The sequence below is a fragment of the Bacillus sp. NMCC4 genome (assembly GCF_002998555.1).
Classification (GTDB): domain Bacteria; phylum Bacillota; class Bacilli; order Bacillales; family Bacillaceae; genus Bacillus.
In genome coordinates this window covers 1-57,671 of the sequence record NZ_PVRA01000010.1, presented here as the reverse complement: position 1 = coordinate 57,671, position 57,671 = coordinate 1, and the positions used below count along the sequence as shown (strand labels likewise).

The 57,671-nt window shown below is 41.9% G+C and carries 51 protein-coding genes and 1 rRNA gene (1 of these 52 running past the window's edge); 24 read left to right on the top strand and 28 right to left on the bottom strand.

What is annotated here, in order from left to right:
* The 11 genes from C6Y02_RS16535 to C6Y02_RS16485 all read left to right on the top strand — a co-directional run.
* Positions 1-340: the final stretch of a 2,3-dihydro-2,3-dihydroxybenzoate dehydrogenase gene (locus C6Y02_RS16535; RefSeq protein ID WP_106031726.1), read on the top strand. Its footprint begins 446 nt before the window's first position; 340 of the gene's 786 nt are visible here — the last part of the coding sequence; its start codon lies beyond the left edge, outside the window; it ends in the stop codon at positions 338-340.
* A 26-nt stretch (positions 341-366) separates the two neighbouring features.
* On the top strand, positions 367-1,548 hold the full coding sequence (gene dhbC / locus C6Y02_RS16530) for an isochorismate synthase DhbC (protein WP_106031725.1): 1,182 nt from the start codon (positions 367-369) through the stop codon (positions 1,546-1,548).
* 23 nt (positions 1,549-1,571) lie between these two features.
* Positions 1,572-3,191 carry a (2,3-dihydroxybenzoyl)adenylate synthase gene (locus tag C6Y02_RS16525; protein ID WP_106031724.1) on the top strand — a complete coding sequence of 540 codons (1,620 nt, stop codon included), beginning with the start codon at positions 1,572-1,574 and terminating at the stop codon, positions 3,189-3,191.
* 19 nt (positions 3,192-3,210) lie between these two features.
* Positions 3,211-4,116, top strand: coding sequence for an isochorismatase family protein (locus C6Y02_RS16520; RefSeq protein WP_106031723.1), 906 nt, complete (start codon positions 3,211-3,213; stop codon positions 4,114-4,116).
* 15 nt (positions 4,117-4,131) lie between these two features.
* Entirely contained in the window at positions 4,132-11,280 is a 7,149-nt protein-coding gene (locus tag C6Y02_RS16515) for an amino acid adenylation domain-containing protein (protein WP_106031722.1), read from the top strand.
* A 20-nt stretch (positions 11,281-11,300) separates the two neighbouring features.
* Complete coding sequence (locus C6Y02_RS16510) at positions 11,301-11,528, top strand: MbtH family protein (RefSeq protein ID WP_025093680.1); 228 nt, start codon at positions 11,301-11,303, stop codon at positions 11,526-11,528.
* A 124-nt stretch (positions 11,529-11,652) separates the two neighbouring features.
* Complete coding sequence (locus C6Y02_RS16505) at positions 11,653-13,278, top strand: AraC family transcriptional regulator (RefSeq protein ID WP_106031721.1); 1,626 nt, start codon at positions 11,653-11,655, stop codon at positions 13,276-13,278.
* 98 nt (positions 13,279-13,376) lie between these two features.
* Positions 13,377-14,342, top strand: a complete 966-nt coding sequence (locus C6Y02_RS16500) for an ABC transporter substrate-binding protein (protein ID WP_034660636.1) — start codon at positions 13,377-13,379, stop codon at positions 14,340-14,342.
* A 115-nt stretch (positions 14,343-14,457) separates the two neighbouring features.
* On the top strand, positions 14,458-15,192 hold the full coding sequence (locus C6Y02_RS16495; protein ID WP_060597691.1) for an alpha/beta hydrolase: 735 nt from the start codon (positions 14,458-14,460) through the stop codon (positions 15,190-15,192).
* A gap of 72 nt (positions 15,193-15,264) precedes the next feature.
* Entirely contained in the window at positions 15,265-15,411 is a 147-nt protein-coding gene (locus C6Y02_RS16490; protein WP_003214589.1) for a YycC family protein, read from the top strand.
* A 22-nt stretch (positions 15,412-15,433) separates the two neighbouring features.
* Positions 15,434-16,648 carry a CynX/NimT family MFS transporter gene (locus tag C6Y02_RS16485; RefSeq protein ID WP_106031720.1) on the top strand — a complete coding sequence of 405 codons (1,215 nt, stop codon included), beginning with the start codon at positions 15,434-15,436 and terminating at the stop codon, positions 16,646-16,648.
* 41 nt (positions 16,649-16,689) lie between these two features.
* On the opposite strand, the gene rplI is transcribed toward C6Y02_RS16485, so the two are convergent.
* From rplI to C6Y02_RS16470, 3 genes are read right to left on the bottom strand one after another with little or no spacing between them, the layout of a single operon-like run.
* Positions 16,690-17,139, bottom strand: coding sequence for a 50S ribosomal protein L9 (gene rplI, locus C6Y02_RS16480; protein WP_034323903.1), 450 nt, complete (start codon positions 17,137-17,139; stop codon positions 16,690-16,692).
* Positions 17,136-19,115, bottom strand: a complete 1,980-nt coding sequence (locus C6Y02_RS16475; RefSeq protein WP_060597693.1) for a DHH family phosphoesterase — start codon at positions 19,113-19,115, stop codon at positions 17,136-17,138. The genes rplI and C6Y02_RS16475 overlap by 4 nt, the downstream gene beginning before the upstream one ends.
* 30 nt (positions 19,116-19,145) lie before the next feature.
* Positions 19,146-20,084, bottom strand: a complete 939-nt coding sequence (locus C6Y02_RS16470; protein ID WP_142393579.1) for a YybS family protein — start codon at positions 20,082-20,084, stop codon at positions 19,146-19,148.
* A 302-nt stretch (positions 20,085-20,386) separates the two neighbouring features.
* Here C6Y02_RS16470 and C6Y02_RS16465 point away from each other — a divergent pair, with 302 nt between their 5' ends.
* A complete protein-coding gene (locus C6Y02_RS16465; protein ID WP_106031718.1) occupies positions 20,387-21,313 on the top strand; it encodes a manganese-dependent inorganic pyrophosphatase in 927 nt (308 codons plus the stop codon).
* 47 nt (positions 21,314-21,360) lie between these two features.
* Here the strand turns inward: C6Y02_RS16465 and rsiV are convergent, their stop codons facing one another.
* From rsiV to C6Y02_RS16450, 3 genes are all read right to left on the bottom strand, one after another.
* Positions 21,361-22,215, bottom strand: coding sequence for an anti-sigma-V factor RsiV (gene rsiV, locus C6Y02_RS16460; protein ID WP_106031717.1), 855 nt, complete (start codon positions 22,213-22,215; stop codon positions 21,361-21,363).
* Positions 22,216-22,710: an RNA polymerase sigma factor SigV gene (gene sigV / locus C6Y02_RS16455; protein WP_106031716.1), complete on the bottom strand. Its 495-nt coding sequence runs from the start codon at positions 22,708-22,710 to the stop codon at positions 22,216-22,218.
* Positions 22,711-22,859: 149 nt separating this feature from the next.
* Complete coding sequence (locus C6Y02_RS16450; RefSeq protein ID WP_106031715.1) at positions 22,860-23,516, bottom strand: hypothetical protein; 657 nt, start codon at positions 23,514-23,516, stop codon at positions 22,860-22,862.
* A gap of 194 nt (positions 23,517-23,710) precedes the next feature.
* On the opposite strand from C6Y02_RS16450, the gene katX reads away from it, so the two are divergent.
* Positions 23,711-25,210, top strand: coding sequence for a catalase KatX (gene katX / locus C6Y02_RS16445; RefSeq protein ID WP_231135476.1), 1,500 nt, complete (start codon positions 23,711-23,713; stop codon positions 25,208-25,210).
* A gap of 48 nt (positions 25,211-25,258) precedes the next feature.
* Here the strand turns inward: katX and wrbA are convergent, their stop codons facing one another.
* The 10 genes from wrbA to C6Y02_RS16395 all read right to left on the bottom strand — a co-directional run bounded on the left by wrbA (position 25,259) and on the right by C6Y02_RS16395 (position 33,183).
* On the bottom strand, positions 25,259-25,873 hold the full coding sequence (gene wrbA / locus C6Y02_RS16440) for an NAD(P)H:quinone oxidoreductase (protein WP_189318274.1): 615 nt from the start codon (positions 25,871-25,873) through the stop codon (positions 25,259-25,261).
* Between the two features lie 72 nt (positions 25,874-25,945).
* Positions 25,946-26,554, bottom strand: a complete 609-nt coding sequence (locus C6Y02_RS16435) for an alpha/beta hydrolase (RefSeq protein WP_060597699.1) — start codon at positions 26,552-26,554, stop codon at positions 25,946-25,948.
* The gene (locus tag C6Y02_RS16430; RefSeq protein ID WP_189318273.1) at positions 26,551-27,522 is read right to left on the bottom strand and encodes a ring-cleaving dioxygenase; all 972 of its coding nucleotides are present in this window, start codon (positions 27,520-27,522) and stop codon (positions 26,551-26,553) included. The genes C6Y02_RS16435 and C6Y02_RS16430 overlap by 4 nt, the downstream gene beginning before the upstream one ends.
* Before the next feature lie 191 nt (positions 27,523-27,713).
* Complete coding sequence (locus tag C6Y02_RS16425; protein ID WP_106031711.1) at positions 27,714-29,231, bottom strand: ABC transporter permease/substrate-binding protein; 1,518 nt, start codon at positions 29,229-29,231, stop codon at positions 27,714-27,716.
* Positions 29,224-30,189, bottom strand: coding sequence for an ABC transporter ATP-binding protein (locus C6Y02_RS16420; protein WP_106031710.1), 966 nt, complete (start codon positions 30,187-30,189; stop codon positions 29,224-29,226). Before C6Y02_RS16420 ends, C6Y02_RS16425 begins: the two co-directional genes overlap by 8 nt.
* A gap of 212 nt (positions 30,190-30,401) precedes the next feature.
* Positions 30,402-30,641 (bottom strand): 30S ribosomal protein S18, encoded by a 240-nt coding sequence (rpsR, locus tag C6Y02_RS16415; RefSeq protein WP_008347556.1) that lies wholly within the window; start codon positions 30,639-30,641, stop codon positions 30,402-30,404.
* Between the two features lie 40 nt (positions 30,642-30,681).
* Positions 30,682-31,227, bottom strand: a complete 546-nt coding sequence (gene ssbA, locus C6Y02_RS16410; RefSeq protein WP_034660649.1) for a single-stranded DNA-binding protein SsbA — start codon at positions 31,225-31,227, stop codon at positions 30,682-30,684.
* Positions 31,228-31,263: 36 nt separating this feature from the next.
* Positions 31,264-31,551, bottom strand: coding sequence for a 30S ribosomal protein S6 (gene rpsF, locus C6Y02_RS16405; protein ID WP_003215073.1), 288 nt, complete (start codon positions 31,549-31,551; stop codon positions 31,264-31,266).
* Positions 31,552-31,659: 108 nt separating this feature from the next.
* Positions 31,660-32,760 (bottom strand): redox-regulated ATPase YchF, encoded by a 1,101-nt coding sequence (gene ychF, locus C6Y02_RS16400; RefSeq protein ID WP_034660650.1) that lies wholly within the window; start codon positions 32,758-32,760, stop codon positions 31,660-31,662.
* 216 nt (positions 32,761-32,976) lie between these two features.
* Entirely contained in the window at positions 32,977-33,183 is a 207-nt protein-coding gene (locus tag C6Y02_RS16395; protein ID WP_012011910.1) for a DUF951 domain-containing protein, read from the bottom strand.
* 294 nt (positions 33,184-33,477) lie between these two features.
* On the opposite strand from C6Y02_RS16395, the gene C6Y02_RS16390 reads away from it, so the two are divergent.
* Positions 33,478-34,797 carry a hydrolase gene (locus tag C6Y02_RS16390; protein WP_106031709.1) on the top strand — a complete coding sequence of 440 codons (1,320 nt, stop codon included), beginning with the start codon at positions 33,478-33,480 and terminating at the stop codon, positions 34,795-34,797.
* A gap of 15 nt (positions 34,798-34,812) precedes the next feature.
* Positions 34,813-35,223 carry a hypothetical protein gene (locus tag C6Y02_RS16385; RefSeq protein WP_060597704.1) on the top strand — a complete coding sequence of 137 codons (411 nt, stop codon included), beginning with the start codon at positions 34,813-34,815 and terminating at the stop codon, positions 35,221-35,223.
* Between the two features lie 25 nt (positions 35,224-35,248).
* Here C6Y02_RS16385 and C6Y02_RS16380 read toward each other — a convergent pair whose 3' ends face one another.
* Positions 35,249-36,304, bottom strand: a complete 1,056-nt coding sequence (locus tag C6Y02_RS16380; protein WP_106031708.1) for a YkvI family membrane protein — start codon at positions 36,302-36,304, stop codon at positions 35,249-35,251.
* A 72-nt stretch (positions 36,305-36,376) separates the two neighbouring features.
* Between C6Y02_RS16380 and yyaC the strand changes: the two genes are divergently transcribed.
* A complete protein-coding gene (gene yyaC / locus C6Y02_RS16375) occupies positions 36,377-37,003 on the top strand; it encodes a spore protease YyaC (RefSeq protein WP_034660655.1) in 627 nt (208 codons plus the stop codon).
* A gap of 25 nt (positions 37,004-37,028) precedes the next feature.
* On the opposite strand, the gene C6Y02_RS16370 is transcribed toward yyaC, so the two are convergent.
* The 11 genes from C6Y02_RS16370 to rpmH all read right to left on the bottom strand — a co-directional run bounded on the left by C6Y02_RS16370 (position 37,029) and on the right by rpmH (position 47,351).
* Positions 37,029-37,883, bottom strand: a complete 855-nt coding sequence (locus C6Y02_RS16370; RefSeq protein WP_060597705.1) for a ParB/RepB/Spo0J family partition protein — start codon at positions 37,881-37,883, stop codon at positions 37,029-37,031.
* Positions 37,876-38,637 carry a sporulation initiation inhibitor protein Soj gene (gene soj, locus C6Y02_RS16365; protein ID WP_034620351.1) on the bottom strand — a complete coding sequence of 254 codons (762 nt, stop codon included), beginning with the start codon at positions 38,635-38,637 and terminating at the stop codon, positions 37,876-37,878. Before soj ends, C6Y02_RS16370 begins: the two co-directional genes overlap by 8 nt.
* Positions 38,638-38,874: 237 nt before the next feature.
* Positions 38,875-39,699, bottom strand: coding sequence for an orthopoxovirus pf05708 family protein (locus C6Y02_RS16360; protein WP_106031707.1), 825 nt, complete (start codon positions 39,697-39,699; stop codon positions 38,875-38,877).
* A gap of 118 nt (positions 39,700-39,817) precedes the next feature.
* The gene (gene noc, locus C6Y02_RS16355; RefSeq protein WP_034660661.1) at positions 39,818-40,693 is read right to left on the bottom strand and encodes a nucleoid occlusion protein; all 876 of its coding nucleotides are present in this window, start codon (positions 40,691-40,693) and stop codon (positions 39,818-39,820) included.
* Positions 40,694-40,798: 105 nt separating this feature from the next.
* A complete protein-coding gene (rsmG, locus tag C6Y02_RS16350; protein WP_034660662.1) occupies positions 40,799-41,518 on the bottom strand; it encodes a 16S rRNA (guanine(527)-N(7))-methyltransferase RsmG in 720 nt (239 codons plus the stop codon).
* Positions 41,519-41,531: 13 nt separating this feature from the next.
* The gene (gene mnmG / locus C6Y02_RS16345) at positions 41,532-43,418 is read right to left on the bottom strand and encodes a tRNA uridine-5-carboxymethylaminomethyl(34) synthesis enzyme MnmG (protein ID WP_066031461.1); all 1,887 of its coding nucleotides are present in this window, start codon (positions 43,416-43,418) and stop codon (positions 41,532-41,534) included.
* Between the two features lie 17 nt (positions 43,419-43,435).
* The gene (gene mnmE, locus C6Y02_RS16340; RefSeq protein ID WP_034660665.1) at positions 43,436-44,815 is read right to left on the bottom strand and encodes a tRNA uridine-5-carboxymethylaminomethyl(34) synthesis GTPase MnmE; all 1,380 of its coding nucleotides are present in this window, start codon (positions 44,813-44,815) and stop codon (positions 43,436-43,438) included.
* Positions 44,816-45,217: 402 nt separating this feature from the next.
* The gene (gene jag / locus C6Y02_RS16335) at positions 45,218-45,841 is read right to left on the bottom strand and encodes an RNA-binding cell elongation regulator Jag/EloR (protein ID WP_066031460.1); all 624 of its coding nucleotides are present in this window, start codon (positions 45,839-45,841) and stop codon (positions 45,218-45,220) included.
* Positions 45,838-46,620, bottom strand: a complete 783-nt coding sequence (gene spoIIIJ / locus C6Y02_RS16330) for a YidC family membrane integrase SpoIIIJ (RefSeq protein ID WP_095286180.1) — start codon at positions 46,618-46,620, stop codon at positions 45,838-45,840. The genes jag and spoIIIJ overlap by 4 nt, the downstream gene beginning before the upstream one ends.
* A 158-nt stretch (positions 46,621-46,778) precedes the next feature.
* Complete coding sequence (gene rnpA, locus C6Y02_RS16325) at positions 46,779-47,138, bottom strand: ribonuclease P protein component (RefSeq protein WP_034660668.1); 360 nt, start codon at positions 47,136-47,138, stop codon at positions 46,779-46,781.
* Positions 47,139-47,216: 78 nt separating this feature from the next.
* A complete protein-coding gene (gene rpmH, locus C6Y02_RS16320) occupies positions 47,217-47,351 on the bottom strand; it encodes a 50S ribosomal protein L34 (protein WP_008360908.1) in 135 nt (44 codons plus the stop codon).
* A 619-nt stretch (positions 47,352-47,970) separates the two neighbouring features.
* Between rpmH and dnaA the strand changes: the two genes are divergently transcribed.
* From dnaA to C6Y02_RS16280, 8 genes are all read left to right on the top strand, one after another.
* Positions 47,971-49,311 (top strand): chromosomal replication initiator protein DnaA, encoded by a 1,341-nt coding sequence (dnaA, locus tag C6Y02_RS16315; RefSeq protein WP_034660669.1) that lies wholly within the window; start codon positions 47,971-47,973, stop codon positions 49,309-49,311.
* 196 nt (positions 49,312-49,507) lie between these two features.
* Positions 49,508-50,644 (top strand): DNA polymerase III subunit beta, encoded by a 1,137-nt coding sequence (gene dnaN / locus C6Y02_RS16310; protein WP_034660670.1) that lies wholly within the window; start codon positions 49,508-49,510, stop codon positions 50,642-50,644.
* A 150-nt stretch (positions 50,645-50,794) separates the two neighbouring features.
* Entirely contained in the window at positions 50,795-51,010 is a 216-nt protein-coding gene (gene yaaA / locus C6Y02_RS16305; protein ID WP_003215257.1) for a S4 domain-containing protein YaaA, read from the top strand.
* A 16-nt stretch (positions 51,011-51,026) separates the two neighbouring features.
* Complete coding sequence (gene recF / locus C6Y02_RS16300; RefSeq protein ID WP_106031706.1) at positions 51,027-52,139, top strand: DNA replication/repair protein RecF; 1,113 nt, start codon at positions 51,027-51,029, stop codon at positions 52,137-52,139.
* A 17-nt stretch (positions 52,140-52,156) separates the two neighbouring features.
* Positions 52,157-52,402, top strand: coding sequence for an extracellular matrix regulator RemB (gene remB, locus C6Y02_RS16295; RefSeq protein WP_008360920.1), 246 nt, complete (start codon positions 52,157-52,159; stop codon positions 52,400-52,402).
* A gap of 57 nt (positions 52,403-52,459) precedes the next feature.
* Entirely contained in the window at positions 52,460-54,376 is a 1,917-nt protein-coding gene (gene gyrB / locus C6Y02_RS16290) for a DNA topoisomerase (ATP-hydrolyzing) subunit B (RefSeq protein ID WP_095286181.1), read from the top strand.
* A gap of 232 nt (positions 54,377-54,608) precedes the next feature.
* The gene (gyrA, locus tag C6Y02_RS16285; RefSeq protein WP_066031458.1) at positions 54,609-57,113 is read left to right on the top strand and encodes a DNA gyrase subunit A; all 2,505 of its coding nucleotides are present in this window, start codon (positions 54,609-54,611) and stop codon (positions 57,111-57,113) included.
* Between the two features lie 362 nt (positions 57,114-57,475).
* Positions 57,476-57,671: ribosomal RNA gene (locus C6Y02_RS16280) — 16S ribosomal RNA — on the top strand; the annotation flags it as partial.

The window sequence follows — 57,671 nt, the reverse complement described above, 5'->3', positions numbered from 1 at the left end:
CCCTAGAATGAATATGGCTGCCTATGCCGCATCAAAAGCCGCAGCTACTTCCTTTACAAAAACGCTTGGATTAGAGCTAGCAGCCTATGGAATCAGATGCAATGTCGTCTCTCCTGGCTCTACCGCAACACCTATGCAATGGGCTTTATGGTCTGATGAACAAGGAGCAGATCAGGTGATTAAAGGTTCATTAGAGACGTATAAAACCGGTATTCCTTTACAAAAAATCGCTGATCCTCAAAACATCGCTGATGCAGTAATCTTCTTTGCATCTGAGCAATCCAGTCATATTACGATGCAGAATCTCACGATTGATGGTGGCGCAACACTCGGAATCTAGCATTTCATCAAAAAGGAGGCCTTTTCATGAAACATTCATTATTGTCGTCAGAAGAAAAAGTACAGTTGATTCAAGACTATCAGCCAGGCGCTTTTTTCCTTGCTTCCCCTAAACGTACGATACTGGCAGAAGGGATTTTCCAGCATATTGAAACCAATCAGCTAAATGAACTATCCACAAGGGTAGCTCACGTATTTGACGCTGCCAAACAAGCTGGTATTCGAACACCGATTGTTGCTGGTGCTGTTCCGTTTGATCCGGCGCAACCCGTTCGTTTAAGTGTTCCAATCCATGTACAGTTTAGTGATCCACTCGAATTTCATCAAGGTGATGAGGAGTCGGAAATGGCAGCTCCATCCTATGAGGTGACACCTGTCCCCTCTCCAGATGTCTACATGAATGGTGTGAACGAAGGGTTAGCTAAAATTGAGAAAGGAGAGCTTAGCAAAATCGTACTCTCTAGATCTCTCCATCTCAAATCAAATCGAGAAATTAATACGAAAGCAATACTTGAACGACTTGCTCGTCATAATACGACTGGCTATACGTTTGCTACAAATGTAGCTGACCCGGAATCTTCCCAAAAGCGCACACTGCTTGGGGCAAGCCCTGAGCTGCTTCTTTCAAAAACTGGTTCAACTGTTATTTCCAATCCACTTGCTGGTTCTCGGCCACGCAGTTCAGATCCAGTAGAAGACCAGCGTCGTCACGATGAACTCCTTACTTCAGCGAAGGATTTACACGAGCATGCAGTGGTTGTCGATGCTGTCACTAAAGCGCTTGCTCCTTACTGTCATACACTAGATGTGCCTGCATCACCATCCGTCATACAAACAGAAACGATGTGGCATTTATCTACTGTCGTTAAAGGTGAATTAGCAGATGCAGGTGTATCCTCAATTGATTTAGCGCTTAGCCTTCATCCAACACCCGCAGTATGCGGAACACCTACAGCAGATGCTCGTGAAGCAATCCAAGCGATTGAACCCTTCGATCGAGGATTTTTCACAGGAATGATCGGTTGGTCAGATGCAAATGGTGATGGTGATTGGATTGTCACCATTCGTTGTGCAGAAGCTGAGGGGCACTCCCTTCGCCTCTTTGCTGGTGCAGGAGTGGTCAAAGGATCAAAGGCAGAAGAAGAGCTAGCCGAAACATCTGCAAAATTCAACACGATGCTTCATGCGATGGGCATCCATCAGTTATAAAAATACATAGGAGATGACAAAACATGTTTGTTCAACCACCTACATGGCCAGAAGAATTTGCAAAACGCTACCGTGAAAACGGCTGTTGGCGTGGGGAAACCTTTAGCGGCATGCTTCGTGAACGCGCCGCATCGTTAGGGAATAAAACAGCAATTACATATGCTGATACGCACATGAGCTACCAAGAACTTGATGAGCGCGTCAGCAGTCTTGCCGCCGGTTTTCATCAGCTTGGAATTCAAAAGGGAAGTCGAGTTGTCGTTCAGCTTCCTAACATTCCTGCTTTTTTTGAAGTCATTTTCGCTTTATTTCGAATCGGTGCTTTACCCGTCTTCTCGCTACCATCTCATAGAAGCAGTGAAATCACTTATTTCATTGAGTTTGCCGAAGCAGACGCATATGTCATACCAGATATCGATGGCGGCTTTGATTATCGATCACTCGCACGTCAAGTGAAAGAAAAGCTTTCCTCATTACCTCATGTCATTGTCGCAGGGGAAGCTGAGGAATTCCTTTCCTTGGATGATCTGCGCAAAGACCCATCACTCGATCCTCAAATTCATGTAGAGGCAAGCGATATTGCGTTTCTTCAGTTATCTGGAGGCAGCACAGGCCTTTCAAAGCTCATTCCTCGCACACATGATGACTATATGTATAGTCTTTGGAAAAGCAATGAGGTGTGCGAGCTTACACAAGATAGTGTGTATCTAGCTACACTTCCAGTTGCACACAACTATCCATTAAGCTCGCCTGGAGTCCTTGGGACGTTATACGCAGGTGGAAGAGTCGTTCTTGCACCTGGATCAAGCCCTGATGTAGTCTTTCCACTCATTGAAAAAGAACGAGCAACCATTACCGCTGTCGTTCCACCTATCGCATTGATTTGGCTAGAGGCTGCTCCTCATCGATCAGATGACTTATCCAGCCTTGAGGTCTTGCAAGTAGGTGGTGCTAAATTCAGTGCTGAGGCAGCAAAACGAGTGATGCCTGCCCTTGGGTGTAAATTACAGCAAGTTTTTGGCATGGCAGAAGGTCTGGTCAACTATACCAGATTAAATGATCCTGAACATGTCATTATTCATACACAAGGACGCCCGATGTCTGAATATGATGAGGTACTAGTGGTAGATGATGAGGACAAGCCCGTCCCGAATGAAGTGGCTGGACATCTTTTAACAAGAGGACCTTATACGATTCGTGGCTACTATAAAGCTGATGAACAAAACAAAAAAGCATTTACACCCGATGGCTTTTACAGAACAGGTGACATCGTGCGATTAACCAAAGAAGGAAATGTTGTTGTAGAAGGCAGAGACAAGGATCAAATCAATCGTGGTGGCGAAAAGGTTGCCGCTGAAGAAGTTGAGAACCATTTACTTGCGCACCCTGACATTCATGATGCCGCCATGGTGTCCATGCCAGATCCGTTTCTTGGCGAACGCTCATGTGCCTTTGTTATTGCGAAAGGAAACAACAAGCCAGCACCACACGCATTAAAGTCATTTCTAAGAGAACGCGGGCTCGCTGCCTATAAAATTCCCGACCGCATTGAATGGATCGATGCGTTCCCACAAACAGGTGTAGGCAAAGTCAGTAAAAAAGCATTAAGAGAATTAGCTGCAATCCATACTGCCAACGTATAAAAAAAGAGGAGTGAAAACCATGGCAATCCCTACTATTCCTGCGTATCCAATGCCGAGCACACAAGATTTACCCGAAAATAAAGTGAACTGGATACCGGATCCGAAACGTGCTGTTCTGCTGATACATGACATGCAGCAATATTTTTTAAATGCATTTCAACAAGATACATCACCGATCACAGAGTTAGTTCAACATATTGAACAATTACGTAATACATGCAATGAACTTGGCATTCCAGTCGTCTATACAGCTCAACCTGGTGACCAAGACCCGAAGGATCGTGCCTTATTAACAGATTTTTGGGGACCTGGACTTGGTGATGATGAAGCATTGACAAAAATCATTGATCAGCTTGCTCCATCTGAAGCAGATACAATGCTGACAAAATGGCGTTATAGCGCATTCAAAAAATCCAATTTTTTAGATATTCTTCAAGAAGGCGGGCGTGATCAACTGATCATTACTGGCGTATATGCACATATTGGCTGTATGCTGACAGCCGCAGAAGCATTCATGCTCGATATTGAAACCTTTTTTGTCGCCGATGCCGTTGCTGACTTTTCACTTAAGCATCACAAAATGGCAATGACCTATGCAGCTGAACGCTGTGCGGTCACCACAACGACAAACCAAATCATTAGTCGTTTAACAGGACAGGAAGCAGAAGATGACCTATCTTTTGAGGCCATCCTTCACCAAGTAGCTGAGTATCTCGAAATCAAGCCGAATGAAATACCGCTTGACGAGAATCTCGTCTACCTTGGGCTTGATTCTATTAGAATGATGAGCCTAGCGGAAAAGTGGAGACAGCAAGGAATGACAGTCAATTTCGTTGAGCTTGCAGCAAATCCAACGCTCACTCATTGGCGAACTCTTCTTTTCCCAGAAAAACAGCCATCTATCCCAAATATCGATTACATGTAAAGGAGGTATAGACCCTTGTCGATCCAGTCAGTCGATTCATTCCCACTAACCGGTGCCCAATCAGGCATATGGTATGCGCAGCAGCTTGATCCATCTAATCCCATTTTCAATACAGCTGAGTATATAGATATTAAAGGTTATATTGCCCCCATACACTTTGAAGCAGCCATTAGAAAGACTGTCTTAGAAGCAGATTCCTTGTATATGCGCTTCGTTGAGGATACTGACGGTCCAAAGCAATGGTTTACATCTAAGAAAGAGATTCCATTTCAATATATCAATTTACAATATGAAAAACAGCCGCTTGATGCGGCTAAAGCATGGATGAATGCAGATCTTTCAACATCAGTCTCTTTAGAGAAAGATGTATTATTCCGTGAAGTACTTTTTCAACTTGCTGACGACCGATTTATCTGGTATCAGCGCATTCATCACATTGCCATTGATGGATTCGCCTTTTCGCTCATTGCACGCCGTGTTGCTGAGGTCTATTCAGCCCTATCGAAAGGGACACCTGTGCCTCCTCAAACATTTGGAGCCTTACATGACGTAGTCCAAGAGGAGATCACCTATCAACAGTCCAATCGGTATGAAGAGGATCGAGCGTTTTGGAAAAATCGCTTTGCTGATCAACCTGAAATTGTGAGCCTTGCTGAGCTTGCCCCAAGAACTTCAGATGATTTTATCCGAAAAACCGCTAGCTATGATGCTGAAAAGGTAAGCAAAATGAAAAAAATTGCTCAAGCTTTCGGTTGTACTTGGCATGAAATGATTCTTGCCGCATCCGCTCTATATATGCATCGTATGACTGGTGCACACGATATTGTTTTAGGATTGCCTGTTATGATGCGCCTTGGATCTTGCGCCTTGCAAACACCCGGAATGGTCATGAACCTAGTACCGCTTCGTTTAACATGCAAACCAGAAATGACGCTCTCAGCACTTGTTCGCCAAGTATCTGATGAACTGAAAGCCATTCGGCCTCATCAAAGATATCGTCACGAAGACATGCGGAGAGACTTTAAACTCATCGGAAGAAATCAACGATTATTCGGCCCACAGATCAATATCATGCCATTTGATTATGATCTCATGTTCGATCAGAGCATTGGTCAAGCACATAATCTTTCAGCAGGACCCGTAGATGATTTATCGATCAACATATACGACCGCGCGGACGGGAACGGATTTCAAATCGACTTTGATGCAAACCCTGCCGTTTACAAAGAGCAAGCAGTTGACGCTCATCAGCATCGTTTTCTTCAATTGCTGGAGGAAATAACTGGACTAGAACAAGATCAGACAATCAGTCAATTCAACCTTCTTTTGTCTAAAGAAAAAGAGAACATCCTCAAGCACTGGAATGATACAAAACGAGAATTACCAAAAGAATCTTTACGGGAACTATTTGAAAAACAAGTCAGCAAAACACCACAAGCAAAAGCAATACAGTTTGAAGGAACCACTTTGACCTACGAAGAGTTAAATCAACGGGTAAATCAATTAGCTCATTATTTGAAAAGGCATGGCATCGGACCAGAACAATTTGTCGCAATTGCTCTGCCTCGATCCATCGATATGGTCGTAAGTCTGTTGGCCGTCGTCAAAACAGGAGCCGCATATCTGCCATTAGACCCTGATTACCCTAGCGATCGTGTCGCCTATATGCTAAATGATGCCAAACCAGCGTGCTTGCTCACAGTCAAAGAGACCGCAGACCGTTTGGACCATCCACACATCGTTCAACTCGATGATTCAACTGTTTATCAGGAGATCGTAGGGAGTCCGCATCTCAATCCGACCTGGAACGAAGGCTCTCCACATCACCCGGCTTACATCCTCTACACGTCAGGATCGACAGGCAAACCAAAGGGTGTTGTTATAACAAAACGAAATGTGATCAACTTTATATTGTCCATGCAAGATTCATTTTTATTAGATCAAGGAGACCAGCTTTTAGCGGTAACGACCATTGCCTTTGATATTTCCGGGCTAGAAATGTTCCTCCCACTCTTACATGGGGCTGCTCTTTTATTGGCAAAAAAAGAAATCATACAAGAGCCAGCAAAGCTTTCAGACATGATTCGTTCTCATCATGTCACAATCATGCAGGCAACACCAACGTTGTGGCATGTATTGGCAGATGAATACCCTGACGTGATAACAGGTATGCGTGTTCTTGTTGGAGGAGAAGCACTCCCTGCCTCCCTTTTGCACACATTGCAATCTCTTCAATGCGACATTACCAATTTGTACGGACCTACAGAAACGACGATCTGGTCTACGATGGAAAATGTCACAGCACATCAAGAGAATAGCGGGCCGCCAATTGGCAAACCCATTTGGAATACGAGTATTTACATTTTAGATGAAGGGCTAAACCCTGTCCCAGCAGGATCAATCGGTGAACTTTATATTGCAGGTGAAGGAGTATCCAGAGGATATCTTGGACGATATGATTTAACGGCTGAACGTTTTGTGGCTGATCCATTCGGTACAAAAGACACGAGAATGTATCGTACTGGTGATTTAGCCAGATGGCGTGAGGATGGTTCAATTGATTATATCAGCCGTGCCGATCATCAAATTAAAATCCGCGGCTTCCGTATTGAACTAGGTGAAATCGAAACCGTGATTATGCAACACCAATCCATAAAGCATACATCTGTTATCGTTCGTGAGGATCAACCTGGACAACAGCTGCTTTGTGCGTATGTTGTGCTGACAGATGGCACTTCTCTGCACCCTTCAGAGCTCAGGCAGTTTGTGGCTGCATCACTTCCTGATTACATGGTGCCTTCTGCTGTTGTCGTTTTGCCAGACCTTCCACTTACACCAAACGGCAAAATCGATCGCAAAGCATTACCAGCACCAAATATGTCTTTAGTTAGTTCTGACCGTACACCTAGAACGCCCCAAGAAGACATGTTATGTAGTTTATTTGCAGAAACCCTTGGCCTATCTCAAATTGGCATAGATGATAGTTTCTTTGACTTAGGCGGACATTCCTTACTCGCCGCTCGTCTGCTTAGACGTATACGCGATACACTTGGTGCAGACCTAAGCATGAGTACCATTTTTGAATCACCTCGAGTTGCTGAGCTTGCGCAGCACATTGACAAAGCGAAGGACATTCGGCCGCCGCTTCAGGTAGAAAACAAGCCAGATGAGATTCCGTTATCCTTTGCCCAAAAACGGCTCTGGTTCCTTCATTGCCTTGAAGGGCCAAGTCCAACTTACAATATCCCACTTGTCATTCAGCTGACAGGTACACTAGATCAAAAAGCTTTAATTGGTGCATTGGCAGATATCACTGAAAAACATGAAACCCTTAGAACCATTTTTCCAAATAAGAACGGCATGCCAAGACAGGTCATTTTACATCCAAAAAGTGTTCAGCCTGAACTCCATGTCACAGCTTCAAGCGATCAACAAATTGAGAATCAGTTAAACGAAGCCATTCGCTATAGCTTTAAGATTGAAGAAGAACCCGCACTGCGAGCAGATTTATTCATGCTTGATGCAAATCGATCCGTACTGCTTCTATTGCTGCATCACATCGCTGGTGACGGCTGGTCACTTGCACCATTGACACGAGACTTAGCTGCTGCTTACGAAGCACGTATACAAGGGAAATCACTCTCCTTGCCAGCCGAACCTGTTCAATATGCTGACTATGCTATTTGGCAGCAGAAGCTGTTGGGCAGTGAAGAAGAGACGGATAGTCTATTTGCCAAGCAACTAAGCTATTGGACAGGTGCCTTACATGACCTGCCAGAAGAACTGGAGCTTCCCTATGACTTCCCGCGTCCACAAGAAGGAAGCTTCAACGGTGCTACGATAGACTTTACGATTGAGCCCGCTTTACACCAGCTGCTCCTTGAGCTTGCAAAGCAGCATCAAGTGAGTTTGTTCATGGTGCTTCAAGCATCACTTGCAGCATTACTGACACGCCTTGGGGCGGGGACAGATATCCCAATTGGCAGTCCAATTGCTGGACGGAATGACGATGCACTTGACGACATTGTGGGATTGTTTGTGAACACACTAGTATTACGTACAAATACAGCTGGTAATCCAACCTTTAGTGAGCTATTGAAGCGAGTTCGAGACGTTGACTTAGCAGCCTATGAGCATCAGGATCTGCCATTTGAACGGCTAGTCGAAATCCTAAATCCAACCCGATCCAGATCACGCAATCCATTGTTCCAGGTCATGCTTGCCTTCCAAAATACACCGAAGGCGGAAATGAAGCTGACACAACTTGACTCAGATCTCTACGTGAAACCAGTAGGGTCAGCTAAATTTGATCTGACCATCGAATTGACAGAACAAAGAACTGAAACTGGATCAGCAGCAGGATTAACAGGTTTGTTTGAATTCAGTACAGATGTATTTAAACAAAGCACCATTCGAGCAATCGCTGACAGAATGAAGCGCTTTTTAACAGAAGTAGCTGAGCGCCCACACCTGCCGATTGGTCAAGTGAACATTTTGTCGGATAAAGAACGACAAACATTTCTCCCTGACAAAAAGACATTCGCTCAGTTAGACCAAGCACCTAGTCTCCCAGCCTTATTTGAAAAAACGGCGCAGCAATACCCTGATCGAGTGGCTGTAACGGATGGCAATCAACAGCTTACCTATGAAGAGTTAAACAACAAAGCCAATCGTCTTGCTCATTTATTAATAGAAAGAGGCGTTGGACCAGAACAGTTCGTTGCACTTGCCCTGCCTAGATCAATCGATATGCTCGTAAGCTTATTAGCCGTTCATAAAGCAGGCGCAGCCTATGTTCCGCTTGATCCTGACTATCCAGCAGACAGGCTGGCATACATGATACAAGATGCAAAACCCGTTTGCAGCATCACAACAAAAGCAGATGCAGTGCATCTCCCTGCTGATTGCGATTTGATTTTGTTAGACGAAAAAGAAACGAGCGATCAATTGCTGACTACGCCAAATCACAATCCGGCTGATATAGACAGAATTGAGCCACTATCTTCTCTGCATCCGGCCTATATTATTTATACATCCGGTTCTACAGGGAAACCAAAAGGAGTGGTCATCCCACACCAAAATGTCATCCGTCTTCTGACATCTACTGCACATTGGTTCCATTTTGATGAAGAAGATGTTTGGACAATGTTTCATTCGTATGCCTTTGATTTTTCAGTATGGGAAATATGGGGACCACTTTTATATGGAGGTCGACTTGTCATTGTACCTCATACCATCTCTCGCTCTCCAGAAGAGATGCTGCAGCTTCTAGTCGAGGAAGGTGTGACTGTGCTTAATCAAACACCTTCTGCCTTCTATCAGCTCATGCAGATAGACAAGGAACAACAGACACTTGGTCAAGCATTATCACTCCGCTATGTCATCTTTGGCGGTGAAGCATTAGAGCTTAGCAGATTAGAAGATTGGTACAGCCGTCACCCAGACTGTAAGCCAAAGCTAATTAACATGTACGGCATTACAGAAACCACCGTACACGTTACGTACAATATACTCAATCGAGACATGATCGCAAAGAAATCCAGTAGCTTAATAGGCGAACCGATTCCTGATCTACACGTTTACGTACTAGATGAATACCTACAACCTGTTCCCCCTGGGACGACAGGTGAAATGTATGTAGCTGGAGCTGGCTTGGCAAGAGGTTATCTAAGCAGGCCTGACCTGACCTCAGATCGATTCCCTGCCGACCCTTATGGAGCACCTGGCACAAGGATGTATCGTACAGGTGACCTCGCACGCTGGACAGAAGAAGGGGCACTTGATTACATTGGCAGAGCTGATCACCAAATTAAAATACGCGGGTTTAGGATTGAACTTGGAGAAATCGAAGCCGTTCTGGCACGCCACGATGCAGTTGCACAAGTTGCCGTCATTATGCGAGAGGATCAGCCTGGTGACAAACGCTTAGTCGCATATATCGTAACAACTGAAGAAGACTGTTTCGATACAGAGACCCTTCGTCATTTTGCCGCAGCCAGTCTTCCTGATTACATGGTGCCTGCGGCATATGTACAGATTGATACCATGCCACTTACAGCAAACGGGAAGCTTGATCAAAAATCACTGCCGGCACCTCAATTGCATATAAAGCAAACGGATGGCCGCGGCCCAAGAAATCCGAAGGAGGAAATCCTATGTCATCTCTTTGAAGAGGTGCTTGATTTGCCAAAAATCAGCATTGACGATCGCTTTTTTGACATTGGCGGGCATTCCTTACTTGCGGTTCGTTTAATCAGCCGCATTCGTGATGCACTTGGTGTCAAACTAAGCATCGGAACGTTGTTTGAAGCACCAAATGTTGCAAGTTTGGCAGAGAAACTAGAAACAGGAAGCGATGAAAACGCACTAGAAATCTTGCTGCCACTACGAACAAATGGAGAAAGATATCCTCTCTTCTGTGTTCACCCAGCAGGTGGTCTTAGCTGGTGCTATGCAGGTCTCTTGAATACATTAGAGAAAGACATCCCTATTTATGGATTACAGGCACGAGGAATCGCAAGAAAAGATGACTACCCGCGCACACTAGATGATATGGCTGCGGATTATATCAAGCACATCCAAACGATTCAGCCAAAAGGCCCTTATCATCTTCTTGGCTGGTCACTAGGCGGAAACGTTGTACAGGCAATGGCTACACAGCTCCAGCAGCAAGGTGAAGAAATCTCACTCGTTGCGATGCTGGATGCCTATCCGAACCATTTCTTACCGATTAAAGAAGCACCTGATGAAGAAGAAGCACTAATCGCTCTTCTTGCGCTCGGCGGTTATGATCCAGATACCTTAACAGATGAACCGCTCACAATGAAAAGTGCCGTCGACATCTTGAAAAAAGATGGCAGTGCACTAGCAAGCTTAAGTGAAGATGCCATTAGAAATCTAAAAGAAACCTATGTCAATTCAGTTCGATTGCTCGGAGAATATCAGCCAAAAACTTATCATGGAGATATATTATTCTTTAGATCTACCATTATCCCAGATTGGTTTACACCAATTGATCCCGAAGCATGGGCACCTTATATCAACGGAAAAATTGAACAGCACGACATTCATTGCCGGCACAAAGACATGTGCCAGCCTAAACCCCTAGCAGAAATTGGTGTCATCTTAGACAACACACTGCATCGGGTCAAACAAAAGCACTAAGAATAAAGGAGAGATGACAAATGACAAATCCCTTTGATCGTGAAGACGGTGTCTTTCTTGTGCTTGTCAATGAACAAGGACAGCATTCACTTTGGCCATCATTTGCACCAGTGCCAGATGGATGGGAAAAGGTCTTTGGTGAAGACACTAGAAATGCCTGCATCGATTATATCCAGACACACTGGCAGGACTTACGGCCTTTAAGCTTAACAAAAGAACCTGCCCTAGCACATGGAAAAACGGAATAAACCATCGCACCCTGATCTCACTCAGGGTGCTTTTTTGACAGAATAAACATCACCATCTTTCCAGCCCTTTCTGCTACAATTTAATTGAGAATGTTTATCAATCATTATGAGATCAGGTGGTTTTATGGGAAATAACAATCAATTACGTACAATGGCAAATGCCGAACAATTCATCTATCGATTAACATATACTGAAAAAATAAATAATACAGAGCTTCCGCATACGGAGCAACAGCTATCAGATACATTCTGCCTCCTCTTCAGCATAAGCGGCAGCGGTTTACTCACATTGAACGATCAAAAATGGCGATTGAAAAATCTGACACTCTATACGATCATGCCTGGGGAAACATTTATGTTGAAAACAGAGCCTTATCGAAAACACGAGCTCTATCTGTTTCGCTTTCAGCTCTACACACTGCAAGATCAAAACATAGGAGAAGTATCAACTGAACATGCCCGTTCTTTACTGAATGTATGGCAATTTATCGATATTAGCTCGATTGAACAAATTCATTCTTTACTGCCTGAAATGACAGAGGAATGGAAAAGACCTGAATCCATTAGCTTTTTTAGAAGCCAAACTCTTTTTCAACAGCTCATTATGCAGCTTTTCACACTGCATCAAGAAGATATTTGTGACACGGCACATGCCCTTTTCAAAACAAAACAATATATTGATCAACATTCCGAAGAACCCCTCAGCCTTACAAGTCTATCTCATATGGCTGGCATCAGCGCCAATCATTACAGTGAGCTATTTAAAAAGCATTTTGATGTGAGTGTCACTGATTATATCACCAAGAAAAGGATGGCTAGAGCCAAACAGTTAATGGCAAAAAGCAATGCAAAGCTCAAAGACATTGCACTGGAAATCGGCTATCAAGATCCCTATTACTTTAGCCGCATCTTTAAGAAAAAAACTGGCATGACCCCTTCTGCTTATATGAAAAGCCGTCAGCGGAAAATTGCAGCCTATGGTCATTCCATACTCGGTCAGCTCACACCAATTCATATCATCCCATATGCTGCCCCTCTTCATCCTAAATGGACAGCACATGATTTTGAGCATCATGCAGAAGAAATTCCGATTCACCTGAGTGCACATCGTATCAACGAGCACGCTGAAGCCAATTTACAGCAATTAAAGGAAACAAAACCTGAGCTGATCATTGCCAATGATCATGTGACAGAGGAAGAAAAACAAGTGTTGAAAACCATCTGTCCTGTTCACTTTGTTCCATTCACACAATTGAATTGGCGCGCTCAATTCAGACAAACAGCTATGTTCCTGAACGAAGCGAAGGAAGCAGAAGAATGGTTGCTTCATTACGAGGAAATCGTCATTCAAGCGAAAAAGGCATGCCTTGTTGATCATCCACCAAAAACCGTCCTGCCTCTTCGTATCTTTCAAGATCAGCTCTACTTGTCTGTAAATCGCACCATGTCAGAAGTGATTTTTCATGACATTGGTCTTCTGCCAGCTTTTCAGAATGATGGTCAGCTAATAGAAAAAAAAATCAGCATTCGCTCCATACAACAGCTAGACCCAGACGCCATCTTCCTCTTCTTGCATAAGGAGCCAAAAACCATTGCATTTTATCAAAAGTTAAAGCAACAGGAGGCTTGGCAAAATCTCAAGGCTGTGAGTCAACAAGCAGTCTATCCACTCGCTTCTGACCCTTGGCGTGAATACACAGCAGCCAGTCATCAACGAGTCATTCAGGACCTTTTATCTTTTTTTCCGTAAAAAGTCCATCATTTGATAGAGAATTGTCTATGGCTAAAAGGACGAAAGCCTAATACAATCTTTAATTGAGAACAATTATCAGTTAAAGGAGAAAACAAATGAAAAAATGGTTAGCATTGCTTACCCTTTGTATCATGACGATCACCACAGCAGCCTGTGGTGCTACAGAAAATAAACCTGCTTCAAACACAGCCAAAAGCAAGTCAGCTGAAGCAACAGAAACAAAAATCAATTACTTAGATCAAACGTACAAGCTCAAAACACCAGTGAAACGAATCGTCATTGCTGGAAGCCTAGAATCAATGGAAGATGCAAAATTACTTGGTATCCAACCTATTGGTGCTTCTACCGTAGGCGGCACATTCCCTGAATTATTTAAAGACATCACAGCGAAAACAGAAGGCATCGGTGAAAAAACAGAACCAAACCTAGAGAAAATCTTAAAACTAAAACCAGACGTGATACTCGGATCAACAAAGTTCCCGCCTGCAACAATTAAAAAACTGGATAAAGTCCAAACGACGATCCCAGTATCCCATGTCTCTTCTGACTGGGAAAGCAATCTTTTATTGCTCGGTACACTGACTGGAAAGAGTGAAGAAGCCAAAAACATCATTTCTGATTATCAGAAAGATCTCAAACAAGCGAAAGAAACCCTGAAAGACAAAAGCAACAACAAAACAGCTGTCATTTTACGCATTAGACAGGGCGACCTGTACGTGTATCCTGAAGACGTATACTTCAACTCTACCTTATATGGGGACTTAGGATTTTCAGCACCAAGTGATATCAAAAAAGCCAAAGCACAAGCGATGATTTCGATGGAGCGCCTGGGCGAACTAAATCCTGACTATATTTTTGTTCAGTTCTCTAAAGCGGAAAACTCATCGAATCCAAACGCATTGAAGGACTTAGAGCAAAATAAAATTTGGACAAGCCTAAAAGCTGTGAAAAATGGGCACATCAATGCAAATGTCGTTGATCCTATGCTTCAAGGAGGAACAGCACTAAGCAAAACAACCTTCCTTGATAAAGCTGTCAAATGGTTAGAGAAAAACAACTAAAAAAAGAAGCGCCAATTTGCGCGATCAGATTGTTGACAAAGGGCTAAAATGATCTTTATTTTTAGCTCTTTGTCTTCTTTTCAGCGTAGTTGAAAACCTTGAGGAGAGAATACACATGAACGGAACGTTTCTATATGACGAGTTTAATGGGCGTCAGCTTGATATTTACCTTCCACAGGACACCTCTATTGATGTTCCAGCTGTCTTTGTACAAGATGGCTCTTCTTTGTTTAGAACACACCTGCTAGAGATCGAAAGAATGATCGAAGCCAATACCATCTCGCCAATCATCATTGTCGGCATACACCCCTTCAATCGACTTGATGAATATACACCATGGAAGGCGTCATCACTGCGTTCTGAGTTTCCTGACTTTAATGGCGAGGCACAGACGTATATGTCATTTTTAGCAAATGACTTGCTCCCATATATCAAAAGAGAATATCCAGTCAAGCAGACCTGTCATCAACATAGTCACGTAGGTGCTTCATTAGGTGGACTATTTGCTATTTATACCCTATTGATGCACCCTGCCCTTTTTAAAAACATCGCATCTATCTCTGGGTCATTTTGGTATCAAGATTTTCTACCGTTTGCTAAACAACAAAGCATTCAGTGTGTGGAGCACCTTGTCTATTTATCTGTAGGCAGTGAAGAAGGTAAAGGCAAAACATCTGCTCAACAGCACATGCCTTTATTCAACAAACAACTACATGACCTTTTATTACAGAAAGGGATGCAGGATTGGCAGCTGCAATATCACATCGAACAAGGGGAGGGCCATCATCTGAAACAATTTCAAAAAAATTTCTTATCGGCCATAAAGTGGTTTTATAAAAGAGAACTCTAATTTTTTATCAGCATGGCACAAAGCCGATATGTTATATTGGAACGTATAGATTGAAAGAGGAGGGATTTGCTCATGAGACCTTTACAAATCTCAGCCGATACAGCACAAAAACTTGCGGCATCACTCAATGTACCCATTGAACAAATCATGCATATGCCGCAGCATATCTTAATCGCTAAACTAGCAGAACTTGAACAGAAGAAAGATCGTTCTTCTTAAAGAAATAAAGGAGTTTACATTCATGGAACAACATCTAGAACAATCAACATTACATCCTCGCAGTAAAGGACAAACCATCCTGCTGATTGCTGGGATTTTACTCATTGCATTTAATCTGCGGCCTGCCATTACGTCCGTGGGGCCTCTCATCGGCGCCATTCGTTCCGATTTACAGCTTTCAAATGGACTTGCGGGTTTTCTCACAACATTACCACTGCTCTCATTCGCATTGCTTTCTCCAATTGCACCTAAAATCGGAAAACGTCTTGGCAATGAACGAACCCTTTGGCTTGGGCTTGCTGTCCTTTTATTTGGGATTGTGATTCGCTCGTTTGGCACGATCATCTTCTTAATGATGGGAACCGCGCTTGTCGGTGTCGGGATTGCAATATGTAATGTGCTCTTACCGGGGCTCGTGAAGCATAAATTTCCTGCACATGCTGGATTGATGACGAGCGTGTATACGACCTCGATGTCCGTCTTTGCGGCACTTGCATCAGGTGTCAGTGTTCCACTCAGTCATACGATGCCTGGCGGCTGGAATACATCATTCCTCGTATGGGCTGGCCTTGCTCTTCTCGCGATGATGGTCTGGGCGCCACAGCTTCTTCATCAGAACACAGCGGCCGTCAAAAGCATTTCGCTCACAGAGCAGCCAATATGGCGTTCACGTGTCGCATGGCAGGTGACCTTTTTTATGGGGTTGCAGTCATTCCTTTTCTATAGCAGCATCGCCTGGTTTCCCGATATTTTAACATCACATGGAATGAACCTGTCGACAGCCGGCTGGATGCTGTCCATTATGCAGTTTGCTGGGCTGCCATCCACCTTTTTAACGCCTGTTTTTGCAGAAAAATTAAAAACACAAAGACCGCTTGTCTTCGGACTTGTCCTTGTGTATTTACTCGGCATGATCGGACTTCTTCTCGGAGGATCGACGCCTATTCTCGTGATCTCTGTTTTATTGATCGGTATTGGACAAGGTGCCAGCATCAGTCTGGCGCTCACATTTATCGGATTACGGACGACCAATATGGAGCAAGCCGCTGCCCTTTCCGGAATGGCGCAGTCTCTCGGTTATTTATTAGCCGCCGTTGGTCCGTTCATGATCGGTATCCTTTTTGATCTCGCACATACATGGACGCCATCCATTATCATCTTTATCATCATCCTATTTTTCATGTTTTTATCCGGTATGCGAGCCGGACGAAGCGTCTATATTTCAGATCCATCATAAAAAAAGAACCCGCCTCCTCGTGAGACGGGTTCTTTTCTGCTTTATGCTTGTTCTGTCACATGAACCTTTAACGTTGCTTGTACCTCTGGATGAAGCTTCACCGGTACATTTGTGTAACCTAATGCACGGATGGCGTCATTCAGCTCGATTTTGCGCTTATCGAGTTTGATTTGATGATCTTTTTGTAATTTATCAGCGATTTGTTTGCTTGTAATCGATCCAAACAGACGTCCGCCTTCACCTGATTTTGCAGTGAGCTCCACTGTTAACGCCTCAAGTGTCTCTTTTAGTTGCTTCGCTTGTTCAAGCTCTTGGATGGCATTCTTTTTCTCTTTGTTTTTCTGCCCTTCCAATGCGCTTAGGTTCGTTGGATTTGCTTCAACCGCTAACCCTTGTTTGATGAGAAAGTTGTGAGCGTATCCGTCAGCTACATTCTTGACTTCGCCTTTTTTCCCTTTGCCTTTTACGTCTTTTAGAAAGATGACTTTCATCTTTGAACCCCTCCTTCGAAATATTCATCAATGGCAGCTTTTAACTGCTCTACCGCTTCTTCAATGGTTATACCATACATTTGGGTGGCAGCGTTAGTCAAATGACCGCCGCCATCTAACGCTTCCATGATAATTTGGACGTTGATATCTCCTAATGATCTCGCACTAATGCACACGGTGTTGTCATCTCGTCTAGCGACAGCAAATGACGCTTCTACCTCACTCATTGACAACAGAGAATCAGCCGTCTGGGCAATCGTAATTTGATCATAATACTCCGAGCTGTCTGACGGCAATGAAGCAATCGCCACCTGATTTTGATACAAATCTGTATGCTGAATGAGTTTTGCCCGTTTGATGTAATGATCAACTGTCTCTTTTAGGAATTTTTGCACAAGGACAGGATCTGCCCCCTTCGCACGAAGATAGGATGCTGCATCAAACGTTCTTGATCCCGTTCTCAGCGAGAAACTCTTCGTATCCACGATGATCCCTGCGAGAAGCGCAGTAGCTTCAATCATGTTAATACGCAATTTCTTCGGCTGATACTCTAAAAGCTCTGTCACAAGCTCTGCTGTGGATGAAGCATACGGCTCCATATAGACAAGTAATGGATCACGGATAAACTCTTCGCCGCGTCTATGATGGTCAATGACCACGACATTTTCAATCTTATTGAGCAGTCGTTCTTCCATGACGAGAGACGGTTTATGTGTGTCCACGACCACAAGCAATGTATCATCCTCTGCAAGCTCCATGGCTTCCTCTGGGGTGATAAAACGTGACCAAAGATCTTCATAATTCTTAATCTCACTAATCAAGCGTTGAACACTGTCACCAATTTGGTTGGCATCAATGACAATATAGCCTTCTTTCCCATTGGCCTGGGCGACCTTTAAAATTCCAATCGATGCACCGATCGAGTCCATGTCTGGGAACTTATGCCCCATGATCATGACATTTCCGCTTTCAGATACAATTTCTTTTAAAGCATGAGAAATGACTCGTGCGCGTACACGTGTCCGTTTCTCCATTGGATTCGTTTTCCCGCCGTAGAATTTCACTTTTCCATTTGGCTGCTTAATGGCTACCTGATCCCCGCCTCGTCCGAGGGCAAGATCAAGACTCGACTGCGCAAGTGCCCCAAGCTCTTTTAAAGAAGGAACGGACGCTCCAATCCCGATACTCAGAGTAAGCGTCGCACTATGCGCCCCTGTTTTCTCACGGACCTCGTCTAAAATGGAGAACTTCGACGCTTCCAGCTCTGCTAAAATGCTCTCATTTAGAACCGCCATAAATCGTTCAGACGAAATTCGCTTCAGGAAAATGCCATATTCTTGTGCCCAATTGTTTAACAGCGACGTCACTTCACTATTAATGGTGCTGCGCACCTGATCATCAAGACCCTGCGTGACATCATCGTAATTGTCTAAAAAAATATAAGATAACACCGTTCGTTCATTTTCGTACTGTCTTTCAATCTGCACCTGTTCCGTGACATCAAAGAAATATAAAAGGCGCTCTGACCGTTTAATAATGACTTTGAATTTCCGGTCATTCAGCGTCACATTTTCTGTCTCGACCTCTTGTTTAATAAGAGGCACAACGGACTCGAATGTATCATACAAAGATCTGCCGACAAGCGTGCTTTCATGAAAGCACGAAGCGAGAAATGGATTTGTCCATTCGATATAATACTGGTCATTAAACAGCATAATACCAATTGGCATTTCCATTAATGCTTCTTCTCCAACCTTTTTGACTCGATAGGATAATGTTGAAATATATGAATCAATCTCTTTTTGCACTTGCGTATCTGCCCACTTTAAGAAGTAGAGCACACCTGCAAGAACGAAAAGACCAACCGCTCCTATGATCCAATTATAATAAAGGTTGAGGAGGACTGTGACCACCGCAAGGACAATCAAAGCGATGATCGGATACTTGATGACAGGTTTTCTATAGAAGCTTGGCACTGATATCAACTCCTCAACATTCAGAGTGAATTATTTGTTTTTTACTTTCTCTCTTAAATCAAAGCCTATGTCAGCAATCCCTATAATACGCACAATCACACCGACTGGCGGATAGAGAACCCCTAACACGATAGCGAAAATGGGCACCGCTTTTGAGATGCTTTTTTCGTGGCAATAATAGAAGATAAAAGAAAATCCCTGAATAAGCACCAGTATAAATAAAATTTGAAAAGCACTCGTTTGAACAAGCCATAAAAAGCTGCCTTTTTCCGTCTGAATCAGCATCAAAAGCAGTGTGAGTAAATAATACCATACCATGCTTTTTGGCAGCCGCATATCCTTAAATTTCTTCAAGACCGGCATGTCTTTGACAAACCGTTTGATCAGAGGCTGCACGAACCAGTGATTCACGAACGCCAGCAATGTGACACCAATTAACAGCGCTACAGGCAAAGCACTCAAAGCAGCATCCTGCATCTCTCTGAACTGCTTCAGCTGCTTCGCAATGTCCTGCTCAGAAGCGCCGGATTGCTTTAAGACACTCTCTAACATCGGAATCATTTGTTCAATCGACTCTTTCGCGATACCCATGATATCGACTTGAAAAAGCTGAACACTGACAATAAAGGAGATAAGAAAACTGAATAAATAGATCAGCGCACCTGTAATGATGGCATTCCCAGGCTGCCTTCTGCTGTAGAAAACACCCATGCCTAATCCGGCAGCAATCAGAATTGGCGCACTCATGAGTCCAGCAAGAGACCCAATTAAAAAGCTGATCACTATCCCAATAGCGCCAGCAGCAATTCCTTTTTTCAAGCCGTGCCTGATTGTATAGAGGATAATCGGTATCGGAGCAGCTAGAAAGAAAATAATGGATAATAGCGGCACATACAAATAAAACAGCATCATGACAGAAAAAATACTGATCATGATAGCGCCCTCTACTAACGCTTTTGTTTGTTTCACACCTTCACCTCTATCCAATCCTTTTTCTATATCTTGCTCAATGTGTCCTTCTATGTATACGTACGATGTAAGCTACACCATGTCTTACCCCAACCTTTATTTTACCATAGCGGCAAATCGCAAGTAAAATGCAGGCTATCTTAAGAGCGTTTCACGTGGAACACCGATATAGATTCGAACATGCAACTTTTCAATCAGCATGTTACAATTTTTTAGATTATTCTTAGCTATAAACCCTGAATTCAAGGTCAAAAGCTGTTAGAATAGAAACATCATCAATAAATGTAAGAAGGAGAATTCACATGGGAAAAACACTCGTATTCGGACACAAAAACCCTGACACAGACACGATTTGCTCTGCTATCGCTTACGCTGATCTGAAAAACAAAATCGGCGTTCAGGCAGAAGCGGTCAGACTTGGAGAAATCAATGGAGAAACACAATACGCATTAGATTTCTTTAAACAAGAAGCACCTCGTTTCATTGAAACAGCTGCAAACGAAACAAAGCAAGTCATTCTTGTCGATCATAACGAATTCCAACAAAGTGTAAGCGATATTGATCAAGTACAAGTGACTGAGGTCATTGACCATCACCGTATTGCCAACTTTGAAACAAGTGAACCTCTATACTATCGCGCTGAGCCTGTTGGCTGTACAGCAACAATCTTAAACAAAATGTACAAAGAGAACCAAGTGAAGATTGAAAAAGAAATCGCTGGTTTGCTTTTATCTGCAATCATTTCTGATTCCTTGCTATTCAAATCCCCAACATGCACACAGCAAGACATTGATGCTGCGCATGAGCTAGCTAAAATTGCAGGGGTAGATCCAGAACTTTACGGCCTAGACATGCTGAAAGCTGGCGCTGACCTAAGCCAAAAAACGGTTCAAGAATTAATTACAATTGATGCAAAAGAATTCGCACTAGGCAATAGCAAAGTGGAAATTGCGCAAGTTAATACAGTAGATATCGCGGAAGTAACAGCAAGACAGGCTGACATTGAAGCGAAAATCAATGAAGTCATCGCAGCGAAAGGTCTTGATCTATTCGTTCTAGTGATCACAGACATCTTAGAAAATGACTCCCTTGCTCTTGCACTCGGTGCAGAAGCTGCAAAAGTAGAAAAAGCATTTAACGTCACACTTGAAAACAACACCGCTTTACTAAAAGGTGTTGTATCAAGAAAAAAACAAGTGGTACCTGCACTGACAGAGGCACTTTCTTAATCAACACAACAAGACTGCTGACATGTTCAGCAGTCTTTTTTCTTCTTTTAATGAATGTACATATCGCTGACAAGAATATCCTTTAGCACACTTGTTGGAATCGTGAATTCAACTACACCCATGTAACCAGGTGCCACATCATATTCATTAAAGGAAATCACCAGTTTGCCTTTTGAATTGATATAGAAGCTTTGATCCGGCTGAATCTTCTTAAATGGGTCCATATCATCCTTGCCAATCCAGTAAATCTTATTTGAATCCTCTTTCATCTGTTTCTTCATTTGATCTTTAATATTTTCACTAATGACATCTATATACCGGTCATCTTTAAACAAGCTTGGTAATGTAATGAGTACATGGTTTTTCTTATCCACCGTATCATATGTCATTTCCTCTGCCGCAGAAGCTTGAGTCGTCACCTTGTATCGACCTAACGAGAGAATTTGGTCATTGTTTGTTCTCACTTCATATCCGCTCTCTACACTTAAATGACCATTTTTATACCCCTTTGTTTCCTTTTCAAAATCTTGATACAGTTTTTTGTTTTCAGCTAAATATTTTTGATTCAGGTTGTCTTGTAATTTTCCGTCCCCAAGCCCTGAAACGTGTGGTGTTTTAAGGTCAATATTCGTTCCTTGATCACTCTTTTTAAATTCTGTGAATGTCACGACTTTCACCAGCTCGCCAATGACAGGCACCTCTGAAATGGCTCTTGCCGCCTGTGGACTGACATTAACTGTCGTGACAAATAGAGCAGCCGCAGCAACAAGTCCGATGGTCCATTGCTGAAAATGAGGTTTTTTGTTTTTTCGTTTCAATGTTCGTTCAACCATAGCATCATATTCCGGTGGAATAGGGATTTCTAAATATTCCTCTTTTAACTGTTCCAAATGCTTATCCATTTATATTTCCTCCTGCGATAATTCTACTTTTAAAAGCCGCAACGCCTTATATAATCTTGTTTTGATGGTGTTTTCGTTTTCTTCGAGAATATGGGCGATGTCCTCTAATTTTAAATCTTCAAAGAATCTCAAAATGATGATAACCCGGTACATCTCAGGCAAATCCTCTATGGCTCGTCTGACATCTTGATCCTCATAGACATCTGACTCACCCTTTGACAAGAATTCGAGTGTGTCATCATCTGTCACTTTCACCCGCTTCTTCTTTCGTAAAAAGTCTAGGGCAGCGTTCACCACGATTTTATAAAACCAGCTATGCATCTTGGTCGCATCCTCTAATCGGTGAACAGATTTGAGTGCTTTATGAATCGCCTCTTGAACGACATCCATCGCATCCTCTGGGTTTTTGACATAACTATAGGACAATCGATAAAAACTGTGTTTATGCTCCATTACGTAATCAGCAAATTGATCCTCAATCTTTCGTTTCTTCATTTTACAAAGAGCTCCTTTATCTTAAATGCGCATCGGTTATTTCTTACAATGGATAGACGCGCGCCTTTTGAAAATAGTTTGCGCTCGGTTATTTTTTTAACATGTCATCCCATTTCCGTTTCTATACAAAAAGAGCGAACCAGACAGGTTCACTCTTTCAAAGCAGATATTGTTTGATGGACAAACTGTTTAAGTGGAGAAAGCGGATGAATGATCGGAACGCCTGTCTCCTCTTCCATCTGCTGTGCCGCATGAACCATCGATAGCTGCATCACGCAAATATCTCCGCTTTTTTTCATACATCTTCTGAGCTGCTTTTTGATTTGCTCCTCATAAGCCTGCATATCACCATTTAGGCAAAGGTGAAAGACATCCTCCATCACCATAACTTCTGCATCAATCTGTTTGCCGTGCTCTTTTGCATATGATTTAAGCCGCTTCATCGTCCCTTCCACTGTATCCGGGTTTGAAAACACAAGTTGAAGAGGCCCTTTTCCCTGACAAATCAGCTCAAACAACGGTTCATCGATCGGAACAATCGGTTGTTTAAAAAGATGCTGCTGATTACCCAAAGCGGCAATGTATTGTGTACACGTGAGCAGAATGAGATCGGCTTCATCTTCTTGCATCAGTTTGTTGATGACATAGGCTTGCTGCTTGTGTTGATCAAAAGTGGGATCTTGTGTAGCGCGTTCTATAAATGATGAATCGACCGTGTGATAAAGCGCAATATCGGTATCGCCAAAAACATCTTCTATATATGACTGATTGGACGGATGGGCGTGAAGGCAGTGTAATCGATTCATCAGGTTCGCTCCTCGTGAAAGTTTTCAATCATTATATCAATCCTTGTATGAAATAGGGAGCATGATGACCATATTGTTAGGGAGATATTGAAGGAGGGATTTAATTGAAAGAAGAACAACACCCTAAACCATCTTCAGAGTCAGAAGACACTTTAACCAATCGGCAAGGTCATCCCGTAACAGACAATCAAAATATGAGAACCGTTGGGAATAGAGGACCAACTACGCTTGAAAACTACGATTTCCTAGAGAAAATTAGTCATTTTGATCGTGAACGCATTCCTGAACGTGTCGTCCATGCGCGCGGGGCCGGAGCTCACGGTTATTTTGAAGCCTATGGCACATTCGGTGACGAACCCATTTCCACTTATACAAGGGCAAAATTATTTCAGGAAAAAGGAAAAAAGACACCTGTTTTCGTTCGTTTTTCTTCTGTGATTCACGGCGGTCATTCACCAGAAACATTGCGTGACCCTAGAGGATTTGCGATTAAATTTTATACAGAAGAAGGCAACTGGGATCTCGTGGGGAACAACCTCAAAATTTTCTTTATCCGAGATGCTTTGAAATTCCCTGATTTGGTTCATGCCTTTAAGCCTGATCCTGTCACCAACCGTCAAGACGGCGAGCGTATTTTTGACTTCGTCTCGCAATCACCTGAAGCGACGCATATGGTGACATTTCTCTTTTCACCATGGGGCATCCCAGCAACCTATCGGCACATGCAAGGCTCAGGTGTCCATGCCTACAAATGGGTGAACCATGAAGGAAAAGCAGTGCTGGTCAAATATCACTTTGAACCGAAGCAAGGCATTCGCAACCTGACGCAAGAACAAGCTCAAGCGATTCAAGGAGAAAACTTTAATCATGCCACACAGGATTTGTATGAAGCCATTGAGCAAGGAGATCATCCTGAATGGGAGGTATATGCGCAGATCATGGAAGATGATGCCCATCCTCACCTTGACTTTGACCCGCTTGATCCGACAAAGCTTTGGTACAAGAATGACTATCCATGGAAACCGATTGGACGAATGGTGTTAAACAAAAATCCAGAAAATTATTTCGCAGAAGTCGAGCAGGTCGCCTTTGGGACTGGCGTTCTCGTAGACGGTTTGGATTTCTCAGATGATAAGTTGCTTCAAGGGCGCACCTTCTCCTATTCTGACACGCAGCGATATCGTGTGGGGCCAAACTATTTACAGCTGCCGATCAATGCACCGAAAAAGCATGTGGCCACGAATCAAAGAGATGGGCAAATGGAATACCATGTCGATCAAGGCAAAGAGCAAAACCCTCATGTGAATTATGAACCATCGATCCTCGGCGGATTAAAAGAAGCCAAGCAGGATGGAAAAGATCATACGCCTTTTGTAGAGGGTGACGTCAAACGAGAAGCCATTGACCGCCCGAACAACTTTGGCCAAGCCGGAGAAACGTATCGCCGTTTCAATGATTGGGAACGTGAGGAACTGATTAAGAACTTAGTCAACACCCTTGCGACCTGTCAAAAAGACATTCAAGAGCAAATGATCGAAAACTTTACAAAGGCTGACCCTGATTACGGAAAGCGTGTCGCTGATGGCTTAAAAGCCTTCAAACAAGAACAGCCAAGCGGACCTATAGGCTCTACAGGCGCCGCACAAGCCGTGGACGAAGCGATTAACAACAGCACACCATCAGATCCTTATTAAATAAAAAAGAATGCAGCGCCTAGGCTGCATTCTTTTTGTATTCATCGATTAAGCGTTTTGACCCTTTTTGATCCATTCTGCTACATTGACTGTACGTTTTGCTTGATGTTTTGCAGCAGCTTCTGCATCCTCTTGGATCTTTCCGTTTTGGTCAACAGTGACACTCACGCCATAAGGGTTGCCCCCTGCACCGTATAACGAGTCATCTGTGTATCCAGGAGCGGCAATAATCGCTCCCCAGTGGAACATCGTTGTGTAAAGGCTAAGAATGGTCTGTTCCTGCCCGCCATTTGGGTTTTGTGCAGAGGTCATCGCACTCACTGCTTTGTTTGCTAATTTCCCTTGGAACCATAAGCCGCCAGTTGTGTCTAAGAATTGCTTCATTTGAGCCGGTAGGTTACCGAAACGTGTCGGCATGCTAAAGATGATGGCATCTGCCCACTCTAAATCACTTAATTGAACCTCTGGGACATCCTTTGTTTCGTCTAAGTGTGCTTTCCATGCTGGATTTGATGCCACAACTGATTCTGGTGCCAATTCAGCAACCTTTAATACCTTCACTTCTGCGCCAGCTTCTTTCGCTCCAGCTTCAGCCCATTTTGCCATCTGATAGTTTGTACCTGTTGAACTATAATAAATAATCGCTAATTTTACGTTTTCCATTTGTTCCATCTCCTTTTGTTTGGTTTGCCCAAAAAGCTTCTGTAAAAATCCCACCTGTATTCCCCACCTTCATTAAAATTGACGACGATACCATAATGCCGCAGCATCGACTTCTTCTCTCGTTAGCTGATGTCCGCGATTTTCCCAATGAAGCGTAACTGAAGCGCCTGCGCCTTGCAGCAACTGCTCGAGCTCCTGTGATTCTTCTGGACGGCACATTGGGTCATTTTCACCAGCTGCGATAAAGACTTGTTTCCCCGCTAATGAAGGCAATGAAACCCCGCGTCTTGGGACCATTGGATGATGCAGGATAGCTCCTTTTAACGCATCCTCGTAATGGAATAAAAGACTTCCAGCAATGTTTGCCCCATTAGAATATCCGATAGCCACCACATTGTGACGATCGAACCCATATTCATCTGCTGCTTCTCCGATAAATGTATATAGTTCCTCTGTACGCTCAATTAAATCCTGCTCATCAAATACACCCTCTGCCAAACGCCTGAAAAAGCGCGGCATACCGTTTTCCAACACATTTCCTCTCACACTAAGAACGGATGCGTCAGCATCTACTAAATCGGCAAGCGGCAATAAATCTTCTTCCGTCCCGCCAGTACCATGCAGTAATAACAAAACAGGTCTTTGTTCATTCTTTCCTTTTCGAAAAAGATGCTTCATCATGAATCTCCTTTCCCTTTAATCTCTCTCACATCTATTGGCAGCACAATTTGTTCAATCTGACTGCGCTGCGCCTCATATTGCGGTGGCAGTTTCAATGCTTCACCCATTGTTTCCACTGATTCATCGTGTGCAAACCCTGGAGGATCAGTCGCAATTTCAAATAATATGCCGCCAAGCTCTCTAAAATAAATAGCATTGAAGTAATTTCGATCTTGCACAGGTGTCACTTGATACCCGCTTTGCGCAATATGTCTTTGCCAATCTAATTGATCCTGATCATCTGTCGCTCTCCATGCAATATGATGCACAACCCCAACACCCATACGTCCGCGTGCAACAGGTGTCTTGTTCACATCAATGACATTGCCTATCTCACCAAATGAACGAAATCTTACATAATCCTCTTCTGCTTCAACTCGTTCAAAACCCATTGTTTGTTCTAGCAGCTGCATCGTTTGCTCTGGCTGTGATGTTAATAAAACAGCTCCCCCAAACCCTTTTATTGCAACATCTGGCGTTACGCCATTAAATGTCCAATCATTTTGTTTTCCCTCCGCACGTTCTACTAGCTCAATCAACAAGCCGTGTGGATCTTCAAATGAGAGAAAGGCTTCATCAAAGCGTTCAACCATTTCATAAGAAATATCAAACTGCTCAAGACGTTCCTTCCAGAAAGAGAAAGCGCCTGGCGGTACAACATATGTCGTCACGCCCACTTGGCCAGCGCCAATTTGTCCCTTTTGAGCACCTGGCCAAGGGAAAAACGTGATAATCGTCCCCGGAGATCCTCCTTCATTTCCAAAATATAAATGGTACGTACCTGGATCATCAAAATTAACGGTCTTCTTCACGAGACGAAGTCCTAAAATACCTGCATAAAAATCAACGTTCTCCTGAGGATGCCCTACAATTGCTGTGATATGGTGAATTCCTTCTGTTTTCTTCAATTCTAATGACCTCCTCATCATGAAGTACAAGCCTCTATTCATTATGTCTTTACTGACGTCTTTATATTATCTCGAATTCGAGATATTAAATCAAAAAAATATATTTATCTCGAATTAAGGATATGATGTTTTTAAATAAATGTCAACGGTTTTTGTTTTCCCTTTTAAAAAAGCAGGTCTGCTTTTTACATAACAGACCTGCTCTTCCTTGATTATTGCAGTAATTTTTTCTTTTTTAAATAGGCTTTCGCAACCTGAAATGCATCCTTACCTTTCACATTTACTTCATAATTCATTTCTCTCATCTCATCATCTGTGATTTGACCACCAAGCTTATTGAGAGAGGTCTTGATCTCAGGGAACTCAGTTAATGTCTCCTGTCTTAGCAGCGGTGCTCCTTGATATGGCGGGAAAACATGCTGATCATCATCAAGTACCTTTAATTTGTATTCCCTCAATTCACTGTCTGTCGAATACGCATCGACTAAATTGATATCTCCTTTTTGAATCGCTCGATACCGAAGCTTCGGTTCCATCGTCACCACATCGTCAAAGGAAAATTGATAGGTCTTTTGAATACCTAGATACCCATCCTGTCGATCAGAAAATTCTAAGGTGAATCCAGCCTTTATGCGATTCTTGATCTTGCCTAGATCTGAAATATTGGATACATCATATTGATCAGCCAGCGACTGAGGCACGGCTAAAGCATACGTATTGTTGTAAGCCATCGGCTCAAGAAGGCGGAGCTGAAAGGATGATTCCAAACCACGCCGCGCTTGCTCATACACTTTTTCTTTATCTGTGCTTTTCGCTGTTTGTTTGAGGAACTCAGAAATCGCAGTACCGGTAAACTCAGGATAAATATCAATATCACCAGACCGTAAAGCTTGAAAAACAAAGGACGTCTTGCCAAGACCAGGCTTAAGATTGACTTGAATATCCGTATCCTGTTCAATTAAAAGCTTATACATCGAGATCAGGATTTCAGGCTCTGATCCTAACTTTCCACCGATGGTGATTTCTTTCTTTTCTTGTTGAAACAGTAATGGACCCGCGACAACTGCTCCTGCAATCACAGCAAAAACCGTCACAGAGATCACAGTCTTTTTAAAAGAGATTTTCTCAAAAGTGCGCAGCACCACATCAAATAAGAGTGCGAGTAAGGCAGCTGGTATAGCGCCAATGACAATGAGCGACATATCATTTCGATCAATTCCCAGCAAAATCAGACTTCCTAATCCCCCAGCTCCGATCAGTGCGGCAAGAGTGGCAGTTCCCACAATGAGAACCATCCCGGTTCTGATACCTGCCATGATGACTGGCATGGCCAAAGGCAGCTCCACCTTTAATAACCGTTTGCGGTGATTCATTCCCATGGCAAGCGCCGCTTCTCTCAGGGAAGGGTCGACCTCCTGAATGCCTGTATATGTATTTCTTAAAATAGGGAGTAAGGCATAGACGACAAGCGCAATAATGGCAGGCACTTGTCCAATCCCAACGAGAGGAATCAACAAGCCAAGCAGCGCGAGCGACGGAATTGTTTGCAAAACCGCCGTCACCCCAATCACCCACTCTGCAAGCTTTGGCACCCTCGTTAAATAGATACCTAATGGAATGGCAATCAAAATCGCTAAAAATAAAGAAATAAAAGAAATTTGAATATGTTCAAGTAAGGCGTGTCCCAATTGTTCTTTTCGGTCCAATAACACACTGATCCAATCATTCATGTGACTCGCCCCTCTCTCTAGGAGAATCAGCTAAAAACTGAATCACCGCTTGACGATTCACTAGTCCAATTCGCTCCCCATCCTTTTCCACAGCCAATTCCTCATGCTTTGCCAATTGGGATAAGACATCGTCCAGCGTGGCATGTGCTGTGATCGCTTCATAGCCTAAAAGAGCCTCATGAGCCATTGGTCTAGCCATGGCCTCTAGCTCAAACGCTTGATGTCCCACATGGCGAGCAGCCCCTGAGACAAACTCCCGAACAAAAGCATTGACTGGGTGTTGAACCAATTCCTCTGGACGACCAATCTGCACCACTTTCCCTTCCTTCATGATACAAATTCGATCACCAAGCCTCATCGCTTCCTGCATATCATGCGTCACGAAGACAATGGTCTTTTGAATACGGCGCTGCAAATCAAGCAGATCATCCTGCAATTTCTCCCTCGTTAGTGGATCTAACGCACTAAAGGGTTCATCCATCAGGACAATCTCAGGATCAGCTGCAAGTGCACGTGCCACACCGACACGCTGCTGTTGTCCGCCAGACAGCTCTGACGGCTTTCGATGTCGATACATAGCAGGATCAAGCCCAACCATCTGCATCAATTCATCGACACGCTTATTGGTCTCATTCCGGCTCCACTGTTTGAGCTCTGGTACCACGGCGATATTTTCTTCAATGGTCATATGAGGAAAAAGAGCAATTTGCTGCAGAACATACCCAATATCCCAGCGCAGCTCATACATATCATAATCATTTATTTTTTGACCTTTTATGTAAATCTCACCTTCTGTAGAAGAAATGAGACGATTGATCATTTTCAATGTCGTCGTTTTCCCGCTTCCACTAGGTCCAATAAATACAAAAAATTCACCTTTCTGAATCTCTAAATCAACCGATTGAACGGCATAGCGCTCATCAGAAAATTGCATCGATACCTTCTTAAATTCAATCATCTTCCCACGCCCTGACTGCAATTATTTTCTAGACTATCAATATGACAGATTGATCCCGTATTTGTATAGAACAAACTGTCACTTTCTCTCTCTTTTACATACTTCCCCTAGGATGCCCGCCAAAAACAGCTCTAGCCAATTCGGATGAGATTCTTAGTGAGACAAATAAAAAAAGCGAAGAGCTCGAGGCTCTCCGCTTTTAAGTCAACGACTTACTCACCAGTAACGTATGGAAGTAATGCCATTTGACGTGATTTTTTAATCGCTAATGTCAATTTACGTTGATACTTAGCGCTAGTTCCTGTTACACGACGAGGTAAAATTTTACCACGCTCAGAAACAAACTTTCTAAGAAGATCAACATCTTTGTAATCGATGTGCGTGATACCGTTAGAAGTAAAGAAACATACCTTACGACGTTTCGCACGACCGCCTCTGCGTCCACCTGCCATTTGTTTTCACACCTTTCCTTTAGTCAATTTTTCAGATCAATTAGAATGGCAAATCATCATCGGAGATGTCAATCGGTTTACCATCATTCGCAAATGGGTCATCATTGAAGCTATTTCCCTGATTACGATTTTGTTGGTTGCTTTGATTGCCATATGGATTTTGATTTGGTTCATTTCCGAATGGATTCTGATCGTTTTGGCTACCGCCATAATACTGGCCTCCGCTATTGCCACCGCCGCTGTATCCACCTGAACCAGCACCGCCGCTCTTAGGCTCAAGAAATTGAACACTTTCAGCTTGAACCTCTGTCACGAAGACACGCTGTCCTTGCTGATTTTCATAGTTTCTTGTCTGCAAACGACCGTCTACACCGGCAAGACTTCCTTTTTTCAAGAAATTAGCCACGTTCTCGGCTTGTCTTCTCCAAGTAACACAGTTAATGAAATCGGCTTCACGCTCTCCAGATTGATTCGTAAACGTACGATTCACAGCTAGAGTAAACGTGGCTACAGCCGCACCATTAGGCGTGTAGCGAAGCTCAGGGTCTTTTGTTAGTCTTCCGACCAATACAACACGGTTTAGCATATTGAAAGACCACCTTTAAATATATATTTCAATGATTTATACTTCTTCTTTAACAACAATGTGGCGAATGATATCGTCACTGATCTTAGCTAAGCGGTCAAATTCTTGAACTGCTGCAGCGTCAGATTGAACGTTTACGATTTGGTAGAAGCCTTCACGGAAATCGTTGATTTCGTATGCAAGACGACGTTTACCCCAATCCTTTGTTCCAGTGATCTCCGCACCGTTAGAAGTTAACACGTTATTGAAACGCTCGATAACTGCTTTTTTAGCCTCATCGTCAACTGTTGGGCGGATGATGTACATAACTTCGTACTTTCTCATCTGATTGCACCTCCTTTTGGTCTAAGCGGCCCTAAACGGGCAAGGAGCAATAAATTATATTACTCACAATTGTATATTATAACAAATTACTTGGCCTATGACAAGAACCTATACATTAAAACGGAAATGAATGACGTCTCCATCTTTCACTACATATTCTTTACCTTCTAGACGGACTTTTCCAGCCTCTTTTGCAGCAGACATGCTTCCACCAGCAAGTAAATCTTCATATGCAACCGTTTCAGCACGAATAAACCCACGTTCAAAGTCCGTATGAATGATTCCAGCACATTCCGGTGCCTTCATTCCTTTTTTAAACGTCCAAGCGCGTACTTCCTGCTCACCTGCTGTGAAATAAGTAGCTAAACCAAGAAGTGAATAAGATGCTTGAATCAGCTGATCTAGACCTGACTCTTTGATGCCAAGCTCTTCAAGGAACATCTGCTTCTCTTCTCCTTCAAGCTCTGCAATTTCAGACTCGATCTTCGCACAAACGACGATGACTTCAGCATTTTCACCAGAAGCAAACTCACGGATTTGCTGCACATATTCGTTACCGTCATGATCCGCTACTTCATCCTCACTCACATTTGCTACATAAAGAACTGGTTTAGATGTGAGTAAATGAAGCTGTTTCACAAGCTTCTGCTGCTCATCTGTAAATTCTACAGATCTTGCCGATTTCCCAGCTTCAAATGCGTCCATTAGCTTCGACAAAATATCAAATTCAGCTACCGCTTCCTTATCCTTTTGTTTTGCAAGCTTACTCACACGAGCCAAACGCTTTTCAACTGTTTCTAAATCAGCCAAAATTAATTCTAAATTAATGGTTTCGATATCTGACACAGGGTCAACCTTACCTGATACGTGTGTGATGTTATCATCTGCAAAAGCTCTCACCACGTGACAGATCGCATCTACTTGACGAATGTGAGAAAGGAATTTATTTCCTAAACCTTCACCTTTAGAAGCCCCTTTGACTATACCGGCAATATCAGTGAATTCAAAAGCAGTCGGAACTGTCTTTTTCGGCTGCACCAATTCTGTTAGTTTTTGCAAACGCTCGTCTGGAACTTCTACAATTCCGACGTTTGGATCAATGGTACAAAACGGATAGTTAGCAGACTCCGCTCCAGCCTGTGTAATTGCATTAAATAGCGTTGACTTCCCGACGTTAGGTAAGCCAACAATACCAGCTGTTAAAGCCATTCTTTCATCTCCTCTATATCAAACGTGCTCGTTATACTGCGTAATATGAACCTAGAGCAATTATAAGTAGGTTTACATGAAAAGACAAGCTAACCGTTATTCATTATCAATAGAAGAAACATTGCCAAAAAGGATTAATCAGTGCTTTAAAACGCGAATTTACACCTGCTTCTTCTATACAAAAGACGAATTTCATCAAAAAAGCATGAGGCCTACTTAAGCAGTTGGCTCCTCATGCTTGACGAGAATTTTCTTCATTTTTCGTTCAAAGTCTCTTCTTGGGATCATCACGCTGTGCCCGCAGCCTTCACATTTAATGCGAATATCCATGCCCAATCGAATAACTTTCCACCGATTGACACCACATGGATGGGGTTTCTTCATTTCAACGACGTCATGTAACCCAAACGCTTTGTCTGCCATCAGCCTTCACCTCTCTTGCTCACTTCATTGAATCTATTGTACAAAAAAACGGCGATGAAGAGCAATGTACAAAACAAAGAACCTCTTTCAATCATTCATCCTATTCTTTTTTATAGAAAAAACCCTTCTTTTAGATCATTTTATTTGTGACCAATAGTTACTTAAACTCCGCTTTTTTTCAATATTGTCACAAACACTGTAGGTCAAAAGGTTTTTATTGGTAGAACGCTGTGGTTTTTCCATATTTTTTGATTTATGATATCTGCATAAATGTTATGTGAGGGAGCAGGTACGATGGTCAATCGAAAGGATAGATTAACTGATAAAGAATATAAAATCATATCCGATCATGCTGGAAACATAGACAATTACCAGCAGCACCATACGATAGAAATAGGTCAGCAAACGCTCACTGTCCATGATTTTCTCAAGGTCGATCATCAATTATATGGTTTAACGATGCAGCCGGAACAATCAGACGAGTTCATCGTCGCTTTTCACTGTCCGCAGCCAAATCAAATGCCGGTGACCTCGCCACAAGATGTACACACCGCGGCACAGTCATTGCTCAAAACGGATTATGCCTATCCCATTGAAAGGAAGTCCCTTGATGGCAATCAAGATCATGTCTTTTTTAAAGGAAAGGAATACATAGAGCAAGTCTGTCAGCAGCATCCAAATGCAGGTATCTATCTCACTGGACAAGCCCTTGCCGGTGCTGTTTGTGCTTATGTTGCAACAGAACAGCCAGCTGTCAAAAAAGCCGTCACCTTTGATAGCCCAAATATATGGAGCAGTCTGTCGCCTGCGATTCAGCAGAAAGCGCAGCAAGGTCAATACACACGGATATTGACTGAATATATTAAACCTAGTCATTATGTAGGTTTACTCAATCGTCATGATCATGGGGTTGGTCAAGTCAAGTATACTGTACCGCCACGGCAGCAAGACGCCGTCCAAGAACCCGTTACATACAAAAAAAGAGAAATTGACACCTTTTTAAAATCAGCATTTGCGTCTATGAATATAGAATGGAACGAATCCTTTGATACAAATGCTTTTTTAGCTCTTATTTCTGGGAGTTACAAAGTAAATGGGTATTCATTTCACACAGATGGGTCTGCCCGTATTTTAGATGAACAGCTTGATCATAATACAAGTTTTACAGCCATGCTGTTGCAAGAAATCCATTCTGGACGTGCATATGCACAAAGCGGCCTTGAAATTATCATAAAATCCCATTTACTGAAAAATTCATCCTACGATCTCCAAAGTGTGATTGAACATGAAGTACACACTATATTTGAGAAAATCGATGGGATCGATGAAAGTGTAAAAGACGCCGTCCAGCATGTAAAACAGGAGCTCAAAGGACTCGTCGGCTTTGGTCACTATGATTTACTAAGTCCTAGTGATGTGGAAGCACTAGTAGAGGAAGTGAGGATGGAACAACATCATTCCTCCTTTTATTCACACGAAAAACAGCTGAATGCCTTGTACACCCTGAGAGATTACGAACAAGAACTTTCTACCCTTTCAAGACATATGTACACAATGGGTGATGACTACGCCAAGGCAGATAGACGCCTTGCGATGCAAATGGGTATTCATTAAGAAAGGAGTCATCGCATGATCAATCAAAATAAACCTCCTAGTGACGCCCAGCGTTTCTTGCAAAATGTGAGTGCCCGCCGCTCCATGTCTGTATTTGAAAATCAATCGGCACCGCAAACACAGACGCAGTCCCCCGAAGAAATGGCCGCAATTCAGGCCATACGCAGAGAAGGACAGCGAAAGGATCTAAAACGGCTGCTCAAAATGCGGCTTCATGACGAATTAGCAAACACTCGCGTGCACTTGGAGTATCAATTGTCTAAAACCGAAGACATGATCAACCAAACGACCATTGTCAAACAACACATCTCCCAGCATTTAAAGGGACAAGCCATTTCAGAATTAGAGGAACGACTTCAGCGTCTCAAGCAAATGCCAGTCTATGATGATATCAAAGACGCCATTGATTCTATTCGGATAAAATAAGCACCGCTCTGACAAAGAGAGGTGCTTATTTTATTTTATCAATATAATTTTTAGAGCGGAAAAATATCTTTTTACTTAAAATCGGATATAGCATTAAACAGACAAGCAAATAAAGATTCAGCAAGCTATATATCGGATACAAGAAAGCAATCAAATCGGCAAACCCAAGAGATGTTAAAGGCGCCATCAAAAGAAGCATCACCAGCACAACCAGCCAGCGAGGCAATGGTACAAAAGAGAGCATCCGGCTGGATAGACCAAATAAACCTGCAGCTGTCGTCGTATAAATAGCTAGACAAAGGACAACCGTCATAAACACAAACAATGATGTCGGTGCTCCTTCTAATACTGTAAACAAAGGAATGCCTTCTGCTGATAGGCTCCCAGAAATATCAACCAGTATTTCGTTATACACGTACGAGATGACCCCAAAAATCAGGCCGCTTAATATACTCGCCACTTTGGCCTCTCCAAGCCCCTTCATTTCTTTCCCAACCGAAGACAGCACTGCCACCACAGATAATATATTCAAAGAGGCAAAGACAATGCTGGCAGGCCAATTGTACTGCTGCCCAAAATCAATCCGCCACATATGATCATGGTTCATATAATAAAAAACAAACGCATAGATGAGCCCCGCCACCAAAATTGGTATAATGAAAGCATTCACAGATAAGAGCCCTTTCACATCCCAGAAAAAAATCATAAATGAAAACAGACAAAATGCACCGATGCCAATCCAAAATGGCACATGATACATTTCGAGCGTCACTCCGCCACCGGCAATCATGACTGTCGTTGTCGTGAATAAATAAAGGACAATTAAAACATCATACACTTTAGCCAGCCATGGACCGACAAGCCGCTCTAGCACTGGCACAAAGTGATCAGCACGTACCTCATAACTGATTTTCAACACCACATAGGTAGACAGCATGAACATCAATGTAAACAATAGAATGGCTAGTCCGCTATCAATGCCAAAAAACTGCCAAATTTCTTGGCCGGAAGCATACCCCGCTCCTATTAAGCTTCCTAAAATTAAAAGCGTCCACCTTGAACCAGCCTTCCACACAATCATCACCTCATAGGTATAGAATTAAGCTTGTTTCCGTATACTGTTACTAACTACTATGACAAGGAAGTGAGACCTATGAATAGCAAGAACGGTCTTTTTTTTAGAAATAGGGTGAAAGAATACGTGTCCCATACGGATACAAACGCCATTCAACAGCTTAAAAGTATTTTATTCTCGCATCTTCAGAAAGCAGGAAAAAGACCCGTTGCCATCGTTTGTATTGGAACAGACCGCTCAACAGGCGACTCTCTAGGTCCACTTGTTGGTACAAAACTTTCAGGTCTTGATTTGAAAAAGCTTCATGTATATGGAACGCTCTCTGACCCAGTTCATGCGGTCAATTTAAAAGAAAAGCTCGCTGAAATTGAACAAGCTCATAAACATCCGTTTATTGTAGCGATTGATGCCTGTTTAGGAAGAGTGAAAAGTGTAGGCTCCTTCCAAATTGGAGATGGCCCGTTAAAGCCTGGGGCGGGTGTACAAAAGGAGCTGCCAGAGGTAGGAGATATTCATATTAATGGAATCGTCAATGTGAGCGGTTTTATGGAATACTTCGTTCTCCAAAACACACGTCTTCATCTTGTCATGTCTATGGCCAATACACTTTCTGAAAGTCTATCTCACATTGATCAAATGGATTGGACAAGAGAAAAAAATCGGTCCCTTTTCGCTCCTATTCAAAATATCACTGGGAGAATATAAAAAAGACCATCTCGTATCAAGATGGTCACTCTGATGATTCTCTCGTAGAAAGCAATTCGAGGATTCTTTCTAAATCTTCGTTGGAGAGAAATTCAATCTCAATTTTTCCTTTTTTCTTCTGTTTCTTGATCGTCACTGAAGTGCCAAAGTAGTTTTGTAAGAAAGACTCTCTTTCTTTCAACACTCGATCCTTTGGTGCTTCTTTTTTCTTTGTTTCACGTGGAACATTTTCGTTTAACTGCTGAACAAGTTTCTCAACCTGGCGTACGTTTAACCCCTCATCCACGATTTTCTTTACCAATGGCGCTAGCTTATTTTTGTTTTTCAAGCTAAGCAATGTTCTTCCATGTCCCATCGATAATGTTCCATCTGCAATCAGCTTTTGTACTTCATCCGGTAAAGTCAAAAGACGGAGATGGTTCGCAATATGCGGTCTGCTCTTCCCTAATCGCTTCGCTAATTCCTCTTGCGTCACACTTAGATGATCTAGTAAGGAAGCATAGGCTTCCGCTTCTTCTAATGGAGATAAATCCTCGCGCTGCAGGTTTTCTAAAAGGGCAATCTCTCTCATCAGCGTTTCTGAGAATTCTCTAACGATCGCAGGAATTGTTGTCAGACCAGCTTGTTGCGCTGCACGAAAACGGCGCTCTCCTGCTACAATGTCATATCCTTTAATCGATTTACGGACAATGATCGGCTGTAAAACACCGTGCTGCTGAATTGATTCTTTCAGATCAGACAATGCATCATCATCAAACGTTTTCCTTGGCTGATAAGGGTTCGGACGCAAATCCTTTAATTTGATTTCTTCGACCGTTTCTTCATTTGAGTCTACATGGTTAAATAGTGCATTAATACCCTTTCCAAGACCTTTAGCCATTCGCATCCACTTCCTTTGCTAAGTCTAAATAGACATCTGCACCTCTTGAACGTGGATCATACAAGATAATCGGTTTCCCATGACTAGGCGCTTCACTCAGTCTCACATTTCGCGGAATCACGGTCTGATAGACTTTATCTCTAAAGTATTTCTTCACTTCTTCAATGACCTGAATCCCAAGATTTGTTCGTGCATCAAGCATTGTCAGCAAGACACCTTCAATGGCAAGATCCGTATTTAAATGTTTCTGCACGAGACGAACTGTGTTTAACAATTGGCTCAATCCTTCAAGCGCATAATATTCACACTGTACCGGGATTAAAACGGAATCGGAAGCTGTTAACGCATTAATCGTCAGTAATCCGAGTGATGGCGGGCAGTCAATAATCATATAATCATAATTTTGCTTAACAGATTCAAGTGCTCTCTTCAATCTCACTTCACGTGAAATCGTAGGCACAAGCTCTATTTCAGCCCCTGCAAGCTGTATCGTCGCAGGAATGACATCAAGATTTTCGACCTCTGTCGTCTTAATCACATCAAGGACATCTGCATCATCAACTAAAATATCATACACACACTTCTCTACGTCGGCCTTCTCAATCCCAATACCACTCGTGGCATTGCCCTGCGGATCAATATCAACTAACAACACTCGTTTACCTATGTATGCTAAACACGCACTCAAATTAACAGAAGTTGTCGTCTTCCCGACGCCGCCCTTCTGGTTGGTAATCGCTATGATTTTTCCCACGATGTCACCCACTTTCAACTTAACAATTTTCTCATTTTATTCATACTTCCTATTCTATCAAAAAAAGTATGAAACGTTTGCTTTTTTTGTTTCTCCATTATATATTCGTCAGCAAATGTCTATTTTCGTACATGAAAGGACGAACCAAAACGCATTAAAAAATATATCAATATATCTTTTTAGTGGAAAAGACAAGCATAAAAAATCCTCACTTTCATCAAAAGTGAGGGGCACATGTCAAAAATGTAATCCACCAATTTTACGGCCTTCGTTCACAATGACTTTAGGAGTCACTGTATGATAGCTTCTCTTTTTTAAGAATCCGTAGGGGGTTTTAATGGTATATGTCGCATGTCCCAAAGCGTCACCTGTTTTGGCATAGGCCTGCCACACAATCTTTGAACAATACGTCGGATCGAGTGATTGAATTGACAGGGTGATGGAGTATCGAGCCTTTGGATGAGTTTTCACATAATCGTGCGCCCATTCCCCTGCCAGGTCTGCTGTTTCCTCTTGATTAATCCGAATTACCTTTGTATTGGCATTATAGCGAAACCAGTTAAGAATGGAATCAAGCTGAGGATGCTGTCGAAACCCTGGAATAGAAGCAAAGCTTTTCTCATTAATGACGATACCTGCATGTCCAACGATACCCTTCAAAGCATCAGTACTTGTCACCAATATATCTCCTTTTTTAGGCATAATATCGGTACCAGGATACGGCTTTCCTAAAAGGTGCTTGATGGTGTGCGGCTTTTCATCCGTTACCAACTCATCCTGCTTGTTTTGTTGTAAGCCATAGTCCTTCAAAACATCGCTAGCTGAAATCAAGTCAATTGTGTCGTCCTGAGACTCATGCTCATGATTTAATTGCTGTAAAGTGACCTCCTTAGAAACAACACCTTGTTTCTTCAGAACGTTCAGTTCTTTTTTGGCCAACGGGCTTTCTTCTGCAGGAGCCGTTGGCGAATTCACAGCAAATATGGTTGTTTCATTTGTAAAAAGAAAAAAAGAAAATAGTAAATAACAAATAATAACAAATTTCGTCTTTTTCATTTTCATCGAGTCATGTCACCTCCTTTCTTCTATGAAAATCATATTTTACCAATTTATGAATAATAAGTAAATATAATGTGGAACCAATAAAAAAAGCTGACGAGTGGCTCTCATCAGCTTTTTTCTATTTAGGAATCCGAATCGTTAATTGGATATATTCCTCAAACTCTTCTTCCTCGGTATTTATTTTAAGCCCGCTGTCTTCTACCATATGGAGAGACTGACGAATGGTATTCATCGCAATTCGTGTATCACGACTAAACGCCTTACGTTTTGGCTTCGGTTTGCGATCTGTTTTTTGTTCAAGCATTTTCACTACACGCTCTTCAGTCTGTTTTACATTCAGCTGCTTTTCGATGATTTCCTGCAATAGCGCGATTTGTAATTCTGGAAGCTTTAGGGGTACAAGTGAACGTGCATGCCTTTCAGAGATTTTTTTCTCTAAAATGGCCTGTTGTACCTCTTCAGGCAACTTTAAAAGTCTTAATTTGTTTGCAACAGTTGATTGTCCCTTGCCTAAACGCTGAGCAAGCGCCTCCTGTGTTAAATCATGAAGCTCTAAAAGACGTGCATAAGCATGAGCCTCTTCAATAGCAGACAGCTCTTCCCTTTGCAAATTTTCAATCAATGCCACAGATGCCGTTTCCGTATCAGTAAAGTCTTTTATAATAGCGGGGATTTTCTCCCATTGAAGAGTCTGTACCGCTCTCCAACGTCTTTCGCCGGCGATCAGTTCATATTTACCTTCTTCTTCTGTTGGTCTGACAACAATAGGTTGGATAATGCCATGGGTATGAATCGTCGTGGCCAGCTCATGTATCTTTTCTTCTGAAAAAATGGTGCGTGGCTGAAAACGGTTTGGCATAATTGTGTCGACCGGGAGCTCCTGTATCTCTTCCTTTAATGTATCATGCTCAGCAATCTCTGCCTCTATTTCGGTTTCACGCTCAGGATGTTCTTTGTCACCAAGCCCGAAGAAGCGTGAGAGTGAATGCTTCATGAACCTACACCACCTTTAAAAACTACCTTTTTATAATTCTATTTTCTCATGTTTTTTCCTTCTGTAAAATCTTAAATATTGAAGAAAAACCGACCTTTTACATGATCAACCTTCTATTGGTGATTTATTAGGTGTTCCTGGTTTTCTAGGATATTTTTTTGGTGTTTGCTTTTTCTTTTCAATGACAATGATGTTCCGTTCGCTTTCTTCTAAAGGAAGAACAAAGGAATGCTTTTCAACAACCTCTCCTCCGAGGACAGTAACAGCTTTTTTCCCTGCTTGCATTTCTTCATCAGCGGCAGATGCTTTTAATGCAACAAACAATCCTTCCTTTTTTACAAGGGGCAGACATAGTTCGCTCAAGACGGATAAACGCGCAACCGCTCTAGCAGTGACAAGATCATAGCTTTCACGCTTTTCCTTACGTTGTCCAAACGTCTCCGCACGATCATGATAAAAAGTAGTATCTTGTAAGTTTAACCCTTTTGCTAACTCATTGAGAAACGTAATTCGTTTCTGAAGAGAATCAACAATGGTTACATGTAGATGAGGGAAGCAAATTTTAAGAGGAATGCTTGGGAAACCAGCACCAGCTCCAATATCGCAAATCGTCGTCACTTTGTGAAAATCAATAAAAAATGCTGCTGAAATTGAATCATAAAAATGCTTTAAATACACTTCTTCCTTTTCAGTAATGGACGTTAAATTCATTTTCTCGTTCCATTCTACAAGCATGCGGAAGTAAGTTTCAAATTGTTCAAGCTGCACAGGAGAAAGAGTCATCCCTTTCTCCTCTAGTGCTGCTGTAAATTGTTCAATGTTCATGCCGACATCCTTTCTATTCTGCTATCTTCGCAATACGTCCCTGCTCTAAATATACTAAAAGGATAGAAATATCAGCAGGGTTAACGCCTGAAATACGAGAAGCCTGTGCAACAGAAAGCGGTCGGACTTCTTTCAGCTTTTGTTTCGCTTCAGTTGCAATCCCTTTGATGGCATCATAATCAATACGATCAGGAATCTTTTTGTTCTCCATCTTTTTCAGCTTTTCAACTTGTTGGAGTGACTTTTCAATATATCCTTCGTATTTAATTTGAATCTCTACCTGCTCACACACATCAGAAGGAAGTGGTGTTTCAGCAGGAGCTAACGTCACAACAGATTCATAGTTCATTTCTGGACGCTTCATCAAATCACTTGCACGAATACCGTCCTTCAGCTCACTTCCACCAAGTGAACGAATAAATTCTTGTGTCTCTGCTGTAGGTTTGATGATGACAGAATATAAACGTTTTTTCTCTGCTTCAATGGCTTCTTTTTTCTGCTGGAATGTCTGGAATCTTTCTTGAGAAATTAATCCAATATGATAGCCAAGTTCAGTTAATCTTAAATCCGCATTGTCATGACGAAGAAGCAAACGATACTCTGCACGGGATGTCAAAAGACGGTAAGGTTCATTTGTTCCCTTTGTGACAAGGTCATCAATGAGAACACCGATATATGCATCAGATCGGCTTAAAATGACTTCTTCTTTACCCAATGCTTTTCTTCCTGCATTAATACCTGCCATAATTCCTTGACCTGCTGCTTCCTCATAGCCAGATGTACCATTAATTTGGCCCGCTGTATATAATCCAGAAATTTTCTTCGTCTCAAGTGTAGGCCACAACTGAGTAGGCACAATTGCATCATACTCAATGGCATAACCCGCTCTCATCATTTGTACATTTTCGAGCCCTGGGATGGTGGAAAGCATGCGCTGCTGTACATCCTCTGGAAGACTTGTAGACAATCCTTGAACATACACTTCCTGCGTATTACGACCTTCTGGCTCTAAGAAAATTTGATGTCTCGGTTTGTCATTGAAACGAACCACTTTATCTTCAATGGAAGGGCAGTATCTAGGACCAGTTCCTTTAATCATACCTGAATACATTGGAGAACGGTGAAGATTCTCATCAATAATTTGATGTGTTTCTAAACTCGTATATGTTAACCAGCATGGCAGTTGGTCTGTAATATATTCAACCGTTTCATAGGAGAACGCCCGCGGAACATCATCACCTGGTTGAATTTCTGTTTTACTATAGTCAATCGAGTGACTATTCACTCGAGGAGGTGTTCCTGTTTTAAAGCGAACCAAATCGAATCCTAACTCTGCTAGGTGATCCGATAATTTGATTGATGGCTGCTGGTTATTAGGACCACTTGAATACGATAGATCCCCTAAAATAATGCGGCCTTTTAAGAAAGTCCCAGTCGTTAATACAACAGACTTCGCACGATAGTTTGCTCCTGTTTGGGTAACGACACCTTTACATTCATCATCTTCTACAATTAAATGATCCACCATACCTTGAAGCATTGTCAGGTTCGGTTCATTTTCCATTGTTTTTTTCATTTCATGCTGATATTGGAACTTATCTGCTTGCGCTCTTAACGCACGGACAGCAGGTCCTTTCCCCGTATTCAGCATGCGCATTTGGATATGCGTCTTATCTATATTTCGTGCCATTTCTCCGCCCAGTGCATCAATTTCTCTAACGACAATCCCTTTTGCAGGACCGCCTACGGACGGATTACATGGCATAAAAGCAACCATATCGAGGTTGATAGTCAATACAAGTGTTTTGGCGCCCTGTCTTGCAGAAGCAAGAGCAGCCTCAACCCCAGCATGACCGGCACCCACGACGATTACGTCATAATTGCCAGCTTCATAACCCATTTCTTATGTTCCTCCCTTTACTTTCCTAAACAGAATTGAGAGAATAGCTGATCAATCAAGCTTTCATGAACAGCATCTCCTATAATTTCACCGAGCTGTTCCCAGCAGCGTGTTAAATCTATTTGAACAATGTCGATCGGTACGTCCATTTCAATGCCTTCAAGAGCATCCTCAATTGATTGTTTTGCTGCCTGAAGGAGGGCAATATGCCTTGTATTACTTACATACGTTAAATCTCCACTTTCAATTGATCCAGTGAAGAACAGTGATTGAATCGCCATTTCAAGCTCATCAATACCCTTTTCTTGTAATAATGATGTGGTGACGACCGGACGATCCTTCGCTAACTGCTTGACCTTTTCTACATCAAGCTTAGGCTCAAGGTCTGTCTTATTCACAATCACGATGATATCCATACCTGAGACAGCCTCAAAAAGCTTCATATCTTCTTCTGATAATTCTTCGCTATAATTGAGCACAAGTAAAATCAGGTCAGCTTCTTTTAAGACCTGTCTAGATCGTTCAACCCCTATACGCTCAACAATGTCCTCAGTCTCACGTATACCCGCAGTATCGACTAGACGAAGAGGTACACCTCTTACATTCACATATTCCTCAATGACATCTCTGGTAGTTCCAGGAATATCTGTGACAATCGCCTTTGTTTCCTGTACAAGGCTATTCAGCAAGGAAGACTTTCCAACATTCGGCCTTCCTATAATCACAGTGGATAAGCCCTCTCGAAGGATTTTCCCTTGCTGAGAAGTCGAGAGCAGCGACTCAATTTCTTTTTTGACCGATGTCGCTTTTTCCACTAAGACGCGATGTGTCATTTCTTCAACATCGTCATACTCAGGGTAGTCAATATTGACTTCAATATGCGCCAGTGTTTCTAGGATCTCGCCGCGCAGTCGCTGAACCAAACCGGAGAGGCGTCCCTCCATTTGAGTGATTGCTACGTTCATCGCACGATCAGTCTTTGCCCGAATCAAGTCCATAACAGCCTCTGCTTGCGAAAGATCTATTCTTCCATTTAAGAAAGCACGTTTTGTGAACTCACCTGGCTCCGCTAATCTTGCTCCTTCTCTTAAAGCAAGCTGCAATACTTTATTGACCGTTACAATTCCGCCATGGCAGTTAATCTCAATAACGTCTTCTCTCGTAAATGTTTTTGGCGCTCGAAGTACTGACACCATGACCTCTTCTATTACTTGATCAGTACTTGAATCCACAATATGACCATAATGAATTGTATGGGAATCCACTGCTACAAGTTTTTTCTCCTTAGGCCCTTTATACATCCGATCAGCGATCTGTACCGCATCAGGCCCACTTAAACGAATAATCGCAATTGCTCCTTCACCCATCGGTGTAGAAATGGCTGCAATTGTATCCATCACTCAATCACCTCTTTCTCTACTTAATAGACAGTCTTTTATCTATTAAATGGACGTTGTCCATCTCTATATCAAAAACGCTTAATCCAAAATTTAAAGATACCATAAATGAAAGCGAAGTGAAAGTATCCCATATCTAATTATCCACAGCTTTGCATCCTATCTATTTTAACACTTAACTTATCCACATGTGAATAACGACGTTCTAAACTTATCTTCACATCTTACACCGAAATCCAATAAATTTAAACGCCCTGATCCCTTTGCTTACTTGTAAAAAAGGTGTTTTCCACTCATATCACACACTAATTTTTTAGAAATAAAGGATGAATCTTCTATAGAAAGACAATTTTTCAATAAAAAAAGACTAAAATCCAGCTTTGCTGAATTCTAGCCTTTCTGTTATTTTTTATACAGCACCACAACATGACGCTTGCTGCCTGTATCTTCCGATGCCGTTGCAAGTTCTTTAGAAAATGCGGCGATCGTATCATGAATTACTTTTCGTTCATTAGAAGGCATTGGTTCTAAATGAACCTTTCTCTTCGTTTTTAAAACTCTGTTTGCTGTCTTGATGGCATATTGTTCAAGTGCTTCTTGTCGCTTCTTCCTATAATCTCCAATATCAATGGTAATATGATGATACTGATCAGAATAGCGATTAAACACTAACTGTACCAATGTTTCTAAAGAGTACAAAGTTTGTCCTCTTTTTCCAATCATTAATGACGTTTTATCTCCATCAATGTGGAAAGAAATCTTTTTCGGTTCCTTTTTGGAAACAATCTTCGCTTTAGGATCAATTGATTTAACAATATTATCTAAATACTGTGTAGCTAATTTAAGAGCATTTCTCTTTTCTATCAACTTGACTACAGCTTGTCTTTTGCCAAATAATCCTAAGAAACCTTTATTTCCTTCATCAACTATTGTGATATCTACTTCTTCTTTTAGAAGTTGAATTTGTTTAAGTCCGGAATCTACTGCTTCTTCGATTGTGCGACCGACAGCAGTTATTTCCTTCATTTTTTATTCCCGCCAGCTTTTTCTTTTGTATCCAATTTTACTTGAGGAGTTTTAATCACTAATGTTTGGATGATCATGAAAATGTTACCTACAACCCAGTACAATGAAAGTGCTGCTGGGAAACTAATGGCAAATACAATGATCATAATCGGCATAACCCATAGCATGATAGCCATTTGTGGGTTGTCCGAAGGATTTCCAGCCATCATCAGTTTTTGCTGAATGAAAGTAGCTACCCCCGCAATGATCGGTAATAGGAACAATGGATCTGGACTGCCTAAGTCAAACCATAAGAATGTATGCTTTTTAATTTCTGCTGTTCTCATAATCGCATGATAAAAACCAATTAGGATTGGCATCTGAATTAAAATCGGGAAACATCCAGCTAATGGATTGACGCCATTTTTTTGGAAAAGGGCCATTGTTTCCTGCTGAAGCTGCTGCTGAGTTTTTTGGTCTTTAGAGCTATATTTTTCACGAAGCTTTTTCAATTCAGGCTGCAATGCTTGCATTGCTTTTGTACTTCTTAACTGCTTAATCATTAATGGTAAAATGAGCAAGCGGATTAACAGTGTCACAATAATGATCGCAACCCCGTAGTTTTCACCAGTCAAATTTGCCATGTACGTGATTAATTGAGATAGCGGGTAAACAATATAAGAATTCCAGAATCCCTTACTATCTGATGTGATTGGTTCATTGATTTGTGTACATCCTGCCAATAGAACCAACACGCCAATCAAGCTAAATATTAGTAATAATCGCCTTTTCAACAAGATTCCTCCCATTACTTCAAACTTTATTTAAGTTGGAATTGATTACGAAAGTGATTCACCTAATCAGTATGGTAACATTTTTTCATTACAAAGTGGTGGTTTCATTTTAATTCACTAGATGAAGGAAGCGCTTTTAAAAATTGATTCAACGAAAGTTTCTATTACGAAGACTTTTTCGGTTGTTGTTGATAAACAGCGGATTTTCTAAATAAATGTTGGAGAGACTTCTTTGTTTCTTCAAAGGTCAATTCACTTGCTGGTTTTCTTGCAATGACAATGTAGTCTTTTTCTTGCTTTAACTTATGACCTTCCTCTAAAAACACCTGGCGGATCAGTCGTTTAATTCGATTTCTCATCACTGCATTACCAATCTTCTTACTGACAGACAATCCCAAACGCAGTTCATCTTGATTTGGTTGATCCAGCTGGTAAATAACGAATTGACGATTCGCCATTGATTGACCTTTTCTGAACACTTTTTGAAACTCTTCATTTTTTTTTAGCCTGTTTCGCTTCTTCATGTTTTCTTCCACTCCGATAAAAACTGACAGTTCATTTACGATTTTATGTAAAAAAGACCACTGACATTATTCAGTGGCCTAAGCTGATAATTTTTTTCTACCTTTGCTGCGGCGTCGCTTTAAAACTAGACGTCCGTTTTTAGAACTCATACGGCTGCGGAAGCCATGAACTTTACTACGCTTACGGTTATTTGGTTGAAACGTTCTTTTCATTTATGACACCTCCCTGAGGAATAGCTGTTTAAGACAGTCTAACTCATTATATTTGTGTAACCCATCGATTGTCAATATCAATGATAAAACTCTTATTATCAACCTTATAAGCATAACATAATTTATCAAACGAAGAAACCTTCTTTTTCAGTTTCCAGCATTTTATTCTTTTTTCCTCCTAAAAGGCCTGCAAAACAAGGGTGTGGATATTTTTCCGGCATATTTAGACTATCCACATCCATTATCGACATTTTTTTCACACAAATAACCGATGTGGATAATTATTTTTCAACAGGATGTAAAGTGTGTGGATAAGTTTGTGACACCCATTGCACCATCTTGTTTATTTTGATATTATATTTGTGTTTTAACTCTTAATTACTTATCTGACCTATTTGCGTTATCCACAAATTGTGGATAAGCTGTGGAAAGATATTACACAGGCTGTTGAATTATTTATCCACAGACTGTGTAATTTGTCGAAAAGACGTTTTTCTACTATATTATTTGTTTTCAACAACGTATGTGCACGAATGGTGATGACCATTTGCTCTTTTTCGTGTTCTATAACAGTTTGATATTGGTCATTTTATAAAGAAAAGGAGGGGGGAGAAGCCTTATGGAAAATATTTTGGATCTGTGGAATAAAGCACTTCAAAAAATAGAGACAAAGTTGAGCAAACCCAGTTTTGAGACATGGATGAAATCGACAAAAGCCCATTCTCTTCAAGGCGATACGCTTACAATTACTGCACCTAATGAATTTGCTAGAGACTGGCTGGAATCAAGATATCTCCACTTAATTGCTGATACCATCTACGAACTGACAGGTGAAGAGCTCAGCATTAAATTTATTATTCCTCAAAATCAGGATGAAGTAGAAGCCATGCCAAAGTCTCCAATTAAAAAAATGTCTAAAGAAGAGGCCGTTGATATTCCACAAAATATGCTGAATCCAAAATATACATTTGATACTTTTGTTATTGGTTCAGGCAACCGATTTGCGCATGCCGCTTCACTTGCAGTTGCGGAAGCACCGGCAAAAGCATATAACCCGCTCTTTATTTATGGGGGCGTTGGTTTAGGAAAGACTCACTTGATGCATGCGATTGGTCATTATGTCATCGACCATAATCCATCAGCCAAAGTGGTCTATCTATCATCTGAAAAATTTACAAATGAATTTATCAACTCAATCCGAGACAACAAAGCTGTCGATTTCCGTAATCGCTATCGGAATGTAGATGTGCTTTTGATAGATGATATTCAATTTTTAGCAGGAAAAGAACAAACACAAGAAGAGTTTTTCCATACATTCAACACACTTCACGAAGAAAGTAAACAAATCGTCATTTCTAGTGACCGGCCGCCGAAAGAAATTCCGACACTTGAAGACAGATTACGCTCTCGATTCGAATGGGGCTTAATCACAGACATTACCCCGCCAGATTTAGAAACACGTATTGCAATTTTGCGAAAAAAGGCAAAAGCAGAAGGCTTAGACATTCCGAATGAAGTCATGCTTTATATTGCCAATCAAATCGACAGCAACATTCGTGAACTGGAGGGTGCTTTGATTCGTGTCGTTGCTTACTCTTCTTTAATTAATAAAGACATCAATGCGGATCTAGCAGCTGAGGCCCTAAAGGACATCATTCCTTCATCGAAGCCAAGAGTCATTACAATTAAAGATATTCAAAGAATTGTAGGGCAGCAATTTAATATTCGCTTAGAGGATTTCAAAGCGAAGAAACGTACGAAGTCAGTTGCTTATCCAAGACAAATTGCCATGTATCTCTCTAGAGAAATGACCGATTCCTCTCTGCCTAAAATAGGAGAAGAATTTGGAGGTCGTGATCATACGACTGTCATTCATGCTCATGAGAAGATTTCGAAATTAATGGTTGAGGATGAACAGCTTCAGCAGCATGTGAAAGAAATCAAAGAACAATTAAAATAACCAAGCTGATATAATAAGTACGGGGAAATGTGAATAACTAGAGCATAGTCATACACAGTCTATCCACATGTGGATAGGCTGTCTTTCCTTTCTTTTTACCGACTTATCCACATATTCACAAGCCCTACTATTACTTCTACGATTTTTATTAATAAAATATATATACATGTCATTAAGAAAATTTAGGAGGACCACTATGAAATTCACGATTCAAAAAGATCGTCTTGTCGAAAGTGTCCAAGATGTATTAAAGGCCGTATCCTCTAGAACAACGATACCTATTTTGACAGGGATTAAAATTGTTGCATCTGATGAGGGGGTTTCTCTCACAGGAAGCGACTCTGATATCTCAATTGAATCCTTTATTCCTCAAAGAGATGGAGATTTAGAAGTAATCACGATTGACCGTCCAGGGAGTATTGTGCTTCAGGCCCGCTTCTTTAGTGAAATTGTGAAGAAACTGCCAATGGCTACTGTCGAAATTGAAGTAGAACAAAATCACCTCACGATCATCCGTTCTGGTTCAGCGGAATTTAACTTAAACGGCTTAGATGCTGAGGAATATCCGCATCTGCCGCAAATTGAAGAGCATCATGCATTTCAAGTCCCGACAGATTTGCTTAAAAACTTAATTCGTCAAACCGTTTTTGCAGTGTCCACCTCAGAAACACGACCTATCTTGACAGGTGTAAACTGGAAGGTAGAGAAAGGTGAATTAATATGCACAGCGACGGATAGCCACCGTCTTGCTTTAAGAAAAGCGAAGTTGGATATTGACGAGGAAAGCTCATACAATGTCGTAATTCCAGGGAAGAGTTTAACAGAGCTAAGTAGAATCCTTGATGACGGACAAGATCTTGTGAGCATCGTGATTACAGAAACGCAAGTTCTCTTTAAAGCACAAAACGTGTTGTTCTTCTCAAGATTGCTGGATGGTAATTATCCAGATACAGCTCGCCTGATCCCGCAAGAAAGTAAAACGGATGTCGTGGTCAACACGAAGGAATTCCTTCAAGCTATTGATCGTGCATCACTTTTGGCAAGAGAAGGACGCAATAATGTCGTAAAGCTGTCAGCTGATCCTGAACAAAGCCTTGAGATTTCTTCTAATTCACCTGAAATCGGTAAAGTAGTCGAAACGGTTCAAGCGGATGACATTAAAGGGGAGGACCTCAAAATCTCCTTCAGTCCAAAATATATGCTGGATGCGTTAAAAGTATTAGAGGGAACAGAAATTCATGTAAGCTTCACTGGTGCCATGAGACCGTTCCTGTTGCGCACGCCAAATGATGATTCAATCTTGCAGTTGATTCTCCCAGTCAGAACATATTAATCCAATCTAAAATAGCTGCTGTGTGAGTGCACAGCAGCTTTTCTTCTCGTTTACCATGCTTTCTTTCATCCTAGTTCGCTTTCCCCCTTTCCTTCTTGTCTTGTTTTTTAGTACAATTAGATATTAGTGATATTGAAAGAGGTCGATATAATGCCTAATCTTATAACCATTGAGAAAGAAATGATTACATTAGGGCAGTTTTTGAAATTAGCCGAAGTCATCCAATCTGGCGGAATGGCGAAATGGTTTTTAAGTGAACATGAGGTGTTCATTAATCAAGAGCCAGATAATAGACGGGGACGCAAACTATACCCAGGAGATGTTGTCGAGATAGAAGGTTATGGCACATTTCAAGTTGTGAATTAGAAACGGGTGACAATACATGTACATTCAAAGTCTGGCGTTAACTTCATACCGAAACTATGAACACACTGAGCTTCAATTCGACAACAAGGTGAATGTCATGATCGGTGAGAATGCCCAAGGTAAAACGAACTTGATGGAAGCGATCTATGTATTGTCGATGGCAAAGTCGCATCGTACGTCAAATGATAAAGAACTTATCCGATGGGACCAAGACTATGCTAAAATAGAAGGTAGAGTCATCAAAAAAAATGGTCCACTCCCAATGCAGCTCGTGATCTCAAAAAAAGGGAAAAAGGGCAAGGTCAATCACATTGAACAACAGAAGCTCAGTCATTATGTTGGTGCGTTAAACACCATCATGTTTGCACCAGAGGACTTAAGTCTTGTGAAGGGCAGCCCGCAAATCCGCAGAAGATTCCTCGATATGGAGATTGGACAAGTTTCGGCTGTCTACTTGCATGATTTATCGCTCTATCAAAAAATCCTCTCTCAGCGGAATCATTACTTGAAACAATTGCAGACAAGAAAGCAAACGGATCAAGCGATGCTGGAGGTTTTAACAGAGCAGTTGATTGATGCGGCAGCGAAAGTTGTCAAAAGACGACTGACTTTTACGAAACAACTCGAGAAATGGGCGCAGCCGTTGCATTTTGGCATTTCTAGAGAGCTAGAAACACTCACGCTCCAATACCAGACGGCGATAGAGGTATCAGAAGCGTCAGACTTGTCGAAAATAAAGAATAGCTATGATGAATCGTTTCAGAAACTAAGAGACAGAGAAATAGACCGAGGAGTGACACTGTGGGGGCCTCACAGAGATGACCTTCTTTTCTTTGTGAATGGTCGGGATGTTCAGACATATGGCTCTCAAGGGCAGCAAAGAACAACAGCTCTTTCACTAAAGCTGGCAGAAATCGACCTGATACATGAAGAAATCGGAGAATATCCCATTCTTCTACTCGATGATGTTTTATCTGAACTTGATGATTACAGACAGTCTCATTTGCTCCATACCATTCAGGGACGTGTACAGACCTTCGTCACCACAACAAGTGTTGAAGGCATCGATCACGCCACCTTGAAAGAAGCGGAAATTTTCAGAGTAGCCAGTGGAAAAGTAATTGACTGATAAATGAGGTGTGAGTCTTGTATATTCATTTAGGTGATGATTGTGTTGTTTCTACACGAGAGATTGTCGCAATTGTTGATTACAAAATGAGGTCGTCTTCTGTTGTAGAAGAGTTTCTCCAAAAACAAGAAGAACAAATCATTTCGTTATCACAAGGAACACCCAAATCCATCGTCGTCACAACTGAATCTGTTTATTACTCTCCTCTTTCCTCAAGCACGCTCAAAAAACGTGCTTCATTTGTGATTGAAATTGAAGTCTAAAAGCTCAATTCATATAAATATATCGTTTAAGAAAAGTGTAGGTGAATGTACGTGGCAATGGAACAGCAACATAATAGTTATGATGAAAATCAGATACAGGTGCTCGAAGGACTAGAAGCTGTTAGAAAACGTCCAGGAATGTACATCGGGTCAACCAGTGCAAAAGGACTTCACCATCTTGTATGGGAAATTGTCGACAACAGTATTGATGAGGCTTTAGCTGGATATTGCACAGATATTACGGTGCAAATTGAAAAGGATAATAGCATTACAGTGAAAGATAATGGCCGCGGGATTCCGGTTGGGATTCATGAGAAAATGGGACGTCCTGCTGTAGAGGTCATTATGACTGTTCTTCACGCTGGCGGTAAATTTGACGGCAGCGGTTATAAAGTATCTGGCGGTCTGCATGGCGTAGGGGCATCTGTTGTTAATGCGTTATCTACGACCTTAGACGTGACCGTATATCGTGACGGGAAAATTCATTATCAACAATTCAAACGCGGTGTTCCAGCTGGAGATTTAGAGATCATTGGTGAAACAGATGTTACAGGGACAACCACTCATTTTGTGCCAGATCCAGAAATTTTTACTGAAACCATTGAATTTGATTACGACACACTTGCCAACCGTGTACGTGAGTTAGCTTTCTTAACAAAAGGTGTAAACATCATTATTGAAGATTTACGTGAAGGTAAAGAACGACGAAATGAATACTGCTATGAAGGCGGTATTAAGAGCTATGTAGAACATTTAAATCGCTCAAAAGAAGTCGTTCATGAAGAACCCGTTTACATCGAAGGTGAAAAAGACGGAATCACGATTGAAGTGGCATTACAATATAACGATTCCTATACAAGCAACATCTATTCCTTCGCCAACAATATCAACACGTATGAAGGCGGAACGCACGAAGCAGGCTTTAAAACAGGTTTGACGCGTGTTATCAATGATTATGCTCGTAAAAATGGCGTATTCAAAGATGGAGACTCGAATTTGAGCGGTGAAGATGTGCGAGAAGGCTTAACAGCCATTATCTCCATCAAACATCCAGATCCTCAATTCGAAGGACAAACGAAGACAAAGCTTGGGAACTCAGAAGCAAGAACCATTACCGACTCCCTTTTCTCTGAAGCACTTGAGAAATTCCTCTTAGAGAATCCTGATGCTGCAAAGAAAATTGTGGAGAAAGGTGTGATGGCAGCTCGTGCAAGAATGGCTGCCAAAAAGGCACGTGAGCTGACAAGACGTAAAAGTGCACTGGAAGTCTCCAGCTTACCAGGGAAACTGGCGGACTGTTCTTCTAAAGACCCTTCCATCTCTGAACTCTATATCGTAGAGGGAGATTCTGCGGGCGGATCTGCTAAGCAAGGCCGTGATCGTCACTTCCAAGCGATCTTACCGTTAAGAGGGAAGATCCTAAACGTTGAAAAAGCGCGACTAGATAAAATTCTATCGAACAACGAGGTTCGTTCAATGATTACAGCATTAGGAACTGGAATCGGAGAAGACTTCACTTTAGAGAAAGCTCGCTATCACAAAGTTGTGATCATGACGGATGCCGATGTGGATGGAGCGCACATTCGAACGCTGCTTTTAACATTCTTCTATCGCTACATGCGTGAAATTATTGAAAACGGTTATGTGTATATTGCACAGCCGCCTTTATATAAAGTGCAGCAAGGAAAACGTGTTGAGTACGTGTATAACGACAAACAACTAGATGAGCTGTTAAAATCACTTCCTCAAACACCAAAACCTGGACTTCAGCGTTATAAAGGTCTTGGAGAGATGAATGCTACTCAGCTTTGGGAAACAACAATGGATCCTGATGCGAGAACACTTCTTCAAGTCACACTTGAGGATGCGATCGATGCTGATGAGACATTTGAAATGCTCATGGGAGATAAAGTAGAGCCGAGAAGAAACTTTATCGAAGAAAACGCGCAATACGTGAAAAACCTCGATATTTAGATAGATCCCTACTGAGAACAACCTTATTTCTTGTTTGGAATAAGGTTGTTTTTCAAGAAATAGGGGCGTATAACCAATGTCCTGTTTTTCCGTGTTTTCGTTGATTTTCTAGTAAATAAATGTGTATAAAGACGAGATTATTGATATAATGGAGAATAGTCTTGTGAAGATAAATACATATTTTACTCCCACATAATTTATTTCATGTGATACGTAAAGGGAGGTTCTTATAGTGAGTGAACAACATACACCAAATGTACGCGAAGTGAATATTAGTCAAGAAATGCGTACGTCCTTTTTAGATTATGCAATGAGTGTGATTGTGTCGCGTGCATTACCAGATGTGCGAGACGGATTAAAGCCCGTGCATCGAAGAATTTTGTATGCGATGAATGACCTAGGTATGACAAGTGATAAACCATTTAAGAAATCTGCACGTATCGTTGGGGAAGTTATCGGTAAGTATCACCCTCACGGTGACAGCGCTGTATACGAAGCAATGGTTCGTATGGCGCAAGACTTCAACTATCGTTATATGTTAGTTGATGGTCATGGAAACTTTGGTTCAGTCGATGGAGACGGAGCAGCGGCGATGCGTTATACCGAGGCACGTCTATCGAAGATTTCTATGGAAATCCTCCGTGATATCACAAAGGATACCATTGATTATCAAGATAACTATGATGGCAGTGAAAGAGAGCCAATGGTGATGCCTGCAAGATTCCCGAACTTATTGGTCAACGGAGCGACAGGAATTGCTGTAGGAATGGCGACCAATATTCCGCCGCACCAATTAGGTGAAGTGATTGATGGGGTATTGGCCATCAGTCAAAACCCGGAAATGACAACACAGGAGCTTATGGATATCATCCCAGGGCCAGATTTCCCAACAGCAGGTCAAATCATTGGCCGAAGTGGTATTCGAAAGGCGTATGAAACAGGGCGCGGCTCTATTACATTAAGAGCAAAATCGAATATTGAGGAAACATCTAGCGGTAAACAGCGCATTGTTATCAATGAGATCCCGTACCAAGTCAACAAAGCCCGTTTGATTGAAAAAATTGCTGATCTTGTGCGTGATAAAAAGATTGATGGCATTACAGATTTGCGTGATGAATCAGATCGTAATGGTATGCGTATTGTCATTGAACTGCGAAGAGACGCAAACGTCCATGTTCTATTAAACAATCTTTATAAACAAACGACACTTCAAACGTCATTTGGTATCAACTTATTAGCACTTGTTGATGGACAGCCGAAAGTCTTGTCCCTCAAACAATGTCTTGAGTATTATCTAGAGCATCAAAAAGTGATCATTCGCAGAAGAACGGCGTATGAGCTGCGTAAAGCAGAAGCAAGAGCACACATTTTAGAAGGCCTCAGAATTGCACTTGATCACTTAGATGAAGTCATTGCTTTAATTAGAGGCTCTCAAACTGCGGAAATTGCGAGAAATGGTTTGATGGAAAACTATAGCTTGTCTGAAAAACAGGCACAGGCCATTCTTGATATGCGACTTCAGCGTTTGACTGGCCTAGAACGAGAAAAGATAGAAGATGAATATAAAGGACTTGTTGATTTGATTGCTGAATTAAAAGCCATTTTAGCAGACAATGAGAAAGTACTTGAAATCATTAGAGAAGAATTAACAGAAATTAAAGAACGCTTCAATGATACGCGCCGGACTGAAATTGTGACAGCGGGTATTGAAACAATTGAAGACGAAGATTTGATTCCTGTTGAGAACATCGTGATTACGCTGACGCATAATGGTTATATCAAGCGTCTCCCTGCATCAACATACCGCAGTCAAAAAAGAGGCGGTAAAGGTGTCCAAGGAATGGGAACCAACGAAGATGATTTCGTTGAACAGTTGATTTCAACATCGACCCACGATACGATTCTTTTCTTCTCTAATAAAGGGAAGGTTTATCGTGCGAAAGGGTATGAGATTCCTGAATTCGGACGGACAGCGAAAGGGATTCCGATCATTAACCTTCTTGAAGTAGAAAAGGGAGAATGGATTAACGCCATTATTCCAGTAAGCGAATTTGATGAAAATTCGTATCTCTTCTTTACAACAAGACACGGTGTATCAAAACGGACGACATTGTCTCAGTTTGCTAACATTCGAAACAACGGTCTTATTGCACTCAGCCTTCGTGACGAAGATGAACTGATGGCTGTTCGTTTAACCAATGGAGAAAAACAAATCATCATTGGAACGAAAAAGGGGATGCTGATCCGTTTTGACGAGACAGATGTTCGTGAAATGGGACGTACGGCAGCTGGAGTGAAAGGTATCACACTTTCCGAAGATGACATTGTCGTGGGTATGGAAATCCTTGAGCCAGATGCAAACGTATTGATTGTAACTGAAAAAGGATATGGCAAACTAACCCCTGAAAAAGAATACCGTGTTCAAAGTCGTGGAGGTAAAGGTCTTAAAACGTGCAAAATCACTGATAACAATGGTCCGCTTGTCACAGTGAAGGCAACTAATGCTGAAGCCGAAGAAGACTTGATGATTATTACAGGAAGCGGTGTAATCATTCGTATGGCCGTTTCTGACATTTCGACAACAGGTCGAGTCACTCAAGGTGTCCGCCTAATCCGCCTCGGTGATGAGGAACATGTCGCTACAGTGGCATTAGTTGAACAATCACAAGAAGACGATGAAGAGATTAGTGAAGAGAACGTAGAAAATATAGAGTCAGATCAAGAGCAATCTGAGTAAAAATGAAGCCGGTTCTTCACCGGCTTTATTTTTTTTGAAAAACATCATTTTTTTTGAAATTTATAATGCTTTTTTCATAGATATGTGTTAATCTTTCAAAGGAGCAAAAAGAGGCTCTATTTTTTATCTCATTCTCAGTAAAAACTTCTTAAAAAAACAAAATGTTTTTTAAGAAAAGTGTTGACTGTTGATAGAGATACATGATATATTTAAGTGGTCGCTTTAAGAGAGTGACACACAAGTTCTTTGAAAACTAAACAAGACAAAACGTACCTGTTAATTCGAGTTTTTATAAAAAAATCCTATGAAACATCATAGGTAGTCAGTCAAACTGGCGAAAAACAAAACTTCGGTTTTGTACTTTTTCGGAGAGTTTGATCCTGGCTCAGGACGAACGCTGGCGGCGTGCCTAATACATGCAAGTCGAGCGGACAGAAGGGAGCTTGCTCCCGGATGTTAGCGGCGGACGGGTGAGTAACACGTGGGTAACCTGCCTGTAAGACTGGGATAACTCCGGGAAACCGGAGCTAATACCGGATAGTTCCTTGAACCGCATGG

Excerpts from the sequence above, each read along its gene's own strand:
- dhbC (WP_106031725.1), top strand. The coding sequence starts at position 367 with ATGAAACATTCATTATTGTCGTCAGAAGAAAAAGTACAGTTGATTCAA.
- C6Y02_RS16525 (WP_106031724.1), top strand. The coding sequence starts at position 1,572 with ATGTTTGTTCAACCACCTACATGGCCAGAAGAATTTGCAAAACGCTAC.
- C6Y02_RS16520 (WP_106031723.1), top strand. The coding sequence starts at position 3,211 with ATGGCAATCCCTACTATTCCTGCGTATCCAATGCCGAGCACACAAGAT.
- C6Y02_RS16510 (WP_025093680.1), top strand. The coding sequence starts at position 11,301 with ATGACAAATCCCTTTGATCGTGAAGACGGTGTCTTTCTTGTGCTTGTC.
- C6Y02_RS16505 (WP_106031721.1), top strand. The coding sequence starts at position 11,653 with ATGGGAAATAACAATCAATTACGTACAATGGCAAATGCCGAACAATTC.
- C6Y02_RS16500 (WP_034660636.1), top strand. The coding sequence starts at position 13,377 with ATGAAAAAATGGTTAGCATTGCTTACCCTTTGTATCATGACGATCACC.
- C6Y02_RS16495 (WP_060597691.1), top strand. The coding sequence starts at position 14,458 with ATGAACGGAACGTTTCTATATGACGAGTTTAATGGGCGTCAGCTTGAT.
- C6Y02_RS16490 (WP_003214589.1), top strand. The coding sequence starts at position 15,265 with ATGAGACCTTTACAAATCTCAGCCGATACAGCACAAAAACTTGCGGCA.
- C6Y02_RS16485 (WP_106031720.1), top strand. The coding sequence starts at position 15,434 with ATGGAACAACATCTAGAACAATCAACATTACATCCTCGCAGTAAAGGA.
- rplI (WP_034323903.1), bottom strand. The coding sequence starts at position 17,139 with ATGAAAGTCATCTTTCTAAAAGACGTAAAAGGCAAAGGGAAAAAAGGC.
- C6Y02_RS16465 (WP_106031718.1), top strand. The coding sequence starts at position 20,387 with ATGGGAAAAACACTCGTATTCGGACACAAAAACCCTGACACAGACACG.
- rsiV (WP_106031717.1), bottom strand. The coding sequence starts at position 22,215 with ATGGATAAGCATTTGGAACAGTTAAAAGAGGAATATTTAGAAATCCCT.
- sigV (WP_106031716.1), bottom strand. The coding sequence starts at position 22,710 with ATGAAGAAACGAAAGATTGAGGATCAATTTGCTGATTACGTAATGGAG.
- C6Y02_RS16450 (WP_106031715.1), bottom strand. The coding sequence starts at position 23,516 with ATGAATCGATTACACTGCCTTCACGCCCATCCGTCCAATCAGTCATAT.
- katX (WP_231135476.1), top strand. The coding sequence starts at position 23,711 with ATGAGAACCGTTGGGAATAGAGGACCAACTACGCTTGAAAACTACGAT.
- wrbA (WP_189318274.1), bottom strand. The coding sequence starts at position 25,873 with ATGGAAAACGTAAAATTAGCGATTATTTATTATAGTTCAACAGGTACA.
- C6Y02_RS16435 (WP_060597699.1), bottom strand. The coding sequence starts at position 26,554 with ATGATGAAGCATCTTTTTCGAAAAGGAAAGAATGAACAAAGACCTGTT.
- C6Y02_RS16430 (WP_189318273.1), bottom strand. The coding sequence starts at position 27,522 with ATGATGAGGAGGTCATTAGAATTGAAGAAAACAGAAGGAATTCACCAT.
- C6Y02_RS16425 (WP_106031711.1), bottom strand. The coding sequence starts at position 29,231 with ATGAATGATTGGATCAGTGTGTTATTGGACCGAAAAGAACAATTGGGA.
- C6Y02_RS16420 (WP_106031710.1), bottom strand. The coding sequence starts at position 30,189 with ATGATTGAATTTAAGAAGGTATCGATGCAATTTTCTGATGAGCGCTAT.
- rpsR (WP_008347556.1), bottom strand. The coding sequence starts at position 30,641 with ATGGCAGGTGGACGCAGAGGCGGTCGTGCGAAACGTCGTAAGGTATGT.
- ssbA (WP_034660649.1), bottom strand. The coding sequence starts at position 31,227 with ATGCTAAACCGTGTTGTATTGGTCGGAAGACTAACAAAAGACCCTGAG.
- rpsF (WP_003215073.1), bottom strand. The coding sequence starts at position 31,551 with ATGAGAAAGTACGAAGTTATGTACATCATCCGCCCAACAGTTGACGAT.
- ychF (WP_034660650.1), bottom strand. The coding sequence starts at position 32,760 with ATGGCTTTAACAGCTGGTATTGTTGGCTTACCTAACGTCGGGAAGTCA.
- C6Y02_RS16395 (WP_012011910.1), bottom strand. The coding sequence starts at position 33,183 with ATGGCAGACAAAGCGTTTGGGTTACATGACGTCGTTGAAATGAAGAAA.
- C6Y02_RS16390 (WP_106031709.1), top strand. The coding sequence starts at position 33,478 with ATGGTCAATCGAAAGGATAGATTAACTGATAAAGAATATAAAATCATA.
- C6Y02_RS16385 (WP_060597704.1), top strand. The coding sequence starts at position 34,813 with ATGATCAATCAAAATAAACCTCCTAGTGACGCCCAGCGTTTCTTGCAA.
- C6Y02_RS16380 (WP_106031708.1), bottom strand. The coding sequence starts at position 36,304 with ATGATTGTGTGGAAGGCTGGTTCAAGGTGGACGCTTTTAATTTTAGGA.
- yyaC (WP_034660655.1), top strand. The coding sequence starts at position 36,377 with ATGAATAGCAAGAACGGTCTTTTTTTTAGAAATAGGGTGAAAGAATAC.
- C6Y02_RS16370 (WP_060597705.1), bottom strand. The coding sequence starts at position 37,883 with ATGGCTAAAGGTCTTGGAAAGGGTATTAATGCACTATTTAACCATGTA.
- C6Y02_RS16360 (WP_106031707.1), bottom strand. The coding sequence starts at position 39,699 with ATGAAAATGAAAAAGACGAAATTTGTTATTATTTGTTATTTACTATTT.
- noc (WP_034660661.1), bottom strand. The coding sequence starts at position 40,693 with ATGAAGCATTCACTCTCACGCTTCTTCGGGCTTGGTGACAAAGAACAT.
- rsmG (WP_034660662.1), bottom strand. The coding sequence starts at position 41,518 with ATGAACATTGAACAATTTACAGCAGCACTAGAGGAGAAAGGGATGACT.
- mnmG (WP_066031461.1), bottom strand. The coding sequence starts at position 43,418 with ATGGGTTATGAAGCTGGCAATTATGACGTAATCGTCGTGGGTGCCGGT.
- mnmE (WP_034660665.1), bottom strand. The coding sequence starts at position 44,815 with ATGGATACAATTGCAGCCATTTCTACACCGATGGGTGAAGGAGCAATT.
- jag (WP_066031460.1), bottom strand. The coding sequence starts at position 45,841 with ATGAAGGAAATAACTGCTGTCGGTCGCACAATCGAAGAAGCAGTAGAT.
- rnpA (WP_034660668.1), bottom strand. The coding sequence starts at position 47,138 with ATGAAGAAGCGAAACAGGCTAAAAAAAAATGAAGAGTTTCAAAAAGTG.
- rpmH (WP_008360908.1), bottom strand. The coding sequence starts at position 47,351 with ATGAAAAGAACGTTTCAACCAAATAACCGTAAGCGTAGTAAAGTTCAT.
- dnaA (WP_034660669.1), top strand. The coding sequence starts at position 47,971 with ATGGAAAATATTTTGGATCTGTGGAATAAAGCACTTCAAAAAATAGAG.
- dnaN (WP_034660670.1), top strand. The coding sequence starts at position 49,508 with ATGAAATTCACGATTCAAAAAGATCGTCTTGTCGAAAGTGTCCAAGAT.
- yaaA (WP_003215257.1), top strand. The coding sequence starts at position 50,795 with ATGCCTAATCTTATAACCATTGAGAAAGAAATGATTACATTAGGGCAG.
- recF (WP_106031706.1), top strand. The coding sequence starts at position 51,027 with ATGTACATTCAAAGTCTGGCGTTAACTTCATACCGAAACTATGAACAC.
- gyrB (WP_095286181.1), top strand. The coding sequence starts at position 52,460 with ATGGAACAGCAACATAATAGTTATGATGAAAATCAGATACAGGTGCTC.